A 56826-nucleotide genomic window follows, 5' to 3' on the forward strand; every position below is an offset into this window, starting at 1 on the left:
GGGGGGGGGTGGTGGGTGTTTGGGGGGGTGGGTGGTGGCTTCGGTTTTGGGCCCCCCCCCCCCGCGCCGCTCCGTTCGACCATGCCGATGCGCCGCGCCGGATTGCCGGCGACAATGCTGTAGGGAGCGACTTTCCCCGAAACCACTGCGTGCGCGGAGACGATCGCGCCTTCGCCGATCTCGGTGCCCGGCATCACCAGTACGCCCGAGCCGATCCAGGCGTGGTCATGGACCACCACCGGCTTGACGTCGCCGGGATCCGGGGCGCTGCCCAGGCGACGGCGCTCGGGATCGGTGGGGTGGCCGCCGGAGTCGCGAAAGGTGACCCCGCCGGCGACCTGCACGTGACGGCCGAGGCGGATTTCGCGCCCGATGACAAAGCGCGTGTCGTGGGCGATGTCGGAATGGTCGCCGATTTCCAGGCGCGGCCGGCTGGTGAAGCTCGCGGCGTAGCTGATCGAAATCTTTCCGCTCACACGCACGTGGTCGCCCACCACCAGGTCGCCGGCGCCCTGGACCCATGGCACGTGGACGCCGGTGGTCACGCCGCGGCCGACGCGGCTGCAGTAGGCCTTGAACAGCGGTTCGGCCACCAGGACGCGGCGCAGGAAGAACAGCAGCCCGCGCACGCCGAGGAACAGCCAGAGGTAGGGCAGGACAAGAATCCGCGGCGCCGGCAGCGTCAGTCCGCGGGCAGCAGCACGCCCTCGTCGGGCAGCGACGGCGGCGGGGTGGGGCGACGTCCGCACCCAGTGGCGCACGGCGGCCAGCGTGCTCACAGGGGCCGGTTCCGGTACGACACCCGGAGATACCAGACGTTCTGCCGGACTTCGTTGTCGAACACCCCGCTGTCGCGCTCGTAGCGGTAATAGCTGAGCGCGGTGCTCCAGTGCGGCGCCCAGCGCTTCTCGATCGCAAGGCCGCCGCGGCGGGTATCGTCGCTGGCGCCCAGCGGCCGGTATTCGGTCCGGTCGGCGCCGGCCCAGCCGGTAAGGGTGACCGTGGGGCTGATGCGGTAGTCCATTCCGGCCCAGATGCCGCGGGCCTCTTCGTCGGGAGCAAGCGCATCCATGTACCGCAGGCGCTGGATGTAGGGTTCGATGCGCCAGCCAACGCGATCGCCGGCGTGGTCCCAGGCCAGCGCCAGGCGCCGCTCGCGATACGCCGAGGGAATGACCGTGCGCGCGTCGACCAGCACGCTCCCGGGCACCGAGGCTTCGGGCCTGCCGGCAACACCGTCGAACAGCGCCGCATCGGCGGCGTCGGAAAACTGGTTCAGCACCATCAGCGACAGACGGTTGCGTTCGCTTGGGCGCCAGCCGGCCTCGAGGCGCAGCAGCGGGCCGTCGCGGCGGTCGCCGTCCCGGTAGTCAAGCCGCGAGTAGCCGGCATTGATGGTGTAGTCGGCGCTGGCCCGGGTGCGTACGTAGCTGGCGTAGACGTCGGTGCGCTCGTGGTCGCGCGCGGCGAGGTCGCTGTCGTAGTCGATGTCGGTCCACTGCGCGTTGAAGCCCAGGCTGCCGCGTTCGTCCAGGGCCTTGGTCACGCGCAGCGCGGCGCTGGCCCGCTTCGAGTTGAACTCGTCGGTGATCTCCGCGTCGGAGTCGATGTAGCGGGCCTCCACCCGGCCCTGCAGCGTGCGTCCGAGGTTGAACAGGAAGTTCGGTCCCAGCGAAAGCACGTTCACCTGCTGCCGGTTGTCGGGCGAGTCGGCGGCGAAGCGGTCGACCGCCTGGAGCTCGAGTTCGTCCTGGACCGTGAAGCTCAAGCGGTCGGGAATGGCGACCCAGTTGAGGTAGGCCGAAAGCATGCCCTCGACGCCATCGTCGATGCCGCCGTCGAATTCGCGGTAGTCGGCGCGGCCGGCGACCACCGCCTGCAGCGCGGAGCCTTCCTGGGTCACCAGGAAGCCAAGCCCCGCGCGCAGGATCCGCTGGGCGTCGGCATCGACGGCGGACACGCGGACGTTGTCATCGTGTTCGACGCCCGCGTCGACGACGTAGTCGACGCGGGCCGCCCGCGCGGAGGGCGGCGCGGCGAGCGACACCGCCGCCGCAACCGCGGCGGCGGTCAGCGAAACCCGGATGCTGGACGTTCCCATGGCGGTCCTTCCCGATGGCGGGTCAATGGTTGTCGTTGAAGACGATACCCGCGAGCTTTGCCGGGTCGAAGTTGGCGGCGGCCTTCTCGATCGCCTCCAGCGTCGCCTTGCCGTAGCCGGTTACCAGCACGACCACGTCGGCAAGGTCGGAGAGGATGCGGGCGTCCGGCGAGTTCAGCGCCGACGGCGCGTCCAGGATGATGTAGCGGTTGGGATCGGCCTGACGCAGCGAGTCGATCATGGTGCGCGCGCGCGCCGAGGTGAAGTACTCGCCGGCGATTTCGCGCACGCTGCCATTGGGAATCAGCTGCAGGCGCGGGATCCCGGTGGAGTACTGGATATCCTCGAGGTCATCGACGCTGCCGCCGAGGTAGTCCATCAGCCCGCAGTTGTCGCTGCCCGCGGCCAGCGCGATGTGCTGGCTCGGGTGCAGGGCGTCGCAATCGACCAGCAGCGCGGTCTTGGCTTCGTCGAAAGCGAACGCAAGCGCGAGGTTGCGCGCCACGAAACTGCCGCCGCAGTTGTGCGCAACCGGCGCCACCAGGGTGATGAAGTTCTGGTTTCCGCGCAGGTTGAGCAGGCGCGTGCGCAGGTCGCGGAACGCGTCGGCCTGGACGCGCACGGAGTCCTGGCGGTGGATCAGCCGGCGCTCCTCGAGCGCACGCGGCGAGAACGGCGGCGGCTGTACCCGCGCCAGGCTGCGCGAGGCCTCCTTCGGGGCGGTGCCGATGGCTTCGGCCAGGGCATGCGCGCCGCGCCGGGGTTCGATCATCGATGCGGAGTTCATGCGGCCACGACCCTGTATGCATAGGTAAGGACATAGACCAGCGCCACCGAGCCGAGCATGGCGATGGCGAAAGCCACTGAGAGGTACTCGCGGCGGCGCTCGCCGGGCGTCGGGTAGGTCGGCACGGCAGTCAGCAGCGGCAGGCTGGCGTGCTTGACGATGAGGTGCTGCGAGCGCACGCGCGGGTCGAAGCGGGCCACCGCGAACACCAGCGCCAGCGGAAGCGTGATGGCGATCAGCAGGCCGACCGCGGCGATGTGCATGAAGCGCAGGCCCGAGGGGCGCAGGGGCATGATCGCCGGGTCCTGGATGCGCAGCGTGAGGCCGCGGTTCTCCTGGTCGAGGCCCATCGACACGCGGGCGTTCTCGCGGCGGCGCAGCAGGTCCTGGTAGATCTCGCGGTTGACCTCGTAGTCGCGGGTCAGCTCGGCCAGCGCGCCCTCCGATGCTGCGATCCGGCGGCTGCGGTCGAGTTCGTCGTCAAGCAGCGACTGCGCGATCTGCAGTCGCGAACGGGTGGCGGCGGTCTCCCGGCGCGCCTGTGAGAGCTGGCTGCGCAGCTCCTGGTACAGCGGGTTGGCCTGGGCTTCGTCGGAGAGGGTGCCGGCGGTGCCGGGCGCCTCGCGGCGTTCGCGCTCGTCGGTGAGCATGCGGGTGATGTCGTCGATCTGGTGGCGCAGGCGGACCACGTCCGGGTGCTGCTCTGTGTAGGCCAGGAGCAGCCGGTCGCGTTCGGACTGGAGTTCGATCAGGCGCGTGCGATACAGGTTTTCGCGCGTCTGCACCGCCGTGACCGCCGATTCCCCGGACAGCTGGGCTGCGATCGACGCTTCGCGCGACTCCTGCTCGAGCAGCGCCATGCGCGTCTGCTCGAGCTGGGTGCGCAGCGCGCCGATGCGGGTGGTGGCGTCGGCGGCGCTGCCCGGCTGGGCGTCGACGTTGCGCGACTGGTAGTCCTGCAGGTTGCGCTCGGCGCTCGACAGCTTGGCATGGTAGCCCTGGACCTGGCTGTCGATGAACTCGTAGGCCTCGCGGCTTTCGCGCTCCTTGGCCGCGGCGGCTTCCTTCATGAACATGTCGCCGAAGGTTTCGGCCAGCCGGAAGGCGCGTTCGGGGTCGCGATCGCGGTAGCTGATCTGCACCAGTTCGGGCCGCGGGCTCTCGATCATGGTCCGGTTGCGGATCTCCTCCATCAGCCGGTCCTGCTCGATCGGGGAGGGGGCGCCCTCGAGCCAGCCGCCCACGGCCAGGGCCTCGCCCAGCACCTTGCGGCCGTAGATGATCTGGCGCGCCATGCCGGCGCGGTCGGACACGCCGGTGGGAACCGCCCGTCCCTCCAGCAGCGGCTGGATGATGTCGCTGTCCTGGGCCAGGATCGTGACCGAGGACGTGTAATTGCGCGGGATCACGAACAGGCCCACGACCAGCGTCAGCAGGGCGATCGCGGTGAAGATCGAGACCAGCGGGATGATCCGGGCGCGGGCCTCGCGCAGCAGGATCGGAAGCAGTTCGTTGGGCGTCAGGTCGGGCACGGTGGCCGGCGGACCACCGGGGCGGCGGGGTGCGGCCAGGGCGAGGGATGCCATCAGAATGCGCGCTCGGGAATGGTGATCACGTCGCCGGGCGCGACCCGGTGGTTCGTGGCCAGGTCGCCGCGATCGAGGATCCGGTCCAGGCGCACGGCATAGGTCGTGGTGGAATCGTTGCCGGTCCGGCGGTACAGCGCGGCGCGGTCGGAGGCGGCGAACTCGTTGACGCCGCCTGCCGCCAGCACCGCGTCAAGCACGGTCATGCCCTGGCGGAAGGGAATCGAGACCGGCTGGCGCACGGCGCCGGTGACGCGTACCCGGGACAGATATTCGTGGCTGCGCAGGTCGGTAAGGATCACCGCCACCTGCGGATCGCGCACGAAGGCCGAGAGCTTGTCCTGGATGTCGGCCGCAACGGCGGCCGGTGCCAGCCCGCCCGCGACCACGTCGCCCACCAGCGGCACCGAAATCCGGCCGTCGGGGCGCACGGGGACGGTGATCCCCAACTCCGGATTGCGCCACACGGTCACCTGGACGATGTCGTCTACGCCGATCAGGTAGTCACCGACTGCGGCCTGGGGCTGGTCGGGCGGGACATCGGTGATGCCGCCCGACGACGCGCATGCGCCCATCAGGACGGCGAGCACGAAGATGGCAATCAGGCGAAGCGCGGTCATGGGCGGAGTTTCCACGTATGGCGGGTTGCCAGTTACAACGGCAAAGCCCGCCATTGGCGGTCACCACGTCACGGCGCGTGCGCGTGCTAAAGGGCCGGTGGCAGCAGCGGTGCCGAGCCGTCGCGCGGTGCCGGCCGTGTACCGCTCTGCTTCCAGTGCCGCAGCAGGGTCCTCAGGGCGGTCGGCGCGTTGGCCGGCTCCGGCTGGCCGGCCTGGTTGCGCGTGTTTTCGCCGTGGCAGCCGCCACACGTGCGGATCTCGCCGGGCTGCAGGGTGATCCAGACGCGTTCGCGCACGACCGGCACGCCGTTGGAATCCACCGTCTGCCAGGTCAGCGCGCGGTTGGCGGGCACGAAGGCGGCGGTCGAACCGTCGGCCTCGATGCGAACGCTGCCGTCCGGCCCCAGCGGGTTGCCCGGATTGGCGCCCGTGTCGATCGGCTGCGCAAGCACGCGCCGCCCAGACGTCGAGTTCCGGTACGCGCGCACAAGGTTGCCCTGCAGCACCTGGAAGTGGGCGATGTCGTACACGATGCCGCCGTTGGCCACGGTCTGCGTGCCGCCGGGCACGCGCAGGTTGTAGGGCTGCTGGCGGTCGCTGCGGTCGCGACTGGTCTGGTTGCGGGTGACGATGATTGCCAGGTCCTTGGCACGGAGCCAGCTGCGGAATGCGCCCTCGTCCACGCCTTCGGACGCGAACAGGGTCCGTTCCGGCGACTGCAGGACCGCTTCGGAGGTGTGGGGCGGGCGCGGGCGGGCAGCCACCTCCACGGGCTCGATCTCCCACAGCGCGCCCTCGAAGGAGCGCAGGCTGTCGGGGGTCCACCACGACACCGACCTGACGATGCCGGGTGTCAGCGCGGGACCGGCGGCCAGAGTGCCCGGCGTACCCACCACCTGGCGCAGGCGCAGCTCGATGTCCGCACTGGCGTGGGGGCTGGGCGTGTGGGCCGCGACCATGTGGCCGCTGGTCATCGGCAGCGGATTGCGGAAACGGCCGCCGGACAGACCCGCGCCGCTCGGCGCGGGCGAGGCATCGGTGATCACCATCTGTTCTGGGTTGAGATGCGGAGCGCCGCTCAGCCGGATGATCTGGCTGGTCGTCAGGCTTCCGAACTCGGCGGTGTTGATCCCATAGTAGATCCCGGGCTGCGTCGGGTCCTCGCGGAGATGGAACAGGCCGCCGTACTGGCTGATGAACTTGCGGTTGGCGATCAGCGACGTGTCGGTGTTGTCGGACAGCGAGGGATCGCCGGCGAAGGAGCGGCCGAGGAAGCCGAACGTGACCTCGTGCCGGCCGACGTGGTTGAGCGTCTGTTCGAAGCTGCCGTCCTGGTTGACCTGCCAGGGCATGAAGATGTTGCTGTGGTAATTGCCGACCGGGCCATACGGGCTGTCCATCCCCAGCCGCGCCTCCGGGAAGACATCGGCCCGCGTGCCGGCCGGAGCGGCGTCGGCGGCTTCGCTTTCGAAGTCGAACGAGCCGGAAGTGCCGGCGTCCTGTTGCTGGTCGCGCTGCAGGTGGTCCCAGCGCGTGAAGACAATGCGGCCATAGCTGTCGATGACGGGGCTGAAGGCCCCGCTGGGCGCATGGTTGAGCATGCGCACCGCACCGCTGGCGGGATCAAGCCGGAAGAGGCCGGTGACGATTGGCGTGCTCTCGTATTCGTCGAGCTGCGGATGCAGGTGCGCCGCGCCATTGCGCGGCCGGTCGGAGGTGAAGAGGATGCTGTCGTCCGAGCCGTACAGCGGCGAGACGTTGTTGTAGGCGGGCTGGTTCGCGACCCTGGTGATGCTGGCCGCCTGGCCCTGGGCCAGACCGCTGACTTCGTACATCTGCCAGCGGCCATTGGTACCGCCGTATTGCTGCGCGGGCGCGCCGACCAGCATGCTGAAGATCGCCTTGGTGCCCGACCAGTGCACGGTGGGTTCGCGGACGGCGATGGCGTTGGCACCCTGGCGGCCATCCATGCCGAAGCCCGCTTCGCGGGTCAGGTCGCGCAGGCTGCCGTCGGGATAGCGGATCACCAGGCCGCCGCCGCGGGGCACCGACGTCATGCTGGTCATGTGGTTGGCGAAGGTGGACAGGCGCGAGGCGAAGACGTCGCCGTCGGTCGGCACCTGGGTGACGAAGAGGACGGGGTTCTGGACCGGGGTGGAAGCGAACGCGTTGGCAGGCGGTGGCGGCAGTGCCTGGGCGGCGGCGCGGGCCGCGCCGGATGCCGATGACGCATGGGCCGCGGCGGTTTCGCCGGCGTTGGCCTGCCGGGAGCCGGGACTGCAGGCAGCAAGGGTGCCGGCGGCGAACAGAAGTGCAACGAGCAAGGGGGCGGAAACAGGGGTGGTGCGGGGTAATCGGGAGCGGCCGGATAATCGGGACAAGCTGGATAAGCGCGATAAGCAGGCGCGGCGGCTCGGCAGGCATGGCAGGACGGTCATCGGGGGCACATCCAGGAAGGGATCGGGAATTCGCTCGCGCGTCAACACTACGCTTCAACGCAGCTCGAATTCAGGCTGAATGCGCCGCCGGGAACAAGCAGCGATGCATGAATGAGTGACGCAGCTCACTGATTGGCAGGCTGTGGCAGCGGGCCGGCCTTGCGTCAGGCGGCCGTGGCGGCCGCGATGCCGCGGTTTCCGCTGGCCGCGGGCATTGGCGTACGCTTCCGACGCAGATTCCAAGGGGAACGATCCAATGCGCATCCTGGTCACCGGCGGCGCCGGCTACATCGGCAGCCATGCCTGCCTTGAACTGGCCGGTCGCGGCCACGAGTTCGTGATCGCGGACAATTTCAGCAACAGCTCGCCGCGCGTGCTCGAACGCCTGGCCACGCTCCTGGGCCAAGCCCCCGCGCTGCGCCAGGTGGACCTGCGCGACCGTGCCGCGGTCGACGCGCTGTTTGCCGGGGAGCGCTTCGACGCGGTGATCCACTTCGCAGCGCTCAAGGCCGTGGGCGAGTCCTGCGAACGGCCGCTGGACTACTTCGACAACAACATCGGCGGCACCATCCACCTGCTGCAGGCGATGCGCAGCCAAGGGGTCCACAGGCTGGTCTTCAGCTCCTCGGCCACCGTGTACGGCGACCCGGACTCGGTGCCCGTACGCGAGGATGCGCCGCTGAGGGTCACCAACCCCTACGGGCGCACCAAACTGGTGATGGAGCAGCTGATCGGCGACCTGTGCGCCAGCGACCCGGGCTTCCACGCCGTGAACCTGCGCTACTTCAACCCGGTCGGTGCGCACGCCTCCGGCCTGATCGGCGAAGCGCCCGGTGGCGTACCCAACAACCTCATGCCCTACGTCTGCCAGGTGGCCGTGAGGCAGCGGGAGCGGCTTGCGGTGTTCGGCGGCGACTGGCCGACCGTGGACGGCACCGGCGTACGCGACTACATCCACGTGGTCGACCTGGCCCGCGCCCATGCCGACGCGCTCGAGTTCCTGCTTCGCGAGGCGCGCAGCGCCAATATCAATCTCGGCACCGGTCGCGGCACCAGCGTGCTGGAACTGGTCAGGGCCTTTGAAGACGCGTCGGGGCATGCGGTGCCCTTCGACATCGTTCCGCGCCGCCCCGGCGACGTGGCCGAGGTCTATGCCGATCCTTCGCTTGCGCAGGAGCTCCTCGGCTGGCGCGCCGAACACGGCATCGAGGCGATGTGCCGGGATGCATGGCGCTGGCAGTCGCGCAATCCGCGAGGCTACGAAGCCGCCGCGGCGGAGGCGCCAGCGGCGGACGGCGCGTCCTGAGCGGTTCGCCCGCGAGGGCCGGGCTCCTGCAGCCAGCTGGCCACGCGCCCGGGCGATTTCATCCAGGCGAAGTGGTCGGCGGCCACGCCGAGGGCGTCATGGTCGAACACCACCCGCGCCGACGCTGACCGCGGCATCTTCGACAGCAGGCAGTCGAGCGACGACGCCGGCGCGAGCCAGTCGCGTGCGAACAGGACGGCGCGGATGTCCGCCCGCACCCCGGCCATCGCCGGTTCCAGGTCGCCGAGCCCGCGCGCCGCATAGCGGCCGGTGGTCGCCGTGCTGCTCCAGTCGCGCATGACGCCGCGCGCCTCGTTGCCGCCAAAGCCAAGACGCCGGCCCGGAAGGCTGCCAGCGCGCTCGGCAAGCCAGGGCAGGGTGCGGTAGGCGAGCGGCAGCCACAGGCGCTGCCGCAGCGGGAACGCCCTCCAGTACGGTGCCCCGCACCCGGCCAGCCACAGGGCGCCGTACGTGGCAGGCGCCAGCGCCAGGCGGCAGCTGGCGAGCTGCCCGCCCAGGCTGTGGCCGCCGGCGATGCGCGGCAGGCCGGGCAGGGCCGTGGTGATCGCGTCTTCGCTGGCGGGGATGTCGAGCGTCAACAGCTCGCGATAGCCCCAGTCCGCGTGGTGGCCGGCGCGCAGGCTGCTGCTGCCGTGCCCGCGCCACTCGTGCAGGAACACCGCCACGCCGTGCCGTGACAGGGCCTGTGCCAGCGGCAGGTAGTGGCGGGCGGCGACGCCGAGCGCCGGCATCCACAGCAGGCTGCGTTGCGGCTGGTCCGGAAGACACGCCAGCAGTTCGAAGCGGTGGCCGTCCCGGGCTTCAAGCGTGACTGTCGACGGCGCGATGGGCCCGGTGTCGGCGGCAGCTTGCGCCGTCATGTCGTCGGGCGCGCGTCGAAGTGCCCCAGCACCAGCACGTCGCTGCGACCCGGTCGCACGCCCTTGCGCAGGCCGTCGCGCACATAGGTGATGCCGTGGCTGACGGCGTCGGAAAGAGCGTGGCCAAGACAGAGATTGGCGGTGATCGCCGATGCCAGGGTGCAGCCGGTGCCGTGGCCATCGACCACCAGCCGCGGCCCGCGGTGCCCGGTGGCCACCCGGCCGTCGGCGAAGCGGTCGAGGACGGTGTCGCCTTCGTCGAGATGTCCGCCCTTCAGCAGCACCGCCTTCGGCCCCAGGCCACGCAGTGTGGCGAGCGCCGCGTCCGCCACCGGCCCGTCAGCGATGGCGTGGCCCAGCAGCAGCTCGGCCTCGGGGATGTTCGGGGTGAGGAGGTCGGCCATCGGCAGCAGTCGCGTGCGCATGGCCTCGAGCGCCTCGGCCTCGAGCAGGCGCGCGCCCGAGGTCGCCACCATCACCGGGTCGAGTACCAGCCACCGCGGGCGATGGACCTCGAGCGCATCGGCCACGGCGCGGATCACCTCGGCCGAGGCCAGCATTCCCAGCTTCACCGCGCCGATGTCGAAATCATCGAAGCAGGCATCGATCTGGGCGCGCAAAAATTCCACCGGCGGCACGTGCACCGCGGTCACCCCGCGGGTGTGCTGCGCGGTCAGCGCGGTGATCGCCGAGAGGCCGTGGACGCCGTGGGCGGCAAAGGTCTTGAGGTCGGCCTGGATGCCGGCGCCGCCGCCTGAGTCGGAGCCGGCGATGGTGAGCGCTGAGATGGGCCTGGTCATGGTCGGGTATTGTGATGGTGTGCTTGTCGGAATGCATGTCCTCAAGGGAGCCGGGCGGATGACTGCTGCTATACGGGTGCTGGACTCCAGGCCCCGTTCCAGGTCCGGCCCCATCCAGCGCCCGGAGCCGGAGGCCGGCGCATGATCGCGCTGCTTGAAGCCAGGCGCGCCGGCCTGTTCCGCCGTGACAACTGGATGCGCAACATCATCGCCGGGCTGATCGTCGGCGTGGTCGCGCTGCCGCTGGCGATGGCGTTTGCGATCGCCTCGGGAGTGAAGCCGGAGCAGGGCCTGTACACGGCGATCATCGCCGGCATCGCGGTGTCGTTGTTCGGCGGCTCGCGGGTGCAGATCGCGGGGCCCACGGGGGCCTTCATCGTCATCCTTGCCGGCGTGGTGGCGCAGTTCGGCGTCAGCGGGCTGCTGGTGGCGACGCTGATGGCCGGGGTCATCCTGGTGGTGATGGGCCTGGCGCGGCTGGGCTCGGTGATCCGCTTCATCCCGGACCCGGTGATCGTGGGCTTCACCGCCGGCATCGCGGTGATCATCTGGGTGGGGCAGTGGCAGTATTTCTTCGGCCTGCCGACCGCGGGCGAGGGGCCGTTCTACCTCAAGGCCTGGCAGCTGCTGGGTGCGTTCCCGCAGCTGCACCCGGCAACTGCGCTGCTTGGTCTTGGCAGCCTGGGGCTCGTGCTCTATGGCCCGCGCATTCCCGGCATGGCACGGGTGCCGGGGCCGCTGCTGGCGATGATCGCGGCGACAGCCGTGGTCGCCGCCTTCGACCTGCCCGGCGTGGCGACCATCGAATCGACCTTTGGCGCCATCCCGCGCGCGCTGCCCTCATTCGCGCTGCCGACGATGAGCTTCGATACGGTGATGCTGCTGCTGCCGTCCGCGTTCACCATCGCGATGCTCGGTGCGATCGAGTCGCTGCTGTCGGCGGTGGTGGCCGACGGCATGGCCGGTACGAAGCATGACTCCAACCAGGAGCTGGTCGGCCAGGGCATCGCCAATATCGTTTCGCCGCTGTTCGGCGGCATCGCGGCCACGGGCGCGATCGCGCGCACCGCGACCAACATCCGCAACGGCGGCAACGCCCCGATCGCCGGCGTGGTGCACGCGCTGCTGCTGGTACTGATCCTGCTGGTGATCGCGCCCTATGCCGGCAGGGTGCCGTTGAGCGCACTGGCCGCGATCCTGTTCGTGGTCGCCTGGAACATGAGCGAGGCGCCGCGCTTCCTGCGGATGGTGCGCCAGGCGCCGCGCGCGGACGTCGCGATCCTGCTGATCACCTTCGCCCTGACAATCCTCACCGACCTGGTGGTGGCGGTGAACATAGGCGTGATCCTGGCAATGATGCAGTTCATGCGCCGGATGAGTTCCGCCGTGGCAGTGGTCGAGCACCGCCAGGCCAGCCTGCGCCAGGAGCTGGAAGAGGCGGGGCTGTCCGCCCTGCCAAAGGATGTGGCGGTGTACTCCATCGACGGGCCGTTCTTCTTCGGCTCGGTCGATTCGCTGGAGCGCGCGCTGTCATGGTCACGCGAGGCGCCGCCGCGTTATCTGGCGCTGCGCCTGGAGCGGGTGCCGTTCATCGATGCGACCGGCCTCAAACGCCTGGAGTCCACCATCGCAAGCCTGCGCGCGCGCGGGGTGGGGGTGCTGCTCAACGGCGCCAACATGGGCGTGTTGCGCAAGCTGGTGCGCGCCGACATCGTGCGGCGCGACGCTCCCGGGAGCTACTTCAAGACCCTGTCGGAAGCGCTGCTGTTCGTCGAAGCCCAGCGTGGCGTGGTGGAGCCTGGCGTCGACGGCTGACGGGCGAAACGCCGGACGTGGAGGCGATCCCGGCCTGCTCGGGTTCGAAGGTGCGGGCGAGGCGTATGCAGCGGGTCGCGCGCTGCGGAGTGGCGGGTCGATGGGTACTCCGCCGCCGCCAACCGGGGCCTTAAAGCACCTCGGACGCGTAATCCGCCAGGCGCGAACGTTCGCCGCGCCGCAGCGTCACGTGCGCGCTGTGGGCCCAGTGCTGGAACCGGTCCACGGCGTAGGTCAGGCCCGAGGTGGTTTCGGTCAGGTAGGGCGTGTCGATCTGTTCGACGTTGCCCAGGCAGACGATCTTGGTGCCGGGGCCGGCGCGGGTGATCAGGGTCTTCATCTGCTTGGGCGTGAGGTTCTGCGCCTCGTCCAGGATCAGCCAGCGGTCGAGCAGGGTGCGGCCGCGCATGAAGTTGAGCGAGCGGATCTTGATGCGCGAGGCGAGCAGGTCATTGGTTGCGGCGCGGCCCCAGCTGCCGCCTTCCTTGTTGCTGGGCAGCAGCACTTCCAGGTTGTCGGTCAGCGCGCCCATCCAGGGCGTCATTTTTTCCTCTTCGGTGCCGGGCAGGAAGCCGATGTCCTCGCCGACGCTGATGGTTGCGCGGGTCATGATGATTTCGCGGTAGCGCTGCGCGTCCATGGTCTGCGCCAGGCCCGCGGCCAGCGCCAGCAGGGTCTTGCCGGTGCCGGCGGTGCCGAGCAGGGTGACGAAATCGATTTCGGGATCCATCAGCGCGTTCATCGCGAAGTTCTGCTCGCGGTTGCGCGCGACGATGCCCCAGACCGCGTGCTGGTGGCTGCGGTAGTCATCGACGATCTGCAGCACCGCGCGGTCGCCCTCGACCGAGGCCACGCGGAACTCCGCGTTTTCGTCGCCCGGCAGGTAGAGATACTGGTTGGGATGCCAGTCGTCGTCTTCGGTGTGGCGCAGTTCGTAATACGTGCGGCCCTTGTCGGTCCAGGACTTGAGGTCCTTGCCGTGGCGCTGCCAGAAGTCTTCCGGCAGGGCGGTGGCGCCGGTGTAGAGCAGGCTGAAATCGTCCAGCGCGCGGTCGTTCTCGTAGTCCTCGCTGGGGATGCCGGCGATCGCGGCCTTGATGCGGAGGTTGATGTCCTTGGAGACGAACACCACGGGGTCGCTGCCGTCCTCCCGCTTCAGGTCGAGGATGGCACCGAGGATGCGGTTGTCGGGGGCCACGGCGCCGAACGAGGTCCTGTCCTCCTTTGGCGTGGTGGTCTGGAAGCGCAGCACGCCGCTGGCGCCCGTGCCACGCAGCTGCAGGCCGCCGGGACGCTCCAGTTTCAGTCCGGACGCGATGTGCTCGGCGCCGTGGGCCTCGATCAGCTCGTTGATGAAGCGACTGACCTGGCGCGCGTTGCGGTTGGCTTCGGTGGTGCCCTTCTTGCCGTTGTCGAGCTCCTCGATCACCTGCATCGGCAGGTAGACATCGTGCTCCTCGAACTTGAACAGCGCGGTCGGGTCGTGCATCAGCACGTTGGTGTCGAGTACGTAGATCCGCTTGCCGTGGTTCATCAGGGTGTTCGTCCGTCCGGGGTGGCGTGGCAGGGGGGTGGTGCGGATGTGGCGCACGCGCCGACCGCCGCGGCCCGCGTGGCGGGGCGGCGATGGGCGGGGGCGCAGCGGTGCTTCACCGGGCGCGGGCTTCCTTCAGCGCCTCGAACACGGCATCGGCGTGCCCCGGCACGCGCACCTTGCGCCATGCGCGTGCGATGCGTCCCTCGGGGTCGATCAGGAAGGTGCTGCGCTCGATGCCCATCACCTTGCGGCCGTACATGTTCTTCTCTTTGATCACGTCGAAGGCGCGGCACAAGGCCTCGTCGGCGTCGCTGACCAGCGGGAACCGGAAGCCCTGCCTGGCGCAGAAGGTGTCGTGCGACTTCACCGAGTCGCGTGACACGCCCAGCACCGTTGCATCCAGCGCTTCGAGTTGCGGCAGCAGGGCGTTGAAGTCCAGGCCCTCGGTGGTGCAGCCGGGCGTGGAGTCCTTGGGATAGAAGTACAGCACCAGCCAGCGGCCGGCGTAATCGGCAAGCATCGCGCTTGCGCCGCCTGACAGCTGCAGCGGGAGGTTCACGGTGCTGCCGTCGAGCCTGTCGCCTTCGTTCATTCCTTGTGCCTGCGCATTCAGAACTTCATCGGATCCATGATCGCGTCGAGGTTGAGGTGGTCGCAAAATTCGAGGAAATCGTCGCGCAGCACTGCGATGTGCATGTCCGCCGGCACGCCGATGGTGACCTGGGCCGAGAACATGTCGGCGCCGGTCTGCATCGCGCGGTAGCGCGAGCAGTGCAGGCTTTCGATGGTGATGCTCTGGCGGTCGAAGAAATCGGCCAGCTGGTAGAGGATGCCGGGCTTGTCGGATGCCACCACTTCGACAATGTAGGGCAGCAGGTTCGACTGCACCGGCTTGGCGCCGGTGCGGTACCAGACCAGCTTCAGGCCCTCTTCGCGCTCCAGGCGCGAAAGCATGGCCTCGAGCTTGGCCACTGCGTCCCAGGAGCCTGTGGCCAGGGCGGTGACCGAGACGTCGCGGCCGACGGTGGACAGGCGCGTGTCGACCAGGTTGCAGCCGCTGTCGGCGATGCGCCGCGATACCGCCAGCAGCGGCGAGCGCGGATGCGTCGTATAGGCGTTGATGAGCAGGTGGTTCTCGGTCGGCGCGGGCCGGGTTGTATCGGTGTCGGTCAAATCGGAGTCCACGGGGGTGGCGGTGCAAAGGCGCCGGGAGACTGGCTGCCATTCGCGCCTGGACGGGCCAAGCGGCCGCCCTTGAGGCTGCAGCCAGCATACTTGCCCGTGCTTCGACGCCGCAAGTAAGATCACCCTGCTGCGCGCCCCGTCGCGCAGCCTCCCGCACGGCTTCCCAACGCAGGTCCAGCTTGCATCTTTCCGGCAGCATCACCGCGCTGGCGACGCCTTTCACGGCCGCCGGCGAACCCGATACCGACGCATGGCTGCGCCTGGTCGACGCCCAGCTTGCGGGCGGCACCCAGGCCCTGGTCGTCGCCGGCTCCACCGGCGAGGCGGCCGCGCTCACCGGCGCCGAATACGAAGCCCTGCTGCGGGCGGCCGTGGAGCGCGTGGCCGGCCGCGTGCCGGTCATTGCCGGTACCGGCCAGTCGGGCACCGCGCACACTGTCGAACGCACCCGCCTGGCTGCCGCCTGCGGCGCCGATGCGGCACTGGTGGTCACGCCGCCCTACGTGCGGCCGACGCCCGCCGGCCTGGTCGCGCACTACCGTGCGGTCGCCGACGACGGCGCGCTGGCGGTCATCCTGTACAACGTGCCGCCGCGCACCGGCTGCGACATGCAGCCGGACACGGTGGCCGAGCTGGCTACCTGCAAGGCGATCATCGGCATCAAGGAAGCGGTGGCGGACGAAGCACGCATGCGCGCGCTGCTGCCGCTGGCAGGGCCGGGCTTTTCGGTCCTGAGTGGCGACGATGGCAGCGCGGCACGCGCGATGCTGGCCGGCGCCGATGGCCTGGTCTCGGTTGCGTCGAACGTGGCGCCCGTGGCCTTCCGCCGCCTGTGCGACCTTGCGCGGGGCGGCGATGCCGGCGCTTGCGCGAGCCTGGCTGCGAAGATCCAGGGCTTGATCGAATTCTGCGGCGTCGAATCCAACCCGATCCCGGTCAAGGCCCTGCTGGCGCGGCGCGGCTTCGGTGATGGCGATGGCATCCGGCTGCCGCTGCTGCCGCTTTCGGCGGCGTACGCTGCCGCAGCGGACCAGCTCGCCGCCGGCCTCGAAGCGCTTGAACAGACCTGCCGCGAAGCCATCGCGGCCTGAACCGTTTTCCCAGGAGACAGCAATGCAGCCTTCCCGTTCCATGCTCCGTCCGGCCATTGCGGTCGCCCTTCTCGTGACGCTGGTCGCCACCGCCGGCTGCAGCTGGTTCCGCAAGGACAACGCGCTTTACGCAGCCGCGCCGCAGGACCGCCCGCTCGAGGTGCCGCCCGATCTCGATCGCCCAGATACCAGCTCGGCGATGGCCGTTCCGGACACCGGCACCACCAGCGTGACCCGCTCGGACATCTCGTCCGCAGCGCCCACGGCAGCGGCCGCGCAGGGCTCGACCAACGGCTTCACCGTCCAGCTCGCGCGCGAAGATGTGTTCGAGCGCATCGAGTCGCTGCTCGGCGACATCGAGGGCGTGACCGTGGTCAGCAAGGCGCAGCTGCTGGGCACCTACGACATCGACGCCGGCGACACCAAGTTCCTGGTGCGCGTGACCCAGGTCGAAGCGGGTACCTATGTGTCGGCGGTCGATCCGCGCGGCCTGCCGGCGGCCGGCGACGACGCCGTGCGCGTGATCGAAGCCCTGCGCGCGGGCCTGTCCAGGTAACGGGCCCTTCGCGGGCAGTCGTGGCGCGCGCGATCCGGAAAGGGTCGCGCGCCATTGTCCCGGCGCCGCGCGTCAGCGCTCCAGAAGCGGCAGCTTGCCCGGCTTGCCGTCCCACTCCTCGGCGTCCGGCAGCGGCTCCTGGCGGGTGGTGATCACCGGCCACTCCTTCGACAGCTCGGCGTTCAGGGCCACGAAGCCTTCCTGGCCGGCGGGAACGTCATCCTCGGCGTAGATCGCGCCGATCGGGCATTCGGGCTCGCACAGGGTGCAGTCGATGCACTCGTCGGGATCGATCACCAGGTAGTTCGGACCCTCGTGGAAACAGTCCACCGGGCACACCTCGACGCAGTCGGTGTACTTGCACTTGATGCAGTTCTCGGTGACGACGAAGGGCATGGCTCGCGATGCTGGCTGTGGAGGCCGCATATTGTAGCGCCCGGCGCCGCCGTAGCGCCCACGCATAAAAACAGGGCCCGCAGCCGTTTCCGGTGCGGGCCCTGAGGGAAATGGTGCTCCCTACGGGATTCGAACCCGTGTTTTAGCCTTGAGAGGGCCACGTCCTGGGCCTCTAGACGAAGGGAGCAGTGTTGCATTCGCCGCCTTTTGGACGGCACCGGTTGGACGACCGGCTCCCGCGACAAGCCAAGGCTGTATGCGGCTTGCTAGTATAGCAAGCACAGGCTGCCACTGGGCAACCAGCGCAGGTACTTTTTTCCAGATGCCCAACGATATCCCTTCCGTTACACCGGTCCTGCGGACGATCCCGCGCGACCAGCACACCATCTCCCGCAAGGACATCAGCGCCAGCGCGCTGCGCGTCCTCTATCGCCTGCGCGAGGGCGGCCACGAGGCCTACCTGGTCGGTGGCGCGGTCCGCGACCTGCTGGTCGGCGGCAGCCCCAAGGATTTCGACGTCGCCACCAGCGCCACGCCCGAAGAGGTCAAGTCGCTGTTCCGCAACTGCCGCCTGATCGGGCGCCGGTTCCGGCTGGCGCACGTGGTCTTCGGACGCGAGATCATCGAGGTCGCGACCTTCCGCGCCAACGTCGACGACGGCAGCGGTGACCGCGAGACCCACGAGGGCGGGCGCCTGCTGCGCGACAACGTCTACGGCACGATCGAAGACGATGCCGTGCGCCGCGACTTCACCGCCAACGCGCTGTATTACACGATCGACGACTTCTCGGTCCGCGACTACCTGGGCGGCTTCGAGGACGTGCAGAACCGCGTGCTCAAGCTCATCGGCGACCCCGAAACCCGCTACCGCGAAGATCCCGTGCGCATGCTGCGCGCGGTGCGCCTGGCGGCCAAGCTCGACTTCGACATCGACCCGGCCACCGCGGCGCCGATCCGCGCACTGGCGCCGCTGCTGTCCGAGGCCGCGCCCGCGCGCCTGTTCGAGGAAACCCTGAAGCTGTTCCTCTCCGGACATGGCGTTGCCAGCTTCAAGGGCCTGGAGCGCCACGGCCTGCTGAAGGCGATGTTCCCGGAGGCGGGAGCAGCGATGGAAGCCAACCGCAGCGGTGCGCTGCGCGCGGTCGTGCTGGAGGGACTGCGCGGCACCGATGCGCGCGTGGCCGCGGACGAGCCGGTGTCGCCTGCGTTCCTGTTCGCCCTGCTGATGTGGCCCGCCTATTGCCGCACGCTGATGACGCTGCAGGCGCAGGACGTGCCTCCGGCGGACGCCCAGCGCCGCGCCGCCGACCGGGTCACCGTGCACGAGTTGGCCACCATTGCGGTCCCGCGTCGGTTCTCGCTGCCGATGCAGGAGATCTGGCTGCTGCAGTCGCGCTTCGGCCTGCGCCAGCGCAAACGGGTGATGCGCATGATCGCGCACCCGCGCTTCCGCGCCGCCTTCGACTTCCTGCAGGTGCGCCAGGCCGGTTCCGACGAACACGCCGAGGACATCGCCTTCTGGCGCGAGGCCCAGCTTGATCCCGACATGGCCATCGCCCACAGCCCGATGGACGACTGGGAGGGCGACGGCGACGACGCCCAGCGCACGCCGCGCCGCCGCCGCCGGCGGCGGCCCGTGACCACGGGATGAGCGCGCCGGTCCGGGCCTGCATCGGCCTGGGCGGCAACATGGGCGAGGTGGCCGCCACCCTGCGCTCGGCCTTGGCCGCGATCGACGCGCTGCCCGCCACGCGCCTGCTGCGCACGTCGCGCTTCTACCGCACGCCGGCGTGGGGCGTGCAAGCGCAGCCCGATTTCATCAACGCCGTTGCCGTGCTGGAGACCACGCTCGGTGCGCGCGCGCTGCTTGAAGCGCTGCTGGCGATCGAGCGCGACCATGGCCGCGAGCGCGCCGAAGACGGCAGCCGCTGGGGGCCGCGCACGCTCGACCTCGACCTGCTGCTGCATGGCGACGCGGTGGTGGACGAACCCGGACTGGTGGTGCCGCATCCGCTGCTGCACGTGCGCGCCTTCGTGCTGGTGCCGCTGGCCGAAGTCGCGCCGGACGCCGTCGTCCCCGGGCTCGGTCGCGCCGACGCGCTGCTCGCCGGCATCGACGCCAGCGGCATCGCCCCGTCGGGGCCCGGCGAGCCGGCACGCGGCGTAAGATCGTAATGCCCCCAAACCACGGACGCGATACTTGATGGCCAAGAACCAGGACCGCCGGCCGATGACCGTGCCCGGCCTTGCCGAGGCGCGCGCGGCGGGCCGCAAGCTCGCCATGCTGACCGCCTACGACGCCGGCTTCGCGCGCGTGTTCGACGCCGCCGGCGTCGACCTGATCCTGATCGGTGACTCACTGGGCATGGTGGTCCAGGGCCGCGCGTCGACGCTGCCGGTGACCGTCGACGACATCACCTATCACACCGCCTGCGTGGCCCGCGCGCTGACCCATGCACTGCTGGTGTCCGACCTGCCGTTCCAGGCCGACGCCACGCCCGAACGCGCGCTCGACGCATCCACGCGGATGCTCCAGGCCGGCGCGCAGATGGTGAAGCTGGAGGGCGCGGGCCCCAAGCTCGACGTGATCCGTTTCCTGGCCGAGCGCGAGATGCCGGTCTGCGCCCACCTCGGCCTGACGCCGCAGTCGGTGCTGCGCTTCGGCGGCTTCAAGGTCCAGGGGCGCGAAGAGGCCGCGGCCGAACGCCTGCGCGCCGAAGCGCGCGAAGTGGCCGAAGCCGGCGCCGCGCTGATCGTGCTCGAGGGCGTGCCCGCGGCGCTGGCCGCCGCCATCACCCGCGACAGCGCGGTGCCCACCATCGGCATCGGCGCGGGTGCCGACTGCGATGGCCAAGTGCTGGTGATGCACGACATGCTCGGCCTCGACTCCGGCCACCGGCGCCCGAAGTTCGTGAAGGATTTCCTGGCCGAGGGCGGCTCGGTGGCCGGTGCCGCGGAAGCGTTCGTGGCCGCCGTGCGCGACGGCAGCTTCCCCGACGCGGCGCACTCCTACGCATGAACGCCGCGATAGAAGTCGCGCGCGCGCTCGGCGCCCTGCGCGCCCGCATCGATGCCTGGAAGCGCGAAGGCCTGCGCGTGTGCCTGGTGCCGACCATGGGCAACCTGCACGAGGGTCACTACAGCCTGGTGCGCCTGGCGCGTGCCAACGCCGACCGCGTGGTCGCCAGCGTCTTCGTCAATCCCACCCAGTTCGGCCCCGGCGAAGACTACGAGCGCTATCCGCGCACGCCCGAAGCCGATATCGCGGGGCTTGAGGCCACCGGCTGCGACCTGGTCTGGATGCCGCCGCTGGAGGAGATGTATCCATTGGGCACGGCGCGCGCGGTGCGCGTGCAGGTGCCCGATATCACCGGCGTGCTGGACGGTGCACATCGCCCGGGACACTTCGACGGCGTCTGCACGGTCGTGGCGCGGCTGTTCAACCAGGTGCAGCCCGACGTCGCCGTGTTCGGCCGCAAGGACTACCAGCAGCTGGCGGTGATCCGGCACATGGTCGATGACCTGGCGTTCCCGGTGGAGGTACGGGGCGCCGATATCGTGCGCGAAGCCGACGGCCTGGCGCAGAGCTCGCGCAACCAGTTCCTGTCGCCCACCGAACGCGCACTCGCGCCCGAAATCCACCGCACGCTGCTGGCGATGCGCGCGGCGGTGCAGGGCGGCGCCGACCGGCACGCCACGGAAGCCGAGGCCATCGCGCGACTGCAGGCCGTCGGCTTCGCAGTCGACTACGCCGTGATCCGCACGCCGCTGCTCGTCGAACCCGATGCGATGGACGATGCCGGCAACGGCCACCGCGTCGCCCTCATCGCCGCCCGCCTCGGCCGCACCCGCCTGATCGACAACCTCGAATTCCCGAACCCGCCTTGCTGCGCCTTCCCGGCAGACTGTCGTGAGAATCAAAAGCGCGACGCTCCCGCCCTTCCCACCACCCCACCGCGCTGATGGCAGCGGAGGGTGGGCGGGTATTCCGCCGGCAATAAGGAGCGGCCCCATCGTGACGCCGGCGGAGTACCCGCCAGACCAAGGCCCCACCCTCCGCCCCCGCCAGACCAAGGCCCTCGAACCCTGAATCGGTCCCCGGTGAACGGGTTCCCGGACAAGAGCAGCGCGCGCCATCTTGTAGAATCCAGACCCGACGCCGATTCCCCGGCAGCTTGCGGTCCCCCGACATGCTTCTGACCCTCCTCAAAGCCAAGATCCACCGCGCCACCGTCACCCACGCCGAACTGCATTACGAAGGCTCCTGCGCGATCGACGGCCGCCTGCTCGAGCTCTCGGGCATCCGCGAATACGAGCGCATCGAGATCTACAACATCAACAACGGCAAGCGCTTCGCGACCTATGCGATCCGCGCCGAAGAAGGCAGCGGCATCATCTCCGTCAACGGCGCCGCCGCCCACCAGGCCGAACCGGGTGACCTGGTCATCATCTGCGCCTATGGCGCCTGCGACGAGGCCGAAGCCGCCGCGTTCAAGCCCAGCCTGGTGTATGTCGACCGCGACAACCGGATGACCCACACCAACGACGCCATTCCGGCGCAGGCGGCCTGAAGCCTTGGCCGGCGAAGCGCTGGTCCGGCAGTTGCTCGACCACGCCGAGCGCCTTGCCGGCGCCCGCATTCCCGACCTCGTCGCGGCCGACCCAGCCCGTGCACAGGCCATGGCGCTGCGCGTGGGTCCGGTGTATGCGAGCTTCGCGCGCCAGCGACTGGACGCTCCGACCCTGGCCACGCTCGGCGAACTTGCCGGGCATGTGCGCCTGTCGCTGGCGCTGCGCGCCCTGGTCGATGGTGCCGAGGTCAATGTGTCCGAAGGCCGGCCCGCGCTGCACACGGCGCTGCGCTCGGATATCGGTGGCAGCGAAGTCGCGCAACGCGCGCACGCCGACGCGCTGGCCGCGCGCGAGCGCATGGCGGGGCTGGTGGCGTCGCTGCGCGAATCCGGCGTCACCGATATCGTCAACATCGGCATCGGTGGTTCGGATCTTGGGCCGCGGCTTGTGGTGGATGCGCTGAAGGATTTCAACGACGGCCGCTTCCGCCTGCACTTCGTCAGCAACGTCGATGGCAGCGAGGTGCAGCACGCACTGCGCGGCCTGGATCCGGCGCGCACCGCGGCAATCCTGGTGTCCAAGAGCTTCGGTACCCAGGAGACGCTGCTCAACGGCGCGGTCGTTCGCGACTGGCTGGATGGCGGCGAGCGCCTGTACGCGGTCAGCGCCAACGTGGCCGCGGCCGAGGCCTTCGGCGTCGCGCCGGAGCGCGTGCTGCCGATGTGGGACTGGGTCGGCGGGCGCTATTCGCTGTGGTCGGCGGTCGGATTCGCGATCGCGCTGGCGGTGGGCATGGATGGATTCGAGGCCCTGCTCGCCGGCGCCGCGGACATGGATGCGCACGCGGTCGAAGCGCCGCTCGAGGCCAACCTGCCGATTCGCCACGCGCTGGTGGCGGTCTGGAACCGCAACGCGCTCGGCCTGCCCACGCAGGCCGTGCTGCCTTATGACCAGCGCCTGGCGCACCTGCCCGCCTACCTGCAGCAGCTGGTGATGGAAAGCCTGGGCAAGTCGGTGCGCAGCGACGGCCGCGCGCCCGGCGTGGCGACCGTGCCGGTGGTCTGGGGTGGCGCCGGCACCGGCGCCCAGCACAGTTTCTTCCAGGCGCTGCACCAGGGCACCGACGTGGTGCCGGCCGATTTCATCGGCGTGGTGCGGCCGGCGCATGCGCACCGTGGCAACCACGAGGCGCTGCTGGCCAACCTGCTGGCCCAGGCCGAGGCGCTGGGCAATGGTCACGCCGCCGATGATCCACAGAAGGCGTATCCCGGCAACCGGCCCTCGACCCTGTTCCTGCTCGACGAACTCACGCCGCATTCGCTTGGCGCGCTGCTGGCGATGTACGAGCACAGCGTCTACGCGCAGTCGGTGCTGTGGGGCATCAACGCCTTTGACCAGTGGGGCGTGGAGCTTGGCAAGCGGATCGCAGGTGAACTGCTGCCGGCGGTGCGCGGCGAGTGTGAGGCGGGCGATGCGGTGACGCGGGCGCTGCTGGCGGAGATCCGCACGCACCGCTGAATCGCGTGGGCCCGCGCGCTGTGGATCGCGCGAACCGGCTCTCCCCTGCAGGAGCAGCTACAGCTGCGATCTCGGCCTGCCTGGAATCCGGTCGCAGCCATAGCTGCTCCTGCAAACGAGAGGGGCTGTTCAGCTGAAGCCATGCCGCGCCAGCGCCCAGACCACGTGCTCGCGGATCACCGGGTCCGGATGGTCGCGGCGCGTGCCGAGCGCCTGCAGCACGCCCGGCGTGGTCGGCGCGTTGCCCAGTGCGATGGCGATGTTGCGCAGCCAGCGCGCGTGCCCGCTGCGGCGCAGCGCGCTGCCTTCGGTCCGGCGCAGGAACTCGTCTTCTTCCCACGCGAACAGTTCGGCCAGGCCTGCGGTGTCGAGCGCGTTGCGGGCCCGGAAGTCGGGTTCGTCGTGGCGGCGGGCGAACTTGTTCCAGGGGCAGACCAGCTGGCAGTCGTCGCAGCCGAAGATGCGGTTGCCCATCAGCGGCCGCAGCTCTTCGTCGATCGAGCCTTCGTGCTCGATGGTGAGGTAGCTGATGCAGCGCCGCGCATCCAGCACGTTCGGGCCCAGGATTGCCTGGGTCGGGCAGACGTCGATGCAGCGCCTGCAGCTGCCGCAGTGCGGTGTCGCCGGCGGATCGGGGGGCAGGGCGATGTCGAGGTAGAGCTCGCCGAGGAAGAACCAGGAGCCGCCGTCGCGGTCGATCAGGCAGGTGTGCTTGCCGATCCAGCCCAGGCCGGCGTTGCGCGCCAGCGCGCGTTCGAGCACCGGCGCGGAGTCTACGAAGACGCGGTGGCCAAAGGGACCGATCTCGGTGGCGATGCGGTCGGCCAGCCTCTGCAGGCGGTTGCGCATCAGCTTGTGGTAGTCGCGGCCCAGCGCGTAGCGCGCCACGTAGGCGCGCTCGCCATCGGCCAGCGTCGCCCAGGCCTCGACGTCGTCGCGGCGGCCGTAGTCCAGGCCCACCGAAAGCACGCTGATCGTGCCCGGCACGAGTTCCTGCGGCCGCGAGCGCTTGTCGCCGTGGCGCGCCATCCAGTCCATCGAGCCGTGGAAGTCGCGCGCCAACCAGTCGCGCAGGTGGCCCTCGTCGTCGCCCAGGTCGATGCCGGTGATGCCGCAGCGCTGGAACCCGGCCTCGCGCACCAGCCCGCGGATCAACGCGGCAAGCGCAGCGGGATCGGGCGGGGTGGCGGATCGCGGGGCGATCGCAGCGCTGGCAGGAAGCTGGGACATGGCGCGCCAAGTATAGAATCCGGGCCATGCACGCCTCCCGAACCGACGCGGCCACGCCGCTGTACGACATTGCAGGCATCCGCCGCATCGAGGCGCAGGCGATTGCCCTGCTTGCCGGCGACGACTTCGCCCTGATGCAGCGCGCGGGCGCTGCCGCCTGGCGCTTCCTGCTGCAGCACTGGCCGCAGGCACAGCGCATCGTCGTGGCCTGCGGCCCGGGCAACAACGGCGGCGACGGCTATGTGCTGGCAAGGCACGCGCTCGAATCCGGGCGCGACGTGCGCGTGCTGCACGCCGGTGGCCAGGCACCGCGCAGCACGCTGGCCAAGCGTGCGGCGGCCGGATTCCTCGAGGCTGGCGGTGCCGTGGACGTGGCGGCAGCTCTTCCACCCGCTTGCGATGTCGTCGTCGACGCGATGTTCGGCATCGGCTTCGCCGGCCGCGCCGACGGTGCCTGCACCGCGATGATCGCGGCGATTGCCGGAAGCGGCGCGGAGGTCCTTGCGCTCGACGTGCCGTCCGGAGTGGATGCGTCCTGCGGGGACGTGCCCGGAATCGCCGTGCGCGCGAGCCGTACGCTGCAGTTTCTCGGCGACCACGCGGGGCTGGCGACGGGCGCGGCCCTCGATCACGTCGGCGACCTGGCCATGGCACCGCTCGACATCCCGCATGCCGCGCTCGACGGCGTGCGGCCTGCGGCCTGGCGGCTGCGTGCAGGGGCACTGGGAGCGCTGCTGCCGCGGCGCGCCCGCACCGCGCACAAGGGAAGCTCGGGCCATGTGCTGCTGGTCGGTGGCAACCACGGCATGGGCGGCGCGGTGCTGCTTGCGGCAGGCGCGGCGCTGCGGGCGGGCGCGGGCCTGGTCAGTGTCGCCACGCGCGCGGGGCATGTGGCGCCCCTGCTGGCGCGGACGCCCGAGGTGATGGCACATGCACTCGAAGACCCCGTCGACCTTGCGCCGCTGCTGGCCGCGGCCGACGTCTGTGCGATCGGGCCCGGGCTGGGCAGCGATGCGTGGGCGGCAGGCCTCATGGATGCGGTGATCGCCGGCGCGCGCGCGCTGGTGGTCGACGCCGATGCCTTGAACCTCACTGCCGCGAGCCCGCACAGCCTTCCGGCCGATACCGTGCTGACGCCCCATCCAGGCGAAGCCGCACGCCTGCTCGGGTGCACGGTGGGCGAGGTCGAACATGACCGCATCGCCGCGGCGCATGCGCTGTGCGCGCGCAATGGCTGCGTGGTGGTGCTCAAGGGCGCCGGCAGCGTGGTGGCCGCGCCCGACGCGCGTGCCTGGGTCATCGATGCCGGCAATCCGGGCATGGCCGTGGGCGGCATGGGCGATGCGCTGACCGGAATCATTGCCGCGCTGCGCGCCCAGGGCCTCCCGGCGGCCGAAGCCGCGGTCGCCGGCGCGCTGCAGCACGCCGTGGCGGGCGACCATGCGGCGGCAGCGGGCGGTACCCGCGGGCTGCTGCCCAGTGACCTCATCGCGTCCCTGCGTGAAGTGGGGCAGGGCTGATGGACGCCCGCGCACGCAGCATGTTCCTGCCCGATGCCGCGGCGACCGCGCTGCTGGCCGACGCGCTGGCCACCACCCAGCCGGACCTCGCCGTGGTGCACCTTCATGGCGATCTCGGCGCAGGCAAGTCGACCCTGGCCCGCGCCTGGCTGCGGGCGCTGGGCGTGTCCGGCCCGGTGCGCAGCCCCACCTACACCCTGGTCGAGCGCTATCCGCTCGCCTCCGGTGGCGAGGCGCTGCACCTGGACCTGTATCGCATCGGTGATGCCGGCGAACTCGAGTTCCTGGGCCTGGACGACGCCGATGCGCGGCTGTGGCTGGTGGAATGGCCGGAGCGGGGCCTGGGCGCCCTGCCGGTGCCCGACCTCGAGGTCCACCTTGGTGTCGAGGGAGACGGCCGAAGCTGCCGGCTGGCATTCCGGGGCGTGGCGGGCGAGAGCTGGCTGGCCGCGTTGGACGAGCGACGCCGTTTGCGCATGCTTCCTGAACCCAGCCCGTAGGAAGGGCGGGCAGGTCCCGGATTCATAAGGGAAAAAATGTTGCAAAGATGCCGAAGTGGTGCTTGACTACGGCCATGCGCGTCCGCAGCTCCAATCTCCAGCAGTTCGTGCTCGGCGCGGCCCTCGTGGCTGCCCTGCTCTGGAACTTCGCGAAAGCCGCTGAAATCAACGACCTGCGCCTGAGTGCCGGCCCCACGGGCACGCGCGCCGAACTCAGGCTCGACGCCGAGGCGGAATACAAGCTGATCGCGCTGTCGGCACCCGACCGCCTGGTCGTGGACTTCCCGAGCAGCCGGCTCGCCCTTCGAGCCGGCCCTCCGGCGGGCGCGGGCGTGGTCAAGGCGGTGCGTACGGGGCAGCCGACGCCCGGAACCACGCGCGTGGTGTTCGACCTGTCGATGCCGGTGGTGGTCCTCGCACCACGTTTCGAAGCCGGCTCCGACGGCACCCGGCTGGTGCTGGAATGGCCCGGTGACCACGCTGGCGCGCCTGCGGTAGCAGGCGGCACTGTGCCGGTGGCGCAGGCACCCGCTCCGGTTGACCGGATCGCGCAGATCGCGGCCGCGAGCCAGTCCGGCGCCTCGACGGGTGCGGCAGTGGCCGGTCCCGCCGCGGCCGCTCCCGCCCCTGATCCCGCGCGCGCGTCCGCCGATGCCACCTCCCGCCTGATCGCAAACCTTCCCGCCGCCGGCGCCACCGCGCCCGCGGTCCCGTCCACGGCATCCCCGCAGCGGCCGCAGCCATCGAGCGATCCGTCGCCGCGGCAGGCGGTGCCGACCACCGTCGCCACCGGCGTGCCAACGCCGGTCCAGCGCGAGCCCGTCGTGCAGCCCGCGCCGAAGCCGGCGGTCGCCAACGCCGCGCAGTCGGCTGCCAGCGGTGCGACCCGCCCGCTGGTGATCTCCATCGATGCCGGCCACGGCGGCCAGGACCCCGGCGCCGTCGGCCCCACCGGCAAGCGCGAGAAGGACATCAACCTCGCCATCGCGCGCGAACTCGCGCGCCAGGTCAACGCCACGCCGGGCCTGAAGGCGCACCTGGTGCGCGATGCCGACGTCTTCATTCCGCTCAACCGCCGCGCGCAGCTGGCGCGCGCCGCCGGCGCCGACATGTTCATCTCGCTGCACGCCGATGCCGCGGAGAACCGCAGCGCCAAGGGCTCGTCGGTGTACGTGCTGTCGCTCAAGGGCGCGTCCTCGCAGCGCGCGCGCTGGCTGGCCGACAAGGAAAACGCCGCCGACCTGATCGGCGGCGGCAAGGTCGCGACCTCCGACAGCATGCTCACCAACGTCCTGCTCGATCTCACCCAGAGCGGGCAGATGAAGGCCTCCGAAGACGCCGGCAACCATATCCTCGCGGGCCTCAAGCGCATCGGCAACAACCACAAGCCGCACATCGAGCGCGCCAACTTCGCGGTGCTGCGCACCTCGGACATGCCTTCGATGCTGGTGGAAGCCGCCTTCCTTTCGAACCCCGAAGAAGAAAAGCGCCTGATCGACCCGACCTTCCAGGGCAACGTCGCGCGCGCGGTGCTGGACGGGGTCAAGACCTATTTCACCAGCCAGCCGCCGCCGGGCACGCTGTTTGCGATGCGCGCATCCGCGGATGGCGTGCCGGTCGCGAGCGGCGGCAGCCGCTGAGGGCGGCAAGCTCGCTTATCATCGGGTCTGGCCCCTATCAGCCGGACGCACAGCGGCCGGTGCCCGCGACCTCTTGAGCATCCGCCAGCTTCCCGACACCCTCGTCAACCAGATCGCCGCCGGCGAGGTCATCGAACGCCCGGCGTCGGTGGTCAAGGAGCTGGTCGAGAACGCGCTCGACGCCGGCGCGCGCCGCGTCGACATCGACCTGGAGGAAGGCGGCGTGCGCCTGATGCGGATCCGCGATGACGGCGGTGGCATCGCGGCGGAGCAGTTGCCGCTCGCGGTGTCGCGGCATGCGACCAGCAAGATCGCATCGCTGGACGACCTTGAGGTGGTGGCCACGCTCGGCTTCCGTGGCGAAGCGCTGCCGTCGATCGCATCGGTCAGCCGCTTCACCATCACTTCGCGGCGCGACGGCGAGGGGCATGGCGCAAGCCTTCAGGTCGACGGCGGGCGCGTCGGCGAGGTGCTGCCGAAGGCGCATCCGCAGGGCACCACGGTCGAGATCCGCGACCTGTTCTACAACGTGCCGGCGCGGCGCAAGTTCCTGCGCGCCGAGCGCACCGAGCTCGGCCACATCGAAGAATGGCTGCGCTCGCTGGCCTTGGCGCGCCCGGACGTCGAACTGCGGGTCACGCACAACGGCCGTGCGTCGCGTCGCTATCGCGGCGGTGGTGATGGGCTCGATTTCGACGAAGGGGCGGGGCGCCTGCTCGAAACCCTGGGCGAAGCCTTTGCGCAGGCCGCGCTGCGGGTCGAGCATGCCGTCGGTCCCCGCCCGGGCGACGACGGCCGGAGCGACGGGCCCGCGCTGCGCCTGCACGGCTGGATCGCGCAGCCAAGCTACTCGCGCGCCAGCGCCGACCAGCAGTACCTCTACGTCAACGGCCGCGCCGTCCGCGACCGCAGCGTCGCGCACGCGGTGAAACAGGCCTATGCCGACGTCCTGTTCCACGGCCGCCAGCCGGCCTACGTGCTGTTCCTGGAGCTGGATCCGGCGCGGGTGGACGTGAACGTGCACCCGGCCAAGCATGAAGTGCGTTTCCGCGATTCGCGGATGGTCCACGATTTCGTCTATCGCACGCTGCATCAGGCGCTTGCCGACACCCGCGCTGGCAACGCCCCACTGGTCGCGGCGGTCAGCACCCAGGGCGTGGTCTCGCGCGAGCTGGCGGCGCGCGTGGCCGAACAGTCGAACCTGTCGCTGCGCGGCGACCCGCTGCGGGATGCGCATGCGCTGCTTTATGGCGCCGGACATGCCGTGTCGGAAGGCGGCGGGGTCGCGTACGCAGACGGTGTCCCGGGCGCGGGTATCGCACTCGGAGCAGCGCGTGCGGCGCAGGCCGGGGGAACGTACACCGGTGCGTCGGCCGCACTGCCTGATACCGGCGACGACGGCATCCCGCCGCTCGGCTTCGCCGTGGCACAGCTGCACGGCATCTTCATCCTCGCCGAAGCCGCCGACGGCATGGTCGTGGTCGACATGCACGCCGCCCATGAGCGCATCGGCTACGAGAAGCTCAAGACCGCGCACGACGGCGCCGGCCTGCGCCTGCAGCCGCTGCTGGTGCCGCAGGCGGTGGCGGTGAGCGAGCGCGAGGCCGACATTGCCGAGCGCGAGGCCGCGACCCTAGCCGAGCTCGGCTTCGAGGTTTCGCGCACCGGTCCGCAATCGCTGCTGCTGCGGGGCGTGCCGGCGCTGCTGGCCCAGGGCGATACCGAGGCCCTGCTGCGCGACGTGCTCGCCGACCTGCGCGAACATGGCGAGAGCCGCCGCGTGCGCGCTGCCCGCGACGAGCTGCTGTCAACCATGGCCTGCCACGGCGCGGTGCGCGCGCACCGGCGCCTGACCATCGCCGAAATGAACGCGCTGCTGCGCGACATGGAGGCCACCGAACGTTCGGGACAGTGCAACCACGGGCGCCCGACGTGGACGCGATTCTCGCTCGCCGATATCGACCGCTGGTTCCTGAGGGGACGCTGATGACCAGACACCTGCCGCCTGCCGCCTTCGCTGCGTGCATCCTGTTCGCCGTCGCGCTGGCGGGATGTGGTTCCGATGCGCCACCGGCCGGTGGCGACCATCAGGCCACCGGCGTGGCGCGGACCAGTCCGGCACTGACCGCGGCCGAGGCCGAGTGGCGCAGCGAGCGACGCGAAGGCCTGCTGGCCGTAGATGGCTGGACCAGCCTGGTCGGCCTGCACCGGCTCGAGCTGCGCGCGCACTACGTCGGCAACAGCGCCACCAGCGGGATCCGCCTGGGCCACGGTCCGGAGAAGCTCGGCCTGGTGCAGCAGGAGGGCGGCCGGGTGTACTTCACGCCTGAAAAAGGCGTGGACGTGGCCGTGGGCGACGCGCCGGTCCGCGGTCGCATAGAGATGCACGACGCCCTCGATGCGGAACCGACGGAGCTGCTGTTCGACGATGGCATGGGCAGGCTTTCGCTGATCACGCGCGGCGGTCAGCGCGCGCTGCGGGTCAAGCACGCGGAGGCGAGCGGGCGTACCGGCTTCGGCGAGCTGGAGTACTGGCCGGTGAATGCGGACTGGCTGGTCGAGGCGCGCTTCGAGCCGCATCCCGCCGGGCGCACCATCGACATCGCCAACATCGTCGGCGGCATCGACCCGCTTCCCAATCCGGGCGCGGTGGAATTCAGCAGGGACGGCGTCGACTACAGGCTCGAGGCCATCGACGGCGAGGACGGCGGCCTGTTCCTGATCTTTGCCGACCGCACCAACGGCCACGCCAGCTATGGCGCCGGCCGTTACCTGGATACCGCGCCGCCGGATGCGGCTGGCCGGGTGATCCTCAATTTCAACCGCGCCTACAATCCGCCCTGCGCCTTCACCGACTTCGCCACCTGCCCGCTGCCACCGCCGGAAAACCGGCTCGAGCTCGCGGTGACCGCGGGCGAGAAGGCCTACGCGAAACCGGGCAGCACGCCGCGGCAGGCCGGCAGCCAGGCCGCCGACGCCGACGCTGGCACCGGCGCCTGATCCCTGAAACCTGAAACCCGAACCCGAATCCCAGCAAAGGACCGCCATGCTCAACATCCACCGCGCCCGCGGGACCCTGTTCTCCGGCGCGCTTGCGGCAACGCTCGCCCTCGCGGCCACCGCCACCGTGATCGCCGCTCCGGTGCCGCCGGCGGACGCGCAGCCCGGCGCTGCCGCCGCCGCGGCTCAGGCGCCTCCGGTGCCGCTGCTGTGGAAGGTGTCCGACGAAGACAACTCGCTGTACCTGCTCGGCTCGTTCCACCTGCTGCTTCCCACGGACTATCCGCTGTCGCGCGACGTCGACATGGCTTTCGCCGACGCCGAAAAACTGGTGTTCGAGATCGCCCCGGACGAGCTGGCCTCGCCGCAGCTCGGCCTGCAGATGGCCCGGGCGGCAATGCGCACCGACGGCAGCACGCTTGACGACGAGCTGGGCCCGGAGCTGGCGGCGAAGCTTGCCGCCTGGGGCAGCGACAACGCCGCGCAGCTGGCCGCCACCGGCTTGACCGTCGAGGTGCTGCAGCGCTTCGAGCCCTGGTTCGTGGGCATGATGGTGACCATCAGCCAGATGACCGGGCTCGGCTTCGATCCCGCCATCGGGCTCGACGCGCACATGGGCGGGCTGGCGGAGGCCGCGCAGAAGCCGGTGGCGGGGCTGGAGACCGGTGCCCTGCAGATCGCCTTCCTCGACGGAATGGACACCGGCGAGCAGCTGCAGATGCTCGAGCAGGCGCTTGAACAGGCCGAAGCGGGTGCGGAGCAGATGCTCGCCCTGCACGGCGCCTGGCGAGCCGGCGATACACAAGCGATCATCGATGGCACGATCGCCGAGATGCGCCGCGAATTCCCCGCGCTGTACCAGGTGATCAACGTCGCGCGCAACGACGCCTGGGTGCCGAAGCTGGAAGCGCGGCTTCGCGAGGACGGCAGCGACGACAGCCTGGTGGTGGTCGGCGCCATGCACCTGCTGGGCGAGGACGGCGTGGTCGAGAAGCTGCGTGCGAAGGGCTATGCGGTGGAGCGGGTGTGTTCGGCGTGCGCTCGGCCGTGAGCGGGGATCCGCGTGCGCGCTACCACGAGGCCATAGATGCCCTGAACCGCGGCGACTGGCCCAGGGCGCAGTCGCTGGCGATGGCGCTGCTGCGCGAGGTGCCGCCGCATGCGGGCGTGTGCTTCGTGGCCGGCGTCGCCGCCCGCGAACAGCTGCAGATCCCGCTGGCGATCGAGCTGCTGGAGCAGGCGGTCCGCATCAATCCCGGGCGCCCGGACTATTTCGCGCAGCTGGCGCGCGCGCTGGCCCAGGCCAGCGAGCCCACGCGCGCGCACGAGGCCGCCGAGCGCGGCGCGGCGCTTCCGGGAGCCGATGCGACCACGCTCGACGCCCTTGGCCTTGCCTACACCGCCACCCACGACTATGTCCGGGCCGCGGAAATGTTCAGGCGCGCGGCGAAGATCGTGCCGGACTCGGCGCGCTTCCAGTACAACCACGCCACGGCCCTGATCCATGCCGGTGATACCGACGCCGCGGAACGGGCGCTCGACGCCTGCCTGCGCATCGACCCGACCTACTGGAAGGCCTACCTTTCGCGCGCGCAGCTGCGGCGGCACTCGCCCGAGGACAATCATATCGCCGGGCTCGAACACGTCCGCGAAGGGCTTGGCGACGACGCCATGGCGGTCCTGTGCGTGGATCTGGCCCTGTCCAGGGAGCTCGAGGACTGCGGCCGGCACGAGGAGGCGTTCGAGCGCCTGGTCTCGGGCAAGCGCGCCTGGCGGAGGCAGTCGCCGGCCTACACCAGCGCCAGCGACGAGGCTCTGTTCCAGGCGCTGGTCGGCGCCTGTCCGTCGCCTCCCGCCGATGGTGGCTGCGACAGCGACGCGCCGATCTTCGTCATCGGCCTGCCACGCTCGGGAACGACGCTCGTCGAGCGCGTGCTCAGCAGCCATTCTCAGGTGCACGCGGCCGGGGAGCTGCAGAACTTCAGCGTCGCGCTCAAGCGCGCGACCGGGAGCCGGACGCCGCCCGTGCTGGACCTGGACGTGGTCGAACGCAGCCGCGGCGGCCTGGACTGGAAGGCGCTGGGCGAGGCCTACCTGGCCAGCACGCGGCCCGGGACGGCGGCTGCGCCGCGCTTTGTCGACAAGCTCCCGCACAACTTCCTCTATGCCGGCTGCATCGCCGCGGCGCTGCCGAGGGCGCGGATCATCTGCCTGCGCCGGAACCCTATGGACAGCGTGCTCGGCAATTTCAGGCAGCTGTTCGCGCTCGGGTCGCCGATGTACGAGTACTCCTTCGACCTGTTGGACACGGCGCGTTACTACGTCCTGTTCGACCGGATGATGCGCAGCTGGCAGGAGCGCCTGGCTGGGCGGATCCTTGAAGTGTCGTACGAGGGCCTGGTGGACGACTTCGAGTCCGGCGCGCGGCGCCTGGTCGACTTCTGCGGCCTGCATTGGGAAGACGCCTGCCTGCGGTTCGAGGAGAACCCGGCACCGGTGGCCACGGCCAGTGCCGCGCAGGTGCGCGAGCCGGTCAACCGGCGCGCGATCGGTCGCTGGAAACGCTACGAACGCGAGCTTCAGCCGGTCCGCGAGCTGCTGGAGGCCGCCGGCATCGCCGTCGACGACTGAGCCGGCAGCATCACGATGCAGTCCACCGGGCAGGCCGGGACGCACAGCCGGCACCCGGTGCACAGCGGCTCCATCACCACGTGCATGCGCTTGCTGCCGCCGATGATCGCATCGACCGGGCAGGCCTGGATGCACTTGGTGCAGCCGATGCAGTCGGCTTCGACCACGAGCGCGAGCTCGGGCGGGCGGTGCTCGCCCAGGCTGCGGTCGTAGGACAGGGGCGGGACGCCGAGCAGACTCGCCAGCGCCCGTGCGCCGGCATCGCCACCCGGCGGGCAGCGATCCACGCCGGCCCCGCCGGCGGCCATGGCCTCGGCATAGGGCCGGCAGCCGGCGTAGCCGCATTGGCCGCACTGGGTCTGCGGGAGCAGGCGGTCGAGGCGTTCGACCAGGGCGTCTTCGCGGCGGGCGCCCATGGCGGGCTCAGCGCACCGGCATCCCGGGCCGGGCCGCGGCGTCGGCGCCCAGCAGGGCCAGTTCGCCGCCGTCGAAGCCGGCGGACAGGATCATGCCCTCGCTCAGGCCGAAACGCATCTTGCGCGGCGCCAGGTTGGCGATGAACACGACCTTGCGCCCGACCAGGGCGGCCGGCTCGCCGTAGCTGGCGCGGATGCCGGAGAAGACCTGGCGCGTGCCCAGCTCGCCGGCGTCGAGTTCGAAGCGCAGCAGCTTGTCCGAGCCGTCCACGAAGTCGCAGGCGACGACCTGGCCGATGCGCAGGTCGAGCTTCGCGAAGTCGTCGATGGTGATGGTTGGCGACGCGGCCTCGCCGTCCGCCGCGGTTGCCGGCGCAGCGGCCGGCGTGGACCGTGGCGCGGCCGCGGCATCGGCCGCGACATCGGGCGAGGCTTTCGCCTGCGCCGGGGCGGCACCCGTCGCGGTGGCATCGCGGGGCTTGAGGTCGTCCTTGCTGGATTCGATCATGGCGTTGACCTGCTTCGGGTCGATGCGGGTGAACAGCGGCTGGTAGGCGCGGATGCGATGCGCAAGCAGGGGCGCATCGAGGTCTTCCCAACGCGCCAGCGGCGCATCGAGGAAGTCCGCGACCTGCGAGGCCATCGCCGGCAGCACGGGCTGCAGCGCACCGGCGAGCACCCGGAACAGGTTCAGGCCCTGCGTGCAGACTTCCTGCAGCTCGGCGTCGGCGCCATCCTGCTTCGCGATCACCCAGGGCTTGCGCTCGTCGATCCAGCGGTTGGCCTCGTCGGCCAGCGCCATCACCTGGCGCAGCACGCTGGCGGGCTCGTTGCATTCATACGCCTCGCGCACCGGCGCCAGCGCGGCCACGAAGCGCGCGTACATGTCCGGCTCCGGCAGCCTGCCGGCGAGCATGCCGTCGAAGCGCTTGCCGATGAAGCCGGCGCAGCGGCTGGCAAGGTTCACGAACTTGCCGACGATGTCCGAATTCACCCGGGCCACGAAGTCGGCGAGGTTGAGGTCGATGTCCTCGACGCCGCCCCCGGACTTGGCCGCGAAGTAGTAGCGCAGCGCCTCGGCCGGCAGGCCGGCATCAAGCCAGGTCCGCGCCATCACGAAGGTCCCGCGAGACTTCGACATTTTCGCGCCGTCGACGGTCAGGTAGCCGTTGACGTGCAGGCGCGTCGGCGCGCGATGGCCGCTGCCGTGCAGCACCGCGGGCCAGAACAGGCCGTGGAAATTGATGATGTCCTTGCCGATGAAGTGGTGCATTTCGGTCTGGCTGGCGGGCGCGGTGAATGCCGCGTAGTCCAGGCCTTCGCGTTCGCACAGCGCTTGGAAGCTCGCCAGATAGCCGATCGGCGCGTCGATCCAGACGTAAAGGTACTTGCCGGGGTGGCCCGGAATCTCGAAGCCGAAGTAGGGCGCGTCGCGGGAGATGTCCCAGGCGCGCAGGCCGCCTTCGCCGTCGACCCATTCCAGCAGCTTGGCCTTGACCCCCGGCACCGCGACGTCGCCGGCGAGCCACTCGCGCAGGAAGGCCTCGAAGTGGCCGACTTCGAAGAAGAAGTGCTCGCTGTCGCGCATCTCCGGCGTGGCACCGCTGACTACGGAATACGGCTCCAGCAGTTCCGTGGGTGAGTACGTGGCGCCACAGTGCTCGCAGTTGTCGCCGTACTGGTCGGCGGTGCCGCAGCGCGGGCAGCGGCCCTTGACGTAGCGGTCGGGCAGGAACATGCCCTTGGCCGGGTCGTAGAGCTGGGCGACCGAGCGCCGGGTGATGTGGCCGGCGTCGTCGAGGCGCTTGTAGATCGCTTCGGTGATCTCGCGGTTGCGCTGCGAATGCGTGGAATCGTAGTTGTCGAAAGCGACGCCGAAGTCGGCGAAGTCGCGCTCGTGCCCGGCCTGGATTCCGGCGACGAAAGCCTCAGGCGTGGTCCCGGCCTTCTCGGCGGCCAGCATGATCGGCGTGCCATGGGTGTCGTCGGCGCAGACGTAATGCACGGTGCCGCCGGCCATGCGCCGCGCGCGTACCCAGACGTCGGCCTGCACGTAGCCGACCAGGTGGCCAATGTGCAGGGGACCGTTGGCATAGGGTAGGGCGTTGGTGACCAGTGCGGGGCGTGACATGGCGTGGCTGCGTGCGGAAGGACGCGAATTATCGCATGCCCGCCTGGAGCGTCCCCGGTCGCGGCAGGCCCGGAAACGACAGGGCCCGGCGCTGGCCGGGCCCTTCGTGCGGTTGAAGGAACGGAGGACTAGATCCGTTCCCAGACCTGGGACTTGCAGAAGAAGGCCACGCACCCCGACACCTTGAGCTTCGTGCCGTTTTCCACCAGCTCCATCTTCGACTTGTAGACCTTGCCCTCGTCGGGCTTGAGGATGGTGCCGCCCGACCAGGAGGCGCCGTCGGCCTTCATGCCGCGGATGATCTCCATGCCGGTGATCGGCTTGTCCTTGCGGTCGTCCTTGCACTTGTCGCAGGCGGGGTTGGGCTTGCTGGGGTCGATGAGTTCGACAATGCGGCCACTGAGCGTGCCGTTCGCTGCCTGGGTGATCTCGACGATCGATTTCGCCTTGTTGGTCTCGTCGTCGATGGTCTTCCAGCGCCCGGTGGGCGACGACGCCTGTGCGAAGGCGAGCGTGGGCAGCACGAGGAGCAGGGGCAGGGCGGCTTGCATCAGGCGCATTTCAGGACTCCGGGACAGGGACCGACGAAGGTGGTGGGCCGTCGGCCGCATCGTGCCGGACAGCCAGCCGCCACGATACCCGTCCCCGCCCCGGAAAGAAAAAGTTCATCCCCCTGCCTCCACGGCGGGCACGGACCTTTTGCGCGGTGGTGGACGGGGGCAACGTCGACGCAGACGTCGCAATCGGGCGGTCTCACCGGATCAAGCGGCACAGGCACAGGTACAGCCGCGGCCACGCCGGCGAGCGCGACGCTCTTGATCTCCGTCCCGAAGCCAAGAAGCGCCACGGGCCGTCCCGTGCACAGGGGATGTGCGTACAGCCGGCCATGGATGGCCGGCGGCCGGCTTTCCCTCAATCGGGAGAAGAACCAAAAAAAGGGCCCCGGTTTCCCGGGGCCCTCCGTGTTGCGGCAGAGGCTTGCTGGCCGGATCAGCGGCCGAAGAGGTAACGCGCCTCCAGGTAGTACGCACGGCCATACACGTTCCACACCGAGCTGTTGTACGGCGCGCCCGAGGTGTTGAGGTACGAATCGTCGATCGGCGGCATGTCGTTGAACAGGTTGTTCACCAGCAGCGAGAAGCTGATGTTCTCGAGCGGCGACCAGCTGAACGACGCGTTGTAGGTCGTGAACGAACCGATCTTGTGCGACAGCGGATCGTCATAGGTGTCGACCACGCGGGCGCGATAGTTCGGCGTCGAACCGGTCCAGTTGGCATACAACGTGGATGACAGGTTGTTCTTCGTCCAGGTCACCGAGGCATCCGCCTTGCGCTGTGGATCCGAGGACCACCACGGGCGGCGCAGCATGTCCACCATCCCGTCTTCCGCATACTGCTGGTATTCGTGGCTCAGCTTCTGCGTGTAGTTGGCACGGAGGTTGAACTCGCCCACCACGCCCGCGTCGACGGCGTAGTTGATGCCGGCGGTGAGGGCCTCGAGCGTTTGCCGCGACACGTTGACCTTCGGGGTGTAGATCTCGTTCACGTTGCCCGTGGCGCCGCGCGTGATCTGCGACAGGGTCATCTGGCAGAGCGTCGAGCTGATTTCATCGATTCCGGTACGGCAGCGGTATTCCTGCAGCATCAGGGCGTCGGGGCTCTGCTGGGTGACCTCGTCCTCGATGTCCCAGCTGTGGTAGTCGAGGCTGACGGACATGCGGTCGATCGGCGCCCACACCACGCCGGCGCTCCAGACGTCGGCATTGATCGGGTCGAGCTCGGTGCTGCCTTCCTGGACGCCGAAGACCTGGCGGTTGCCGTAGGCGGCGGGGCAGTTCGTCGTGCTACCCGGCTCGAAGCCCAGGAGCGAGCAGTTGTAGTAGTCGGTGACGAAGGTGTAGTAGCCGCTTTCGCCCTGGTAGAGGTCGGACAGGGTCGGGGAGCGGAACGCGGTGCCGTACTTGCCGCGGAGCAGCAGGGTGTCGCTCGGACGCCACTCGAGGCCGAGGCTGTAGGTCGGCTTGTCGATGGTGCGGCCGGAAGCCTTGAACGAGTCGTAGCGGCCCGCCAGGGTGACGGTCAGCGGCTCGAGTACCGGCATGCGCAGCTCGGTCACCACGGCGTAGCGGTCGCGGTCGCCGCCGCCGGCAACGGCGGTGGTGCCCCAGATGTCGCCATTCAGATAGCCCGGGTGCGGATCGTAGCTCCAGGACTGCTGGCCGTACTCCAGCGCCACGGCCAGGCCGGCGTCGCCGCCCGGCATGCCGAACAGGCTGGCGTTGGTGACCTGGGCGCGGATCATCTCGTCTTCGGTCTTGCTGCGCGACACGGCGTAGCCGGTCATCGCGGCGAAGTCCTCGGGCGAGATCGGCTGGTAGAACGCCGCGTAGTCCGGCTCGAAGACCGGGTAGGCGCCGAACAGCGGATCCCAACCCAGCTGCGGGCCGAGGACGCGCTCCTGGAAGTAGTCGTTCATCGCGTCGGCCCAGCGGACCCAACCATGCTCGTTGAGCTCGTAGTCGGTGCGGGTGTAGCCGATGTCGTAGTCCCAGGCGGAGTCGCCGAAGGTCCCGTTCACACCGAACGTGATGCGCATGGACTCGCTCTTGTCGCGCTGCATCGTGTTCTCGTAGCCGCCCTGGCCCATGTCTTCGGGGGCGAAGGAGCGCTGCAGGCCGAGGAGCGAGCCGGGGGGCAGTCCGGCAAGGCAGGCCGGATCAGGGTCTTCGCCGCAGAAATAGCCGCCGTACGCGTCAGCGATGTCATTGCCCACGCGCGGGTCGAAGTAGTAGCCCCATCCGGGGCCGGTGCCCCACCAGGTGTAGTTGGAGCCGACGTGGTACTTCACCGTCTCGCGGCTGTACAGCGCGCTGGCGTACAGCTGGGTGGAATCGTTGATGTCGAAGGTCAGGTTGCCGTAGGCCTGGGTGGCTTCCTTCGAGTTGAGCAGGGTGCGGTAGCCGGGGCTGTTGTACGAACCGCAGTAATAGCCGTCGCCGAAGCCGGGACGCTCGGCCAGGCCCTCGCCGCCGTCGAACAGGTGTTCGACGTTCGCGCAGTTGTTCGGGTCCACCCACTTGTAGCTGGTGAAGGGGCTGTGGACCAGGAAGTCGCGGCTTGCCGGGCGGGCGCCCTGGCCCCCTTCGAAGTAGGTCTTGGTCATGTCGCGGTCGTAGCCCCAGATCGCGCCACGCTCTTCGTACTGGGCCCCAAGCAGGACGTTCAGGCGGTCCTCGACGCCGGAGAAACCGGTGGCGACGCTGGCGCGGAAGCTGTTGCCGCCGCCCTCGCTGTAGCCGCCGCCGCGGATGTTCAGGGCGACGCCTTCCATGCGCTTCTTCAGGATGACGTTGATCACGCCCGCGATCGCATCAGAACCGTACAGCGAGGACTGGCCGCCGGGCAGGATCTCGATGCGCTCGATCAGGTCGATCGGGATGCCGCTGATGTTGTTGAAGGTGTCGGAGCCGTTGTACAGCGCCGGATAGTTGGCCATCGGGCGGCCGTCGATCAGGTACTTCACGTAGCCCGGGGGCAGGCCGAACAGACTGACCGTCTCCGCGCCCTGCGTGAACGACGCCGACGACTGCGCGCCCTGCACGCCGCCGGTGGCGAACGAGCTCTTCTGCAGCACGTCGGACACGCTGGTGAAGCCGCGCGCCTGGATGTCCGCGGCGGTGATCACCGTGACCGGAGTGAACGTCTCGATTTCGGTCTGCGGGATCAGCGAGCCGGTCACGGTGACGCGGTCAAGCGTCGTGGCGCTGCTGGAGGTAGTGGTGCTCTCGTCCCCGGCGGCCTCCTGGGCCATCGCGAGTCCGGTAACGGACATCGACAGCGCGGCGACGAGCGCCATGCTGAGCGAATTGGGCTTGAAGCCGGTTCGGCGCTGTTGAGTCATTCTGATCCCCTGCATTTGCACGTTAATGCTCTGAAGAGCTGGTCGTTTTGAAAAGCCTTTCCGATTGCGTCCCGTTGCCTCTCCTTCCCAGGGACAACGGTCATCGGAACTTAACATGCACTTAACCGCATTGCCATAGAGACGGTGGGCGCAATATCCGGCAGCCCCTGGCGGCCGCGGATTAGCGATCCAGGAACCATTGGCGCAAGCTATGCGCCCATCGCTGGTTCCAGATCGCAGGAGACGCCGTGTTGTTCTCAGACAATCGCCCGGACGCCACTGCCCGGGTAGCGGCCCGCGCCGTGCAGGGCAACCTGAAGCCGTTGCCGCGGGTCCGCAACATCATCGCCATCGGCTCGGGCAAGGGTGGGGTGGGCAAGTCCACCACCGCCGTGAACCTGGCCCTCGCGCTGGCCGGCGATGGCGCCCGGGTCGGCATCCTCGACGCCGACGTGTATGGCCCCAGCATCCCGACCATGCTCGGCCTCTCGGGGCGCCCCGAGAGTCCGGACAACAAGTCGATCCTGCCCATGCGCGCCCACGGCATAGAAGCCATGTCGATCGGGCTGCTGGTCGAACAGGACACGCCGATGATCTGGCGCGGGCCGATGGCAACCTCGGCCCTGACCCAGCTGCTCAACGACACCCTGTGGGGTGGCGACGAGGGCCTGGACTACCTCATCGTTGACCTGCCGCCGGGCACCGGTGACATCCAGCTGACCCTGGCGCAGAAGATCCCTGTGGCGGGGGCGGTGATTGTGACCACGCCGCAGGACGTGGCCACCCTGGACGCGCGCAAGGGGCTGAAGATGTTCGAGAAGGTCGAGGTCGCGGTGCTGGGCCTGGTCGAGAACATGGCTGTGCATGTGTGTTCGAACTGCGGTCATGCCGAACACGTCTTCGGCGAGGGCGGGGGCGCGCGCATGGCGGAGCAGTACGGCGTGCCGCTGCTGGGCTCGCTGCCGCTCGAGCGGGCGATCCGTGAACACGGCGACGCGGGCACCCCCGTGGTGCTGGCGGCGCCGGGTTCGCCGGCGGCCGCCGCCTATCGGGCGCTTGCCGCCAACCTTGTCGCGGAGCTGGCCAAGCGCCCGCGCGCGCCGGCCGCGATCTCGGCCTCGCTAATGTAGCCGGCGTCCGGCAGCCCGCGGCAGCGGGTGCCGGGCCGGTCGCCAGTCCATACAATTGCGGCTCCTGCCCGCGGCGCACCGCCGCCCGGGCGCCGCATCCGGGAGCCGCATGAGCATCAAGTCCGACCGCTGGATCCGCCGCATGGTCGCGGAGAAGAACATGATCGAGCCCTTCGAGCCCGGCCAGGTCAAGTTCGTCGACAAGGGCGGCGCCAGCGCCGAGCGCATCGTGAGCTACGGCACCTCGAGCTACGGCTACGACGTGCGCTGCTCGCGCGAGTTCAAGGTGTTCACCAACATCAACTCCACGATCGTCGACCCGAAGCACTTCGATCCCAAGAGCTTCGTCGACATCGAGGCCGATGAATGCATCATCCCGCCGAACTCGTTCGCGCTGGCGCGCACCGTCGAGTACTTCCGGATCCCGCGCGACACCTTGGTGGTCTGCCTGGGCAAGAGCACCTACGCGCGCTGCGGGATCATCGTCAACGTGACCCCGCTGGAGCCGGAGTGGGAGGGCCATGTCACGCTGGAGTTCAGCAACACCACGCCACTGCCGGCGCGCATCTACGCCAACGAGGGCGTGGCCCAGATGCTGTTCTTCCAGGCTGCCGCCGATGATGTCTGCGAAACCTCGTACAAGGACCGCGGCGGCAAGTACCAGGGCCAGACCGGGGTCACCCTGCCACGGACCTGAGCCTGTTCAGCTGGCCAGCGCCGCCTGCAGTTCGCGCACCCGGCCGACCAGGGCTTCGGGCGCGTAGGGGCGCGCGGCAATCCGGCCCCAGACCGGCGCCGGCCAGGCCGGGTCGTGCTCGAAGCGGGCGATCACGTGCACATGCAGCTGCGGCACCAGGTTGCCGAGCGCGGCGACGTTGAGCTTGTGCGGCTGGAACACGTCGAGAAGCAACCGTTCGCAGCGGCTGATCTCCTCGACCAGGGACGCGCGCTGCGGGGGGGTGAGGTCGAGCAACTCGCGCGCGCCGGCCACCCGCGGCACCAGCACCAGCCACGGATAGTTGCTGTCGTCCAGCAGTTGCAGGTCGCACAGCTCCAGGCTGGCCAGCGGATGGCTGTCGGCGGCGAGCTGCGGATGCAGGGCGTAGGGTTCGTGCTGCGGTGACCTGTGCCTGGGCATGGCGCCCTCCTTCAATGGTCCGCTGCGGGCGCGGGCGCGCTCGGCGGGAAGTCGGTCCTCGGGTCGATTCTAGCCCGCCGCTATAATCGCCGTGCGAAGACCCCGCACCCTCCCGTCCGCGTAGCGCGGACCCTTTTCCAGAAGTTGCCCCAGCGCATGACCGACACCACCTCCCCGACCGCCCCGCGCGTGGGCTTCGTCAGCCTCGGCTGCCCGAAGGCCCTGGTCGACTCCGAGCGCATCCTCACCCAGCTCCGGGTCGAAGGCTATGCGCTGTCGTCCAGCTACGATGCCGCCGACGTGGTGGTGGTCAACACCTGCGGCTTCATCGACTCGGCCGTGGCCGAATCACTGGACGCGATCGGCGAGGCCATGGCCGAGAACGGCAAGGTGATCGTGACCGGCTGCCTGGGCAAGCGCGCCGAGGTCATCCGCGAGGCGCACCCGGGCGTGCTTTCGATCAGCGGCCCGCAGGACTACGCCAGCGTCATGGACGCAGTGCACAAGGCGCTGCCGCCGCGGCACGATCCCTTCATCGACCTCGTGCCCGCGCCGCGCCTCAGCGGCGAGGACTACGCGTCGGGGGTGAAGCTGACGCCCAAGCACTACGCCTACCTGAAGATCTCCGAAGGCTGCAACCACCGCTGCAGCTTCTGCATCATCCCCTCGATGCGCGGCGACCTGGTGTCGCGCCCGGTCGACGAAGTACTGCGCGAGGCCGAGCGCCTGGTGCACGGCGGCGTACGCGAGCTGCTGGTGGTGTCGCAGGATACCTCGGCCTACGGCGTCGACCTGCGCTACGCCGAGCGCCCGTGGCGGGGCAGGGCCTACCAGACCCGGATGAAGGCGCTGTGCGAAGGCCTGTCCGAGCTCGACGCCTGGGTGCGGCTGCACTATGTCTATCCGTACCCGCACGTCGACGGCATCATCGAGCTGATGACGCAGCACAAGGCCGACGGCCAGCCGCGGCTGCTGCCCTACCTCGACATCCCCTTCCAGCACGCCAGCCCGCGCATACTGAAGCTGATGAAGCGCCCGGGTGCCGTCGAGCGGACGCTCGAGCGCGTGCAGTCCTGGCGTGCCGCCTGCCCGGAGCTCACCGTGCGTTCGACGTTCATCGTCGGCTTCCCGGGCGAGACCGAGGCGGAATTCGAAGCGCTGCTCGAGTTCCTCGATGAGGCGCAGCTGGACCGCGTCGGCGCCTTCGCGTACTCGCCGGTCACCGGTGCCGCCGCGAACGCGCTGCCGGACCCGGTGCCGGAAGCCGTGAAACAGGAGCGGCTGGCGCGCTTCATGCAGCGCCAGGCCGACATTTCCGCGGCGCGGCTGGAAGCCAAGGTCGGCACCGTGCAGCGCTGCATCGTCGATGCCATCGATGGCGACCTGGCGATCGCGCGTTCGATGGCCGACGCGCCGGAGATCGACGGCCTGGTGCAGGTGCAGGATGGCCGCGAGGCGGGACTTGTCCCGGGCGAATTCGCGGACATCCGGATCATGGGCAGCGACGAGCACGATCTTTATGGCGAGGTGGAATACAACGGCTGAGGCCTGCCCACCCTCCGCTGCAACGCTGAGGCGGGCTGGTGGAAGAGCGTCGCGCTTTACCGTGAGCCGGACTTTCCCGACGGGTATCGCAGCTATAGCTGCTCCTACAGGCTTCGTGTCAGCGCCAGCGCGCCAGGAGGTCCCGCGCCAGCGCCTCAGTCCGCGGGGTAATCCACCGCGACCACGGTGAAGCTGCGCCCTCCGCCCGGGAGCTCCACTTCGACCGCGTCGTCCAGCCGCTTCTTCAAGAGCGCGCGCGCCAGCGGCGAATCGATGCTGATCCAGCCCAGCGTGGCATCGGTCTCGTCCGGGCCGACGATGCGGTAAGTCGAGCATTCGCCGCTGGCGACATCCTCCACCTCCACCACGGCGCCGAAATACACCGCGGACGGGTCGCTGGGGGCGGTGTCGACCACACGCAGCTCCTGCAGGCGCCTGGAGAGATAGCGCACGCGACGGTCGATCTCGCCGAGCTGCTTCTTGCGGTAGGTGTATTCGGCGTTCTCCGAGCGGTCGCCCTCGGCCGCGGCGGCGGCGAGCGCGCGCACCACCTCGGGGCGGCGCACGCGCCAGAGATCGTCGAGCTCGGCCTTCAGGCGCGCGTGCCCCTCCGGGGTAACCAGGGCAGTCGATTTTTCCGGAGGCGGGCGCCAGCGCGACATGGCGGCTTCAGCGCCTGCTGGACGCCGACACGGACGCCGACGCTGAGGGGCGGACCATGCGCGCGCTCACTTCTTGCCCGTCAGGCCGCCGAAGAGCCCGCGCAGGATCTGCCGGCCGATCTGGTTGCCGACCGTGCGCGCGGTCTGCTTGGCCATGGTTTCGACCATCCCCTGGCGGCGTTTGGTGCCGAACACCGCGTCCTTCATCGATTGCGCGAAGCCGCCGCCCGATTCCTGTTCATCCTGCTTCGCGGTGCGCGCCTTTGGCGCATCGGCCTGCGCGGCGAGCTTGTCGGCCTTCTGCGCCAGCATCTCGAACGCCGACTCGCGGTCCACCGCTGTGTCGTACTTCGCGCCTACCGGGCTGCCGGCGCGAACCCGCTCGCGCTCGGCATCGGTGATCGCGCCCATCCGGCAGCGCGGCGGCGCGACCAGGGTCTGTTCCACCGGCATGGGTGCGCCCTTGCCTTGAAGCGTTGAAACCAGCGCTTCGCCGGTGCCGAGCTGGCCGATGGCGCTGGCGACATCCAGCCCGGGGTTGGACACGAAAGTTTCGGCCGCGGTGCGCACTGCCTTCTGGTCGCGGGGAGTGTAGGCGCGCAGCGCGTGCTGCACGCGGTTGCCGAGCTGGCCGAGCACGTTGTCAGGCACATCGTCCGGGAACTGCGAGCAAAAGTAGACGCCCACGCCCTTGGAGCGGATCAGGCGCACCACCTGCTCGATGCGCTGCAGCAGCGCCGCCGGTGCGTCGTTGAACAACAGGTGCGCTTCGTCGAACACGAACACCAGCTTCGGCTTGTCCAGGTCGCCCACTTCGGGCAGCGTTTCGAACAGCTCGGACAACAGCCACAGCAGGAAGCTCGAATACAGCCGCGGCTTCAGGATCAGCCGGTCCGCGGCCATGATGCTGACCACGCCGCGGCCGTTGCTGGTGGTGCGCATGATGTCGGCCAGCTCAAGCGCCGGCTCGCCGAAGAAGGCCTCGCCGCCGTCGGACTCCAGGCGCAGCAGCGCGCGCTGGATGGCGCCGATCGAGGGCGTGCTGACCAGGCCGTACCGCGTGGACACCGCCTTGCGCTCTTCGGCCACGAGGCCGAGCAGGGCGCGCAGGTCGGCGAGGTCGAGCAGCAGCAGGCCGCGGTCATCAGCCAGCTTGAACACGATGTCGAGCACGCCCGACTGGGTGTCGTTGAGCTCCAGCATGCGCGAAAGCAGGGTCGGTCCGATTTCGCTGACCGTGGTCCGTACCGGGTGGCCCTGCTTGCCGTAGATGTCCCAGAACAGCACCGGACTGGCTTCAGGGCCGTAGGCGTCGACGCCGATCATCTCCGCGCGCTCGCGCAGCTTGTCGCCGATCTCGCCGGGCACGGCCAGGCCCGCGACGTCGCCCTTCACGTCGGCCAGGAACACCGGCACGCCGATCCGCGAGAAGCCCTCGGCCAGGGTCATCAGGGTCACTGTCTTGCCGGTGCCGGTGGCGCCGGCCACCAGGCCGTGGCGGTTGGCGAACTTCGGCTGCAGGAAAACGCGACCGCCGGTCTCCGGCAGGGAATCGGGACGGGTGACGGCCTTGCCGACGAGGATCGGGTCCATGGGGGCTCCTGTGTGATGGGCGGATTCTAGCGAGAAGGCGCCGCGGGAGCGGGGCCCCGGGCGCAAGGCTTGCCGGTGGCCGAGAGCGGCCGCTACCCTGCGGGATCGAAACGCAGTCCCCGGTCCCCGAATGCCCCCATTTTCAGTTGTCCTGCCGCGGCTGGCGCTTGCCGCGGCCGTTGCAGTCCTTGCCTTGTACTCCCCCGAAGCCTCCGCGCAGTCAAAGCGCGACCGCGCCGCCGCCGCGGACCTGGTCGAACGCATGGCCACCGCCGAGACCCGCTACCGCGAATCGCTGGTCAAGGCCGCCAACGCCGATCCAGTCGCGATCGAGGAAGGCAATGCCGCGCTCGAGGACATGGAAGACGTGATGCTGGCCTGCGAGAAGCAGCGCGGCTGCGAGCTGGCGTCACTGCTGCCGGGCTGGAAGCGGCTGCTGAAGGCCCGGGCCGACGACGCCGCGGGCGTGGACGGCGGTGAATTCGATCCCGAAGGCCTCGACGAGGGCGGCCTGCCGACCGGCGACGTGCCCGAGGCGGCCACGGCCGCGGCGCTGCTGAGTGAAGACGGCCAGCGCTTCGTGCGCATGGTGCAGTTCAATCCGGCGGTGCAGGAAGGCATCCGTCGCTGGCTCACCGACATGCGCGTGTCGCTGATCACCAGCCACGAGAACTACCAGTACATGCGCCACCTGATGGCGCCGGCCTTCGAGAAACGAGGCCTGCCCGAAGCGCTGCTGTTCGGGATCATGGCGAAGGAATCCACCGGCCGCGTGCACGTGGGGTCCCGCGCCGGCGCGGTGGGTCCGCTGCAGTTCATGCCCGCCACCGGGCGGCGTTTCGGACTGGGCGTGGATGCCAGCGGCTTCGACACCCGCTACGACCCCGCACTCTCCGCGGACGCGGCGTCGAGCTACCTCAGCGAGCGCTTCGCCGAGTTCGGCAACGAGGTCGAAAAGTGGCTGGCCGCCTACAACGGCGGCGAAGGCCGGGCAAAGCGCATCCACGAGGCCAGCGGCGGGCGACCGTTCTGGGATGCCGACGTCTACAACCAGTTCCCGGCCGAGACCCGCGACTACGTGCCGATGGTGATCGCCGCGGCCTGGCTGTACCTGCATCCCAGGGAGTACGGCCTGAGTTTCCCGCGTGCCGATGTTCGTCCCACGCACTTCGCGCTTTCGCGACCGGCATCGATCTACGAACTCAGCGTGTGCATGGGCGACAGTGGCAGCCGGTATGGCTACATGCGCCAGCTGCGCAACCTCAACCCCCGCTTCGAGGCCGACCAGGTGATTCCGGCCGGGGCCGTTCTGCAGGGCACCACGCGCATGGCCGGGCTGTACAAGCGCTGGTGCGCGCAGGGCCGGCGCGCGGAGCTTGCGCGGCAACTGATGGGGAGCAGCGTCAGTGCGGCGCTGGTGCGCACCGGACCGGTTGAAGCGGTGCGTCCTGCCGGGACCACGGTCGCCACCGGCGTGGCGGTGCCGGCCGCAGGGCCGCGCGAACACCGCGTGGCGCGCGGCGAAACCCTGGTCGCGATCGCGCGCAGGTACGGCTGCGAGGTGCAGAAGCTGGTCCAGGCCAACGGCCTGAAGGCGCCTGCGTACGCCATCCGCACCGGCCAGCGCCTGCGCCTGGAAGGATGCAGCCGCTGAAGCGCACGGAGCCGTCGCGCTCCGCCTGCCACACTGCGCGCATGCAACTGCGCTTCGACAACGCCTTCCTGCGCGAACTCCCTGGCGATCCGCTCGCCGGGCCGGGCGTGCGCCAGGTACAGGGTGCGGCGTGGTCGCGGGTCGCGCCGACGCCGGTTGCGGCGCCGCGGCTGGTCGCGCATGCGGCCGAGGTGGCCGCTCAGCTGGGTGTCGACGCGGGCGACGTTGCCTCGCCGTCGTTCGCCCGGGTCTTCGGCGGCAACCGGCTGCTCGAGGGCATGGACCCCTGGGCCGCGAACTACGGCGGCCACCAGTTCGGGCACTGGGCCGGCCAGCTCGGCGACGGGCGTGCGATTAGCCTCGGCGAAGCCGTGGCCGCCGATGGCAGCAGGCACGAACTGCAGCTCAAGGGCGCGGGGCAGACGCCGTATTCCCGCGGCGCAGATGGCCGCGCGGTGCTGCGCTCCTCGATCCGCGAGTTCCTGTGCAGTGAAGCCATGCATCACCTGGGCGTGCCGACCACCCGCGCGCTGTCGCTCGTGGCCACCGGCGACACCGTGGTGCGCGACATGTTCTACGACGGCCATCCGCGGCCGGAGCCCGGGGCGGTCGTGTGCCGGGTGGCGCCGTCGTTCATCCGCTTCGGGACCTTCGAGCTGCCGGCTTCGCGCGGCGACGTGGACCTGCTGCGCGCGCTGGCCGAGTTCTGCATCTGGCGGGATTTTCCATGGCTGCTCGGGAGTGCAGGCGATGACGGGCGCGGGAACGGCGCGCCATGCGACGGCCAGGGGCGGTCGCTTGCGGCCCTGCGCGCAGCGGGCGCGTTCGACGAGGCGCTGTTCGCGCGCTGGTTCCATGAGGTCTGCGTGCGCACGGCACGGCTGGTCGGCCACTGGATGCGCGTGGGCTTCGTCCACGGCGTGCTCAACACCGACAACATGTCGATCCTCGGGCTCACGATCGACTACGGCCCGTATGGCTGGATCGACGATTACGACCCCGACTGGACCCCCAATACCACCGATGCGAAGGGGCGCCGCTACCGCTTCGGCTGGCAGCCGCGCATCGCACACTGGAACCTGTCGCGGCTGGCCGGCGCGCTGTCGCCGCTGTTCGCCGATGCCGCACCGCTGCAGGCCGGGCTCGACGCCTACGCGGCCACCTGGGCCGAGTGCGAGCGCGACAATGCCGCCGCCAAGCTGGGGCTGTCAGACTGCAGCGATGGCGACGTCGAGCTGATGCGCACGCTGCAGGCGCTGATGCACCGCAGCGGCGCCGACATGACACGCTTCTTCCGCGCGCTGTCGGACATCGATGTCGAAGCAGGGACTCCGCCGGCCATGCCGCTGCGCAGCGCCTTCTACGACCTCGCCCGCCTGGCCGACCACGCCGCTGCGCTGGACGCCTGGCTCGCCCGTTACGCCGCCCGCTGCCGGGCGGACGCGCTGCCCCGCGAGGCCCGGGTTGCCCACATGCACGCCGCCAATCCGCGCTACGTGCCGCGCAACTACCTGGCCCAGCAGGCGATCGACCGCGCCGAATCCGGCGACGAGTCGGGAATCGCCGAGCTGCTGGACGTGTTCCGGGACCCCTACGGCGAGCAGCCGGGCCGCGAAGCCTTTGCCGCCCTGCGCCCCGACTGGGCCCGAGACCGCGCCGGCTGCTCGATGCTGTCCTGCAGTTCATGAACATGCCGGTCGCGGCGCCCGCGACCGGTAGAATGGGCGGATGCCCCTGATCACACTGAATTCGGTCGACTACAGCGTCGGCGGTCCGCTCCTGCTCGAGAAAGTCGAGCTGGCCATTGAACCCGGCGAGCGCATCGCGCTGATCGGCCGCAACGGCGCCGGCAAGTCCACCCTGATGCGCCTGCTGTCGGGCGAGATCAAACCCGACGACGGCGACATCCGCCGCGACGGCACCGTGCGCGTGTCGCGCCTGGAGCAGGAGGTGCCTGCCGGCGCCGGCGGCACCGTGTTCGACGTCGTTGCCGAAGGCATGGGCGAGCTGGGCGCTTGGCTGGCCGAGTTCCACCACCTGAGCCACGGCGACAACTACGATGCCGACGCGATGTCGGCGGTGCAGGCGAAGATCGATGCCGCCGACGGCTGGGCCGCGGACCAGCGGGTGGAGGAGACCCTGCAGAAGCTCGACCTCGACGGCGAGCTGGCGTTCTCCGAGCTTTCCGGCGGCATGAAGCGCCGCGTGCTGCTGGCGCGCGCGCTGGTGTCGGCGCCCGACCTGTTGCTGCTGGACGAGCCCACCAACCACCTCGACATCGCCGCCATCGACTGGCTGGAGAGCTTCCTGAAGGGCTGGTCCGGCGCGCTGGTGTTCGTCACCCATGACCGCCGCTTCCTGCGCGCGCTGGCCACGCGGATCGTCGAGATCGACCGCGGCCAGGTGACCAGCTGGCCCGGCGACTGGGGCAACTATCTGCGCCGCAAGGAAGAGCGGCTCAACGCCGAGGCGCAGGAGAACGCGCGCTTCGACAAGATGCTGGCGCAGGAGGAGATCTGGATCCGCCAGGGCATCAAGGCGCGCCGCACCCGTGACGAAGGCCGCGTGCGGCGCCTGGAGGCGATGCGCAACGACCGCGCCAAGCGCCGCGAGCTGACCGGCAACGTGCGCATGGATACCGCGCAGGCCGGGGCTTCGGGCAAGAAGGTGATCGAGGCCAAGGAGGTGTCGTTCGCGTTCGGCGACCGCGCGATGGTGCGCGACTTCTCCACCACCATCCTGCGCGGCGACCGCATCGGCCTGGTCGGCGCCAACGGCAGCGGCAAGACCACGCTGCTGAAGCTGCTGCTCGGCCAACTGCAGCCGCAGTCCGGCGAGATCCGCATCGGCACCCAGCTGCAGATCGCCTATTTCGACCAGTACCGCGCGACCCTGCGCGAGGACTGGAATGCACTGGAGAACGTGGCCGAGGGCCAGGACTTCGTCGAGGTCGGCGGCAAGCGCAAGCACGTGATCGGCTACCTGCAGGATTTCCTGTTCACGCCCGAACGCGCGCGCGCGCCGATCACCCGACTGTCCGGCGGCGAACGCAACCGCTTGCTCCTGGCCAAGCTGTTCGCGCAACCGTCGAACCTGCTGGTGATGGACGAACCCACCAACGACCTCGACGTCGAGACGCTCGAGCTGCTCGAGGAACTGCTGGCCGACTACCCGGGCACGCTGCTGCTGGTCAGCCACGACCGCGACTTCCTCGACAACGTGGTGACCTCCACCCTGGTGATGCAGGACGGCGGCGAGGGCCGCATCGGCGAATACGTCGGCGGATACAGCGATTGGCTGCGGCAGAAGTCGTCGGCCGTCCCGGCCCTGGCCACGGCGTCGCAAGGCCGTGCCGGAACCAGGCCAACGGCGAGCGCGGCTGCAGCACCGGCCCCGGCACCGGCACCGCGCCGAAAGCTGGGCTTCAAGGAGGCGCGGGAGCTCGAGCAGCTGCCGGCGCGCATCGAAGCCCTTGAAGGCCGGATGGCCGGGCTCACTGCCAGGCTGTCGGATCCGGCGTTCTTCCAGGGAGGGAGCGCCGCCATCGCCGCGCACAATGCAGCGATGGCCGATGCCCAGGCCGAGCTCGATGTCGCGTATGCACGCTGGGAGGCGCTGGACGCGGACTCGGACTGACTTGCCGCACGGGCGGAACGGGGCCACCCTGCGCGGATGCAATCGTCAGACCAGTCTGGAGTCCGTGAGCGCGAGGGCCGCTTCGTCGCGCGCGTGCACCACATGCGAACCCTGGGAGGCGCCCTGTCGGCGCTGCTCGTGGCCGCGGTGCTGGCAGGCAACGACGCGCCGGCCTGGACCTGGGCGCTGTGGGCCTTCAATGGATTCGCGTGGCCGCTGCTTGCGCGCTGGCTCACGCACCGCGCGCACGAGCCGAAGCTGGCCGCGCAGCGGCATCTGGTGATCGACTCGGCCGCCGCCGGCGCCTGGATCGCACTCATGCAATTCAATCTGGTGCCCAGCGCCGTGCTGCTGGTCATGGCCACCATGGACAAGATCGCAGTCGGCGGCTGGCGCTTCGTCGCGCGCACCACGCCCGCGCTGCTCGTCGCCTGCGTGCTGGTGTCCGCGGCGCTTGGATTCCCTGTCGGACTCGAAAGCAGCATGACGGGCATTCTTGCCACGCTGCCGTTCCTGATCGTGTACCCGCTGGTGCTGGCCACGATCACCTACGAGCTCGGGCGCCACGTAAGCGCGAAGAACCGCCAGCTGCGGCGGCTCAACCGCATCGACGCGCTGACCGGCCTGCGCAACCGGCGCGGCTGGAACGAGGCCCTGGCCGCCGAGCTGGCCAGGCATGCGCGCACGCGGCGGCCGGCGGTGCTGATGCTGGTCGATGTCGACAACCTCAAGGAGGTCAACGACAACCACGGCCACATCGCGGGCGACGAGGTGCTGCGCAACGTGGCCCGGGTGCTGGAGATCTGTGCCCGGGACATCGACACGCCGGCGCGCTACGGCGGCGACGAGTTCGGCGTGCTGCTGGCAGAGACCGGGCTGCAGGGGGCACTGCGGGTGGCCGAGCGCGTGCGCACCACCTTTCTCGCCGAGCGCCCCGAGGAGGCGGTGCTGCAGAACTGCACGTTGAGCATTGGCCTGGCCGAGGTCGATCTTGCGGTAGTCACCGCCGACGAGTGGCTGCAGCGAGCGGACGGCGCGATGTACCGGGCGAAAGCGGCGGGCCGCAACCGGGTCGAGTCCGACATGACGCTGGCCTGCCAGCGGCCGCGTTGAGCAGGTCGGATGGGGGCCGCGTCGCGCCGTGTTGCCTGCCGGGCGGCGGTCAGTCGGGCGCGGTGTCGGTGCGGAAGACCGGGTAAAGCCCCAGGCGCTCGTCCCAGCTTGCGTGGCGGCGATGGAACCACTCCAGCCGGGCCCGCGGGCTGGCCGCGAACTCCGCGTCTTCCGCCACGCGGCGCTCGAAGGCATCGCGGACCGCCGGATCGCGAAGCATGTCGCGGGCGACGGCTTCGGCGACGTAGGACTCCATGTACTCCTTGGCTTCGAAGGCGTTGTTGAACTCGCCCCAGGCCGCCATCGAGTCGGGTGCCCGGGGTTCCAGGATCGCCATCACCAGGCGCGCGCGCGGCTGGGCGATGGGCACGAACAGCGCGCCGGCACCAAGGTCGCGGGTTTCGGAGCGCCAGTTGCCTTCGACCTCCAGGCGCTGCCGTCCTTCGCTGGAAGCCGCTGCCAGCTGCGCGGCGTCGGCGCGGAACGCTTCGATCGCGACGCCCGGGAGGGGCTGCGCCACGCGGCGGTAGCCGATGCCATGGACGTCCAGCCAGCGCGTGACCTGGGCGGCATGGCGCGCCGGCACCAGGTAGCCCGCGCCCGGTGCGGCCACGCTGCGGCCGGGCACGATCTCGTCGCGCAGCGGCATCTTCCATATCTGCGGCGTGGTTTCGTCGTAACGCGTGGCGAGCGCTCCGGACACGTCGGAGTGCGTGCGCGCCCAGGCGTAGCCGCGGAAGTCCACGCTGCGCACCCGGTCGGTGGCGATGTAGTCCAGCGGCACGGCCTGGCCCGCGAGCCGCGCCGCGCGGCCATCGGCCGCGGCCGCGACCTCCAGCCATTCGCGGCCCCGCGATGCGGTCTGCTCCAGCATGCCGATCACCAGGTTGCGGGTAATGGCGACGCGCACCGGGTACTCCTTCCACGAATGGGTTTCGACCAGGATTCCGAAACGATTGCGCAGCGGGAAGTAGCCGTGCGAGAAGCGCGGCGGGGAGACGCCGTCGACGATGCCGGAACTGGGATCGTCATGGACCTCGAACGAGGGGTAGAAGGGCAGGGGCAGCGAGCCCTGGGCGGCGAGGTCGTCGAGCAGGCTGTCGCGCAGCGCCAGGCCGGCACGGGCCAGCGCGGCGTCACCGGAGTGCAGGGGCTCGATCTGCACCGATATGTCGTGTTCGAACTGGGCGCCGTTGGTGGCGTGCAGGTCGACGTAGGCGATCGGGTCCCAGGCCTCGACCAGGCCGAGCATCGCGCGCATCTCCGGCGCATCGGCCTTCAGGTAGTCGCGGTTGAGGTTGTAGTTCTGCGCGGTGGTGCGCCAGCCCATCTTCTCGGGGCCGCGCTGGTTTGGCCGGTTCCAGGCGCCGAAGCGCTCGTGGCCGTCGGCGTTGAAGACCGGCACGAACACCAGCACCAGCTTTTCAAGAGCGCCCGCTGCGGCCTCGCCGTCCAGGGCCTGGCGCAGGGCCAGGAAGCCGGCGTCCTTGCCATCGACCTCGCCGGCGTGGATGCCGCCCTGGACCAGCAGCACCGGCAGGCCGGCCGCACGCGCGGCCTCCGGCGCCAGCGCACCGCTGCGCGAGGCGACCAGCGCCTTCATCGGCCGCCCCTCCGGCGTGGTGCCGAAGTCGATGCAGCGCACCGCGTCCGGATAGCGCGTGGCAAAGCCGGCGCACAGCGCGATCACCTCGTCGTACCGTCCGGTGCGCACGAAGCCCGACTGTTCGGCGATCGTGGCCGGCGGCGGCGCCGCGCCGACGGCAGGCGGCGCGGGGGAGGCGTCCGCGCCTGCGTCCGGACCGGAGGCTGCGGCTAGGGCCGGCAGCGCAAGCAGCAGGCACAGCGGCAATGCGGCGAAGGCGGATCTGGACATGGGCTCGAGCCGGGGTGACGGGCGCCCATGATGCCGCGTCCATGCCTTTCGGCCAAAGCGCGGCGGCGGCGGATACGCTAGCCTTCGCGGCTTCGACCGCAGACCGGCCACACCGCATGAGCCACGCCCCCGTTGCCGCCGACGCCGGCAGATTGCCGCGCCAGATCCCCTACATCATCGGCAACGAGGCCTGCGAGCGCTTCAGCTTCTACGGCATGAGGAACATCCTCATCCCGTTCCTGATCAGCTCGATGCTGCTGGCCTACCTGCCGGCTGGACCCGAGCGCGAGGGCGCGGCCAAGGATATCTTCCACACCTTCGTCATCGGCGTGTACTTCTTCCCGCTGCTGGGCGGCTGGCTGTCGGACCGCTACTTCGGCAAGTACAACACCGTCCTCTGGTTCTCGCTGATCTACTGCGCCGGCCATGCCTGCCTGGCGATGTTCGAGGACAGCCGCAACGGCTTCTACGCCGGCCTGTTCCTGATCGCACTGGGTTCGGGCGGAATCAAGCCGCTGGTGGTGAGTTTCTGCGGCGACCAGTTCGACCAGACCAACAAGTCGAAGGCGAAGATCGTCTTCGACGCGTTCTACTGGATCATCAACTTCGGCTCCTTCTTCGCATCCCTGCTGGCGCCGCTGCTGCTGCGCAGCTACGGGCCGGCGGTCGCCTTTGGCGTGCCCGGCGTGTTGATGTTCATCGCCACCTTCGTGTTCTGGCTCGGCCGCAAGCAGTACGTCAACGTGCCGCCCTCGGGCGCCGACCCGGATTCCTTCCTCAACGTGGTGCGGACCGCGCTGCGCAGGCACGGCGCGGAGCAGGGCGGCTCCGGCACCCTGGTCGCGCGCGTCGGCGTGGCGATCGCGGTGCTGATGCTTGCGCTCTGGGCGCTGGACGCAGCCGGCGTGCCGCTGCCCTGGCCCGATGCCTTCGGTTTCGTCATCACCGCCTGCCTGGCGCTGGGCGTGGTGATCGCCTGCGTCGGCTGGGGCGCATCGCTGCAGCTCGAGCGCGCGCGTGGCCTGCACCCGGACGCGGCGGTCGACGGCGTGCGCGCGGTGCTGCGCATCCTGATCGTGTTCGCGCTGGTGACCCCGTTCTGGTCGCTGTTCGACCAGAAGGCCTCGACCTGGATCATCCAGGGCAACACCATGCTGATCCCGCACGAGGCCTGGTGGTGGCCGAGCTGGCTGATCAAGGAGGCGGCGCAGATGCAGGCGCTCAACCCGCTGCTGGTAATGCTGCTGATCCCGTTCAACAACCTGGTGCTGTACCCGCTGCTGCGCCGCATGGGCTTCACGGTCACCGCGCTGCGCCGGATGGGCTGGGGCATCGTGTTCTCGGGGATCGCCTGGATCGCGGCCGGCGTACTTCAGCTGTGGCTCGACGGTGGCGCCGAGGTCTCGCTGGCCTGGCAGAGCCTGCCCTACCTGCTGCTGACCTTCGGCGAAGTGCTGGTTTCGGCGACCGCACTCGAGTTCGCCTACAGCCAGGCGCCGCACGCGATGAAGGGCGTGATCATGGCCTTCTGGTACCTGACCAGCACCTTCGGCAGCCTCTGGGTGCTGCTGACCAACGCCGGCGTCCGCAACGACGCGGTGACCTCGGCCATCGCCTCCACCGGGCTCAGCGAGAACGCGTTCCTGATGTTCTTCTTCGCCCTGTTCGCATTCCTGGCGGCGCTGGCGTTCGCGGCCTATGCGCGCAGGTATCCGATGCAGGACAACTACCGCGTGTCCGCGGGAGTGGCGACGTGAGCGGCGGGGGCATGGTCACCCTGGTGATCCTGGCGCTGACGGTGCTGGTGTCGTGGCAGGCCTTCGGCAACCGGCGCCTGCTCGAGCGCCTGCTGCTGTGGCCCCCGGCGATCGAACGCCAAAGGCAGTTCGACCGCCTGGTCACGCACGGCTTCGTGCACGCCGACTGGCAGCACCTGCTGTTCAACATGGTCACGCTGTTTTTCTTCGGGCGTTACGTCGAACAGATCTTCGCGCCCTACATCGGTTCGCTCGGGTTCGCGCTGTTCTACCTGTCGGCGATCGTGGTGGCGATCCTGCCCACCTACCTGCGCCATCGCCACGATGCCGGCTATCGCAGCCTCGGTGCGTCGGGCGCGGTGTCGGCGGTGCTGTTCGCCTTCATCCTGGTGCAGCCCTGGGCGCTGATCTTCGTGTTCTTCATCCCGGTGCCGGCGATCGTCTACGGCGTGCTCTACGTCGGCTATTCGATCTGGATGGAGCGCCGCGGCGGTGACAACGTCAACCACAGCGCCCACCTGTGGGGCGCGGGCTACGGCCTGCTGTTCACGGTGATCATGGAGCC

At 69.9% G+C, this 56826-nt stretch carries 46 protein-coding genes, 1 tRNA gene and 1 pseudogene (1 of these 48 only partly in view); 26 read left to right on the forward strand and 22 right to left on the reverse strand.

The genetic code is table 11. The annotated features are described in order from the left end of the window. From WCE37_RS02615 to WCE37_RS02640, 6 genes are all read right to left on the reverse strand, one after another. On the reverse strand, window positions 1-779 hold a 779-nt coding region (locus WCE37_RS02615; protein WP_343278010.1), incomplete at its 3' end, for an acyltransferase. Beyond that, complete coding sequence (locus WCE37_RS02620) at window positions 776-2101, reverse strand: hypothetical protein (RefSeq protein ID WP_343278011.1); 1326 nt, start codon at window positions 2099-2101, stop codon at window positions 776-778. The genes WCE37_RS02620 and WCE37_RS02615, both read right to left, overlap by 4 nt. A 22-nt stretch (window positions 2102-2123) precedes the next feature. Continuing rightward, window positions 2124-2888 (reverse strand): polysaccharide biosynthesis protein, encoded by a 765-nt coding sequence (locus WCE37_RS02625; protein ID WP_343278012.1) that lies wholly within the window; start codon window positions 2886-2888, stop codon window positions 2124-2126. Then, window positions 2885-4474, reverse strand: coding sequence for an XrtA system polysaccharide chain length determinant (locus WCE37_RS02630; RefSeq protein WP_343278013.1), 1590 nt, complete (start codon window positions 4472-4474; stop codon window positions 2885-2887). The genes WCE37_RS02625 and WCE37_RS02630 overlap by 4 nt, the downstream gene beginning before the upstream one ends. Next, window positions 4474-5094 carry an XrtA/PEP-CTERM system exopolysaccharide export protein gene (locus tag WCE37_RS02635; RefSeq protein WP_343254845.1) on the reverse strand — a complete coding sequence of 207 codons (621 nt, stop codon included), beginning with the start codon at window positions 5092-5094 and terminating at the stop codon, window positions 4474-4476. The genes WCE37_RS02630 and WCE37_RS02635 overlap by 1 nt, the downstream gene beginning before the upstream one ends. Before the next feature lie 86 nt (window positions 5095-5180). Further along, the gene (locus WCE37_RS02640; protein ID WP_343278014.1) at window positions 5181-7418 is read right to left on the reverse strand and encodes a hypothetical protein; all 2238 of its coding nucleotides are present in this window, start codon (window positions 7416-7418) and stop codon (window positions 5181-5183) included. 370 nt (window positions 7419-7788) lie between these two features. On the opposite strand from WCE37_RS02640, the gene galE reads away from it, so the two are divergent. Next, a complete protein-coding gene (gene galE / locus WCE37_RS02645; RefSeq protein ID WP_343278015.1) occupies window positions 7789-8838 on the forward strand; it encodes a UDP-glucose 4-epimerase GalE in 1050 nt (349 codons plus the stop codon). On the opposite strand, the gene WCE37_RS02650 is transcribed toward galE, so the two are convergent. Beyond that, window positions 8790-9719, reverse strand: a complete 930-nt coding sequence (locus WCE37_RS02650) for an alpha/beta fold hydrolase (protein WP_343278016.1) — start codon at window positions 9717-9719, stop codon at window positions 8790-8792. The genes galE and WCE37_RS02650 overlap by 49 nt on opposite strands. Beyond that, window positions 9716-10519: a bifunctional hydroxymethylpyrimidine kinase/phosphomethylpyrimidine kinase gene (gene thiD, locus WCE37_RS02655; protein WP_343278017.1), complete on the reverse strand. Its 804-nt coding sequence runs from the start codon at window positions 10517-10519 to the stop codon at window positions 9716-9718. Before thiD ends, WCE37_RS02650 begins: the two co-directional genes overlap by 4 nt. Window positions 10520-10660: 141 nt before the next feature. On the opposite strand from thiD, the gene WCE37_RS02660 reads away from it, so the two are divergent. Beyond that, window positions 10661-12334, forward strand: coding sequence for a SulP family inorganic anion transporter (locus tag WCE37_RS02660; RefSeq protein WP_343278018.1), 1674 nt, complete (start codon window positions 10661-10663; stop codon window positions 12332-12334). A gap of 130 nt (window positions 12335-12464) precedes the next feature. Here the strand turns inward: WCE37_RS02660 and WCE37_RS02665 are convergent, their stop codons facing one another. The 3 genes from WCE37_RS02665 to WCE37_RS02675 form a co-directional block, all read right to left on the reverse strand. After that, on the reverse strand, window positions 12465-13868 hold the full coding sequence (locus WCE37_RS02665) for a PhoH family protein (RefSeq protein WP_343278019.1): 1404 nt from the start codon (window positions 13866-13868) through the stop codon (window positions 12465-12467). A gap of 115 nt (window positions 13869-13983) precedes the next feature. After that, window positions 13984-14463 (reverse strand): peroxiredoxin, encoded by a 480-nt coding sequence (locus tag WCE37_RS02670; protein WP_343278020.1) that lies wholly within the window; start codon window positions 14461-14463, stop codon window positions 13984-13986. Between the two features lie 17 nt (window positions 14464-14480). After that, window positions 14481-15044, reverse strand: a complete 564-nt coding sequence (locus WCE37_RS02675; protein ID WP_343254837.1) for a glycine cleavage system protein R — start codon at window positions 15042-15044, stop codon at window positions 14481-14483. A 191-nt stretch (window positions 15045-15235) separates the two neighbouring features. Between WCE37_RS02675 and dapA the strand changes: the two genes are divergently transcribed. Next, the gene (gene dapA / locus WCE37_RS02680; protein WP_343278021.1) at window positions 15236-16147 is read left to right on the forward strand and encodes a 4-hydroxy-tetrahydrodipicolinate synthase; all 912 of its coding nucleotides are present in this window, start codon (window positions 15236-15238) and stop codon (window positions 16145-16147) included. Between the two features lie 22 nt (window positions 16148-16169). Continuing rightward, window positions 16170-16703 (forward strand): hypothetical protein, encoded by a 534-nt coding sequence (locus WCE37_RS02685; protein ID WP_343278022.1) that lies wholly within the window; start codon window positions 16170-16172, stop codon window positions 16701-16703. Window positions 16704-16775: 72 nt separating this feature from the next. Here WCE37_RS02685 and fdxA read toward each other — a convergent pair whose 3' ends face one another. After that, window positions 16776-17099 (reverse strand): ferredoxin FdxA, encoded by a 324-nt coding sequence (gene fdxA / locus WCE37_RS02690; protein ID WP_343278023.1) that lies wholly within the window; start codon window positions 17097-17099, stop codon window positions 16776-16778. Between the two features lie 111 nt (window positions 17100-17210). Further along, a tRNA-Glu gene (locus WCE37_RS02695) sits at window positions 17211-17286 on the reverse strand. A 135-nt stretch (window positions 17287-17421) separates the two neighbouring features. Between WCE37_RS02695 and pcnB the strand changes: the two genes are divergently transcribed. The 6 genes and pseudogenes from pcnB to pgi all read left to right on the forward strand — a co-directional run bounded on the left by pcnB (window position 17422) and on the right by pgi (window position 23189). Next, entirely contained in the window at window positions 17422-18750 is a 1329-nt protein-coding gene (pcnB, locus tag WCE37_RS02700) for a polynucleotide adenylyltransferase PcnB (RefSeq protein WP_343278024.1), read from the forward strand. Then, on the forward strand, window positions 18747-19274 hold the full coding sequence (gene folK, locus WCE37_RS02705) for a 2-amino-4-hydroxy-6-hydroxymethyldihydropteridine diphosphokinase (protein ID WP_343278025.1): 528 nt from the start codon (window positions 18747-18749) through the stop codon (window positions 19272-19274). Before pcnB ends, folK begins: the two co-directional genes overlap by 4 nt. Window positions 19275-19302: 28 nt before the next feature. After that, entirely contained in the window at window positions 19303-20118 is an 816-nt protein-coding gene (panB, locus tag WCE37_RS02710) for a 3-methyl-2-oxobutanoate hydroxymethyltransferase (RefSeq protein WP_343254831.1), read from the forward strand. Further along, window positions 20115-20972 (forward strand): annotated as a pseudogene (gene panC, locus WCE37_RS02715) (pantoate--beta-alanine ligase); the annotation flags it as partial. The gene panB and the pseudogene panC, both read left to right, overlap by 4 nt. Window positions 20973-21289: 317 nt before the next feature. Beyond that, entirely contained in the window at window positions 21290-21670 is a 381-nt protein-coding gene (gene panD, locus WCE37_RS02720; RefSeq protein WP_343278026.1) for an aspartate 1-decarboxylase, read from the forward strand. Between the two features lie 4 nt (window positions 21671-21674). Further along, on the forward strand, window positions 21675-23189 hold the full coding sequence (pgi, locus tag WCE37_RS02725; RefSeq protein ID WP_343278027.1) for a glucose-6-phosphate isomerase: 1515 nt from the start codon (window positions 21675-21677) through the stop codon (window positions 23187-23189). A gap of 129 nt (window positions 23190-23318) precedes the next feature. Here the strand turns inward: pgi and queG are convergent, their stop codons facing one another. Next, complete coding sequence (queG, locus tag WCE37_RS02730) at window positions 23319-24419, reverse strand: tRNA epoxyqueuosine(34) reductase QueG (protein ID WP_343278028.1); 1101 nt, start codon at window positions 24417-24419, stop codon at window positions 23319-23321. Window positions 24420-24445: 26 nt separating this feature from the next. Between queG and WCE37_RS02735 the strand changes: the two genes are divergently transcribed. The 7 genes from WCE37_RS02735 to WCE37_RS02765 all read left to right on the forward strand — a co-directional run bounded on the left by WCE37_RS02735 (window position 24446) and on the right by WCE37_RS02765 (window position 33710). Next, window positions 24446-25939: an NAD(P)H-hydrate dehydratase gene (locus WCE37_RS02735; protein ID WP_343278029.1), complete on the forward strand. Its 1494-nt coding sequence runs from the start codon at window positions 24446-24448 to the stop codon at window positions 25937-25939. Between the two features lie 20 nt (window positions 25940-25959). Beyond that, the gene (gene tsaE / locus WCE37_RS02740; protein WP_343278071.1) at window positions 25960-26439 is read left to right on the forward strand and encodes a tRNA (adenosine(37)-N6)-threonylcarbamoyltransferase complex ATPase subunit type 1 TsaE; all 480 of its coding nucleotides are present in this window, start codon (window positions 25960-25962) and stop codon (window positions 26437-26439) included. A gap of 74 nt (window positions 26440-26513) precedes the next feature. Further along, window positions 26514-28079 carry an N-acetylmuramoyl-L-alanine amidase gene (locus WCE37_RS02745; protein ID WP_343278030.1) on the forward strand — a complete coding sequence of 522 codons (1566 nt, stop codon included), beginning with the start codon at window positions 26514-26516 and terminating at the stop codon, window positions 28077-28079. A gap of 73 nt (window positions 28080-28152) precedes the next feature. After that, the gene (gene mutL / locus WCE37_RS02750; protein WP_343278031.1) at window positions 28153-30066 is read left to right on the forward strand and encodes a DNA mismatch repair endonuclease MutL; all 1914 of its coding nucleotides are present in this window, start codon (window positions 28153-28155) and stop codon (window positions 30064-30066) included. Beyond that, window positions 30066-31079 carry a DUF1684 domain-containing protein gene (locus WCE37_RS02755; RefSeq protein WP_343278032.1) on the forward strand — a complete coding sequence of 338 codons (1014 nt, stop codon included), beginning with the start codon at window positions 30066-30068 and terminating at the stop codon, window positions 31077-31079. Before mutL ends, WCE37_RS02755 begins: the two co-directional genes overlap by 1 nt. Window positions 31080-31125: 46 nt before the next feature. After that, complete coding sequence (locus WCE37_RS02760; RefSeq protein ID WP_343278033.1) at window positions 31126-32130, forward strand: TraB/GumN family protein; 1005 nt, start codon at window positions 31126-31128, stop codon at window positions 32128-32130. Further along, window positions 32127-33710: a sulfotransferase gene (locus WCE37_RS02765; RefSeq protein WP_343278034.1), complete on the forward strand. Its 1584-nt coding sequence runs from the start codon at window positions 32127-32129 to the stop codon at window positions 33708-33710. The genes WCE37_RS02760 and WCE37_RS02765 overlap by 4 nt, the downstream gene beginning before the upstream one ends. Here the strand turns inward: WCE37_RS02765 and rnfB are convergent. The 4 genes from rnfB to WCE37_RS02785 form a co-directional block, all read right to left on the reverse strand. Next, window positions 33659-34126 carry an Rnf electron transport complex subunit RnfB gene (gene rnfB, locus WCE37_RS02770; protein WP_343278035.1) on the reverse strand — a complete coding sequence of 156 codons (468 nt, stop codon included), beginning with the start codon at window positions 34124-34126 and terminating at the stop codon, window positions 33659-33661. The genes WCE37_RS02765 and rnfB overlap by 52 nt on opposite strands. Before the next feature lie 7 nt (window positions 34127-34133). Continuing rightward, the gene (gene metG, locus WCE37_RS02775; protein ID WP_343278036.1) at window positions 34134-36257 is read right to left on the reverse strand and encodes a methionine--tRNA ligase; all 2124 of its coding nucleotides are present in this window, start codon (window positions 36255-36257) and stop codon (window positions 34134-34136) included. Between the two features lie 128 nt (window positions 36258-36385). Then, on the reverse strand, window positions 36386-36817 hold the full coding sequence (locus WCE37_RS02780; RefSeq protein WP_343278037.1) for a DUF2147 domain-containing protein: 432 nt from the start codon (window positions 36815-36817) through the stop codon (window positions 36386-36388). Between the two features lie 430 nt (window positions 36818-37247). After that, complete coding sequence (locus tag WCE37_RS02785) at window positions 37248-40157, reverse strand: TonB-dependent receptor (RefSeq protein ID WP_343278038.1); 2910 nt, start codon at window positions 40155-40157, stop codon at window positions 37248-37250. Between the two features lie 251 nt (window positions 40158-40408). On the opposite strand from WCE37_RS02785, the gene apbC reads away from it, so the two are divergent. After that, window positions 40409-41287, forward strand: a complete 879-nt coding sequence (gene apbC, locus WCE37_RS02790; protein ID WP_343278072.1) for an iron-sulfur cluster carrier protein ApbC — start codon at window positions 40409-40411, stop codon at window positions 41285-41287. A gap of 109 nt (window positions 41288-41396) precedes the next feature. Then, entirely contained in the window at window positions 41397-41984 is a 588-nt protein-coding gene (gene dcd, locus WCE37_RS02795) for a dCTP deaminase (protein WP_343278039.1), read from the forward strand. A gap of 6 nt (window positions 41985-41990) precedes the next feature. Here dcd and WCE37_RS02800 read toward each other — a convergent pair whose 3' ends face one another. Beyond that, window positions 41991-42425, reverse strand: coding sequence for an HIT family protein (locus tag WCE37_RS02800; RefSeq protein ID WP_343278041.1), 435 nt, complete (start codon window positions 42423-42425; stop codon window positions 41991-41993). Between the two features lie 156 nt (window positions 42426-42581). On the opposite strand from WCE37_RS02800, the gene rimO reads away from it, so the two are divergent. Continuing rightward, window positions 42582-43970 carry a 30S ribosomal protein S12 methylthiotransferase RimO gene (rimO, locus tag WCE37_RS02805; protein ID WP_343278042.1) on the forward strand — a complete coding sequence of 463 codons (1389 nt, stop codon included), beginning with the start codon at window positions 42582-42584 and terminating at the stop codon, window positions 43968-43970. A 155-nt stretch (window positions 43971-44125) separates the two neighbouring features. Here the strand turns inward: rimO and greB are convergent, their stop codons facing one another. Together greB and WCE37_RS02815 are read right to left on the reverse strand one after the other, a co-directional pair. Continuing rightward, the gene (gene greB / locus WCE37_RS02810) at window positions 44126-44632 is read right to left on the reverse strand and encodes a transcription elongation factor GreB (protein WP_343278043.1); all 507 of its coding nucleotides are present in this window, start codon (window positions 44630-44632) and stop codon (window positions 44126-44128) included. 66 nt (window positions 44633-44698) lie between these two features. Beyond that, the gene (locus tag WCE37_RS02815) at window positions 44699-46225 is read right to left on the reverse strand and encodes a helicase HerA-like domain-containing protein (RefSeq protein WP_343278044.1); all 1527 of its coding nucleotides are present in this window, start codon (window positions 46223-46225) and stop codon (window positions 44699-44701) included. 130 nt (window positions 46226-46355) lie between these two features. On the opposite strand from WCE37_RS02815, the gene WCE37_RS02820 reads away from it, so the two are divergent. Genes WCE37_RS02820 through WCE37_RS02835 form a run of 4 tightly spaced genes read left to right on the forward strand, consistent with a single transcriptional unit; the run spans window position 46356 to window position 52628 of the window. After that, the gene (locus WCE37_RS02820; protein WP_343278045.1) at window positions 46356-47879 is read left to right on the forward strand and encodes a transglycosylase SLT domain-containing protein; all 1524 of its coding nucleotides are present in this window, start codon (window positions 46356-46358) and stop codon (window positions 47877-47879) included. 41 nt (window positions 47880-47920) lie between these two features. Continuing rightward, entirely contained in the window at window positions 47921-49567 is a 1647-nt protein-coding gene (locus WCE37_RS02825; protein WP_343278046.1) for a YdiU family protein, read from the forward strand. 40 nt (window positions 49568-49607) lie between these two features. Continuing rightward, the gene (locus WCE37_RS02830) at window positions 49608-51515 is read left to right on the forward strand and encodes an ATP-binding cassette domain-containing protein (RefSeq protein WP_343278047.1); all 1908 of its coding nucleotides are present in this window, start codon (window positions 49608-49610) and stop codon (window positions 51513-51515) included. A gap of 36 nt (window positions 51516-51551) precedes the next feature. Continuing rightward, on the forward strand, window positions 51552-52628 hold the full coding sequence (locus WCE37_RS02835) for a diguanylate cyclase (RefSeq protein ID WP_343278049.1): 1077 nt from the start codon (window positions 51552-51554) through the stop codon (window positions 52626-52628). A 49-nt stretch (window positions 52629-52677) separates the two neighbouring features. Here WCE37_RS02835 and WCE37_RS02840 read toward each other — a convergent pair whose 3' ends face one another. Beyond that, entirely contained in the window at window positions 52678-54504 is a 1827-nt protein-coding gene (locus WCE37_RS02840; protein ID WP_343278050.1) for a M14 family metallopeptidase, read from the reverse strand. A gap of 116 nt (window positions 54505-54620) precedes the next feature. Here WCE37_RS02840 and WCE37_RS02845 point away from each other — a divergent pair, with 116 nt between their 5' ends. Then, on the forward strand, window positions 54621-56261 hold the full coding sequence (locus WCE37_RS02845) for an oligopeptide:H+ symporter (RefSeq protein ID WP_343254804.1): 1641 nt from the start codon (window positions 54621-54623) through the stop codon (window positions 56259-56261). An 11-nt stretch (window positions 56262-56272) separates the two neighbouring features. Further along, window positions 56273-56826: the 5' portion of a rhomboid family intramembrane serine protease gene (locus tag WCE37_RS02850; RefSeq protein ID WP_343278073.1), read on the forward strand. Its footprint extends 49 nt past the window's final position; the window shows 554 of its 603 coding nt (coding positions 1-554); the start codon lies at window positions 56273-56275; its stop codon lies beyond the right edge, outside the window.

It is taken from the genome of Luteimonas sp. MJ250 (assembly GCF_039548455.1).
Lineage (GTDB): Bacteria > Pseudomonadota > Gammaproteobacteria > Xanthomonadales > Xanthomonadaceae > Luteimonas.

Bases quoted from the DNA above. Each gene is read 5' to 3' on its own strand.
- WCE37_RS02620 (WP_343278011.1), bottom strand. From the start codon at position 2,101: ATGGGAACGTCCAGCATCCGGGTTTCGCTGACCGCCGCCGCGGTTGCG.
- WCE37_RS02625 (WP_343278012.1), bottom strand. From the start codon at position 2,888: ATGAACTCCGCATCGATGATCGAACCCCGGCGCGGCGCGCATGCCCTG.
- WCE37_RS02630 (WP_343278013.1), bottom strand. From the start codon at position 4,474: ATGGCATCCCTCGCCCTGGCCGCACCCCGCCGCCCCGGTGGTCCGCCG.
- WCE37_RS02635 (WP_343254845.1), bottom strand. From the start codon at position 5,094: ATGACCGCGCTTCGCCTGATTGCCATCTTCGTGCTCGCCGTCCTGATG.
- galE (WP_343278015.1), top strand. From the start codon at position 7,789: ATGCGCATCCTGGTCACCGGCGGCGCCGGCTACATCGGCAGCCATGCC.
- WCE37_RS02650 (WP_343278016.1), bottom strand. From the start codon at position 9,719: ATGACGGCGCAAGCTGCCGCCGACACCGGGCCCATCGCGCCGTCGACA.
- thiD (WP_343278017.1), bottom strand. From the start codon at position 10,519: ATGACCAGGCCCATCTCAGCGCTCACCATCGCCGGCTCCGACTCAGGC.
- WCE37_RS02660 (WP_343278018.1), top strand. From the start codon at position 10,661: ATGATCGCGCTGCTTGAAGCCAGGCGCGCCGGCCTGTTCCGCCGTGAC.
- WCE37_RS02665 (WP_343278019.1), bottom strand. From the start codon at position 13,868: ATGAACCACGGCAAGCGGATCTACGTACTCGACACCAACGTGCTGATG.
- WCE37_RS02670 (WP_343278020.1), bottom strand. From the start codon at position 14,463: ATGAACGAAGGCGACAGGCTCGACGGCAGCACCGTGAACCTCCCGCTG.
- WCE37_RS02685 (WP_343278022.1), top strand. From the start codon at position 16,170: ATGCAGCCTTCCCGTTCCATGCTCCGTCCGGCCATTGCGGTCGCCCTT.
- fdxA (WP_343278023.1), bottom strand. From the start codon at position 17,099: ATGCCCTTCGTCGTCACCGAGAACTGCATCAAGTGCAAGTACACCGAC.
- pcnB (WP_343278024.1), top strand. From the start codon at position 17,422: ATGCCCAACGATATCCCTTCCGTTACACCGGTCCTGCGGACGATCCCG.
- folK (WP_343278025.1), top strand. From the start codon at position 18,747: ATGAGCGCGCCGGTCCGGGCCTGCATCGGCCTGGGCGGCAACATGGGC.
- panB (WP_343254831.1), top strand. From the start codon at position 19,303: ATGGCCAAGAACCAGGACCGCCGGCCGATGACCGTGCCCGGCCTTGCC.
- panD (WP_343278026.1), top strand. From the start codon at position 21,290: ATGCTTCTGACCCTCCTCAAAGCCAAGATCCACCGCGCCACCGTCACC.
- queG (WP_343278028.1), bottom strand. From the start codon at position 24,419: ATGTCCCAGCTTCCTGCCAGCGCTGCGATCGCCCCGCGATCCGCCACC.
- WCE37_RS02735 (WP_343278029.1), top strand. From the start codon at position 24,446: ATGCACGCCTCCCGAACCGACGCGGCCACGCCGCTGTACGACATTGCA.
- tsaE (WP_343278071.1), top strand. From the start codon at position 25,960: ATGTTCCTGCCCGATGCCGCGGCGACCGCGCTGCTGGCCGACGCGCTG.
- WCE37_RS02745 (WP_343278030.1), top strand. From the start codon at position 26,514: ATGCGCGTCCGCAGCTCCAATCTCCAGCAGTTCGTGCTCGGCGCGGCC.
- WCE37_RS02755 (WP_343278032.1), top strand. From the start codon at position 30,066: ATGACCAGACACCTGCCGCCTGCCGCCTTCGCTGCGTGCATCCTGTTC.
- WCE37_RS02760 (WP_343278033.1), top strand. From the start codon at position 31,126: ATGCTCAACATCCACCGCGCCCGCGGGACCCTGTTCTCCGGCGCGCTT.
- rnfB (WP_343278035.1), bottom strand. From the start codon at position 34,126: ATGGGCGCCCGCCGCGAAGACGCCCTGGTCGAACGCCTCGACCGCCTG.
- metG (WP_343278036.1), bottom strand. From the start codon at position 36,257: ATGTCACGCCCCGCACTGGTCACCAACGCCCTACCCTATGCCAACGGT.
- WCE37_RS02780 (WP_343278037.1), bottom strand. From the start codon at position 36,817: ATGCGCCTGATGCAAGCCGCCCTGCCCCTGCTCCTCGTGCTGCCCACG.
- WCE37_RS02785 (WP_343278038.1), bottom strand. From the start codon at position 40,157: ATGACTCAACAGCGCCGAACCGGCTTCAAGCCCAATTCGCTCAGCATG.
- dcd (WP_343278039.1), top strand. From the start codon at position 41,397: ATGAGCATCAAGTCCGACCGCTGGATCCGCCGCATGGTCGCGGAGAAG.
- WCE37_RS02800 (WP_343278041.1), bottom strand. From the start codon at position 42,425: ATGCCCAGGCACAGGTCACCGCAGCACGAACCCTACGCCCTGCATCCG.
- rimO (WP_343278042.1), top strand. From the start codon at position 42,582: ATGACCGACACCACCTCCCCGACCGCCCCGCGCGTGGGCTTCGTCAGC.
- greB (WP_343278043.1), bottom strand. From the start codon at position 44,632: ATGTCGCGCTGGCGCCCGCCTCCGGAAAAATCGACTGCCCTGGTTACC.
- WCE37_RS02815 (WP_343278044.1), bottom strand. From the start codon at position 46,225: ATGGACCCGATCCTCGTCGGCAAGGCCGTCACCCGTCCCGATTCCCTG.
- WCE37_RS02820 (WP_343278045.1), top strand. From the start codon at position 46,356: ATGCCCCCATTTTCAGTTGTCCTGCCGCGGCTGGCGCTTGCCGCGGCC.
- WCE37_RS02825 (WP_343278046.1), top strand. From the start codon at position 47,921: ATGCAACTGCGCTTCGACAACGCCTTCCTGCGCGAACTCCCTGGCGAT.
- WCE37_RS02830 (WP_343278047.1), top strand. From the start codon at position 49,608: ATGCCCCTGATCACACTGAATTCGGTCGACTACAGCGTCGGCGGTCCG.
- WCE37_RS02835 (WP_343278049.1), top strand. From the start codon at position 51,552: ATGCAATCGTCAGACCAGTCTGGAGTCCGTGAGCGCGAGGGCCGCTTC.
- WCE37_RS02840 (WP_343278050.1), bottom strand. From the start codon at position 54,504: ATGTCCAGATCCGCCTTCGCCGCATTGCCGCTGTGCCTGCTGCTTGCG.
- WCE37_RS02845 (WP_343254804.1), top strand. From the start codon at position 54,621: ATGAGCCACGCCCCCGTTGCCGCCGACGCCGGCAGATTGCCGCGCCAG.